The sequence below is a fragment of the Nonomuraea sp. NPDC004354 genome (genome assembly GCF_053602555.1).
On sequence record NZ_JBSGDV010000004.1, the window covers coordinates 390,401 to 445,935 of the forward strand.

The window sequence follows — 55,535 nt, forward strand, 5'->3', positions numbered from 1 at the left end:
CACCCGGTGGAGACCGGCTCGCTGCGGATCGGCGGGATCGTGCGCGGCGACCCGCACCCCGCCCTGGAAGAACGCCTGCGTGGCGGCCCCCAGATGGTGGAGGTCAGCAGGGACGCCCGGCGCGTCTACGTGACCAACTCCCTGTACGGCGCCTGGGACGACCAGTTCTACCCCGAGGGCGTCGGCGCCTGGATGGCCAAGATCGACGCCGAGTCGTTCACGTTCGACAAGAGCTTCTTCCCGCACGGCGACGACTTCCGCGGCCTGCGCCCGCACCAGGTCAGGCTGCAGGGCGGGGACGCCTCCTCGGACTCCTACTGCTACCCGTGACGCTCGCGGCCGCCCTGCTGCTCGGGGCCCTGCACGGGCTGAATCCGGCCATGGGCTGGCTGTTCGCCGTGGCCCGCGGGCTGCAGGAACGCAGCAGGGCCAAGCTGCTCGCCTCGCTTCCGGCGATCGCCGCCGGGCACCTGGCCGCCGTCGGGCTGGTCGCCGCCGTCATCGTGGTGACCGGCTCGCTCACCACGGGCCGGGTGGTGGCGCTGGTGGGCGGGACGGTGCTGGTCGGGTTCGGGCTGTGGCGGCTGCTGTCCAGGCGGCACTTCCGCTGGGTGGGCATGCGGCTGTCGCTGCCGCAGCTGGCCGCCTGGTCCTTTCTCATGTCGTCGGCGCACGGCGCCGGGCTGATGCTCATCCCGCTGTTCGCCGGGGTGAACGCCGCCCACGAGGGGCACGCCGGGCACGCCATGGGCGGCAGCATGGCCATCGCGCTGGCCCACACGCTGGCCATGTTCGTGGTCGCGGGCGTGGTGGCCGTGATCGTCTACGAGGTCGCCGGGTTGACCATCCTGCGCCGCGCCTGGTTCAACGTGGACCGCATGTGGGCGGCCGCTCTCATCGCGGCCGGCGTGATCACCCTGGTCCAGGCCTGATCGCGGGCGCGTCGGCGGCGGGCCGGAACGCTCTGACTCATCCCTTAACTCCCGCACCGCCGCTCTGATACGATCTTGACCCACTTCACTGGCTGGAGACTTCGTGACCGAAGCGGTGGCCCTCTTAGCTGAGGACCCACGAGTGGTCGGGCCCTACCGCCTGGAAGGGCGGCTCGGGCTGGGCGGGCAGGGCACCGTCTACATGGGGCGGGACGGCGACGGCGGGCTCGCGGCGATCAAGCTCCTGCATCCGCACCTGATGGCCGACCCGCGGGAGCGACAGCTCTTCCTGCGCGAGGTGGAGACGGCCAAGCGGGTCGCGCCCTTCTGCACGGCCCAGGTGCTCGACCTCGGGTTCGTCGGCGACCGGCCGTACATCGTCAGCGAGTACGTCGACGGGCCGTCGCTGCAGAACGCCGTGCGGGACAACGGGCCGCGCGGAGCGGCCGCCCTGCAACGGCTGGCGGTCAACACGGCGACCGCCCTGGCGGCCATCCACGAGGCCGGGGTGGTGCACCGCGACTTCAAGCCCGGCAACGTGCTGCTCGGGCCCGACGGGCCGGTCGTCATCGACTTCGGCATCGCGCGGGCGCTGGACCTCAGCCAGTCGGTCATCAGCAGCCGGCCCATCGGCAGCCCCGCCTACATGGCGCCCGAGCAGATCGCCGGCGGCGACGTCGGGCCCGCGGCCGACGTGTTCGCCTGGGGCGCGACCATGGTCTACGCGGCCACCGGGGAGCGTGCCTTCGCCGGCGACTCGATCCCCGGGATCCTGCACGGCATCCTGCAGGGCGAGCCGGACCTCGGCGGGCTGGAGGGCGCGCTGCGGGAACTGCTGCGCGAGTGCCTGGACAAGGACCCGGCCCGGCGGCCCACCATCGTCCAGGTGATCGAACGCCTGCGCGCGCTGCCCGCCCCCGCCTGGCATGCCGCCCGCGGCGCCCGCTCGGGCGGCTTCGCCGTTCCCGACGTGCCCGGCGTCGGCTCCGGCGCCCCGACCGCTCCCGGCACCGCCGTCGCGGGCGGTCCTGCCGTACCCGCTCGGAAGGCGCGGCGCGGCCTGGTCCTCGGTACGGCGGGCGCGGGCGTGCTCGTCGCCGCGGCCGCCGCCTACTTCGCCCTGGCGCCCAGCGCCTCCGGCAACCACGCCGGGCAGGCGAGCCAGGCGGCGACCGTACCGGCCGTGGCGCTGCCGTCGTCTTCCGTGGTGCCCGTCGAGCCTTCTCCAAGCGCGCCCGAGACGCCGACCCTGGATGACACGCCCACTCCGAAGGCGACCAAGCGGTCGCAGGCGGCCAAGGCGGTGCCCCGTGCGAGCGCCGCCCCGCAGGAGGCGCCCCGGCAGACCCGCAAGACCACCACGACCTCCGACGCGCCCACCACCACACGCACCATGAAGCCGACCCGCAAGCCCGTGACCGCGCCGATCGGGACCACGCCGCCGCGCGACGACGACCCGCCCCCGCCGCCGCACAGCGACCCGCCCGCGCCCGCCCAAGGCTCGATCACCTTCAACGACGCCAGCGCGTACTGCGCGGCGCAGGGCCAGAGCATGGCCGGCGGCACCTGGGACAACCTGTGGTGCTTCGGCGGCGCCGGGGCGCGCATCAGCGCGACCACGGTGTGCCAGTGGAAGTACCAGGGCCGCGACGCGGTCGCCGAGCAGCCGCCCAACACGTGGTCGCAGGAGGTGACCTGCCGGCTGTCATGACCGCCCCGACCGGCCGCGACACCGCTCGTCCCGCGTCGTTCGGTCCCCTTCCCGCGAGCGTCCCCTCGGCTGGAGACGGCGGTGACGAGCGGCGGGCCCGCGTCCAGGTAACACCAACAGCTGTTCCGTTGTCCTCCAACTTGGCGTACGGCCCTCGCGTTCGGGTACCGGGGAGCGCCAGGAAGGGAGTAGCCATGACATCGGACGCCATCAGCATGATCACCGCGGACCACCGCGACGTGGAGCGGCTTTTCGACCGGCTCAAGAAGGACACCGAGGACCGCCCCGCGCTGCTGGCCGAACTGGCCGCCAAGTTCGTCGCCCACTCCAGGGGCGAGGAGGAACTGATCTACCCGGAGATCGCCAAGACCGTTCCCAGCGAGAAGGACCAGGTGCGCGAAGGCGCGGAGGAACACCACGAGGCCGAGCGGATGCTGCTCAGCCTCCTGGACGTCGACCCGGACACGCCGAAGTTCGACACGCTCCTGGACCAGCTCGTCCAGGCGGTCAACCACCACGTCCAGGAGGAGGAGAGCGAGATCCTGCCGGCGCTCAGGAAGGCGGTTCCCCGCCGGCGGCTGGAGGAGCTCGGCCGGGCCTTCAGCGAGCGCAAGGCACAGGAGATCCAGCACGGTCTACCCGTGGGGAACGGCAGGAAGTCGGGCAAGCGGACCCGGGCCGGCGGAGGAGGATCCACGGGGATGAGCAAGGAGGAGCTGTACCACCGGGCCCAGGAGGCCAAGATTCCGGGCCGCTCGTCCATGACCAAGGAAGAGCTCACCAAAGCGCTGCAGAAGAGCGGGAAGGCCTGACGGGCCGGGAAAACCGTCCGGCAGGGGTCGCTCGTGACCCCTGCCGTCCAGCGGGGGGTCGCTCCTGACAGTGACACATGCGCGACGTGGCCACGCGCGCCCTGGTCCGGCGCTGAGCGGCAGGCTGCCGACCCACGCGGATGACGATCAGCCCCCGCCGGCGGGTCTCGTTCGGCTCGAAGGTGACGGGCGCCCGCGCCAGTCGGAAGGGAGGATGAACTCCCACCCGGGTTGCCAGCGAGGCGCCGCCTCGACGAGTGCCGTCAGGTCGGCGCCGCCCAGCAGACACTCCAGCGCCCAGCGGTTGGCGGAGTGCGCGATCACGAGGACCCGGCCCCCGTCCCGGCGGGCGAGCAGGTCGTCCAGGAAGTCGGCTGTCGCGGCGAGCACGTCGCGGTAGCTCTGCCCACCAGGAAAGGGCACGTCGACGTGCCGCGCCCGCAAGGGAGCGACGAGCGCCATGGGACGGGCCGCTTGCCAAGGCACAGCCTGACAACCTACTATGATAGTTAGTTGAGAAGGACCGATCGGGTGCGACAGGCGCGGGAGCCCCGACTCGAGCATGCCCGGCATCTTCCCCGTGGATGCTGGGCATCCCCCTGTTCCCGCTCGGCACGGACCGCCGGCGGCCGCCACCGAGCCATCGACCCGCGATGTCCTGTCCGACGAGACGGGCTCGTAGATCCGCCGGCTCTCAGGCCTGGTAGGCGGGGTAGCCGTAGCCGACGACCTGCGAGGCGGCCCTGATCCGCTGCTCCACCCTGCCGTTGCCGGTGTTGCCTTCGATCGTGGTGATGGTGCCGTCCCCGTTGTCCTTCTTGACCAGGCCCATGTGGTCGATGCCGCTGACGCTCTTGCTGCCGCTCCACGAGAAGTACACGACGGCGCCCGGCTTGGCGGCGCTTCCCCAACGCCGGTTGTTCTTGAACCACTGGGCCCAGGTGACGGTGTAGGCGTCCCAGCCGACCGTGGGCCTGGCGCCGGCCTTCTCGCCGACCCAGGCCACGAACATGGCGCACCACGGCGCGTTGGTGTAGGCGCGCAGGCTGCCCCCGTCGCGCTTCAGGGTCTCGCTCGCCCGCCGGGACGACATGTACCAGCGGTGGAAGGGGGTGCCGCCGCCGGAGGCGTTCTCCTTCACGCCGAGCTGCGACTCGGCCACCTTCAGCACCGCCGCGGCCGTCGCCGGGTTCCGCTTCTCGGCCGCCGGCGCCGGGACGGCGACGGGACGGGAGACCTGGGGGCGCACGTCGTTCGTGTGGCCGGCGAGGGCGGGACCGGCGCCCGCGATCGCGCTTGCCGCGACTGTCAGGCCCAGACCGATGCGGGACAGGTTCGCGGGCATACGGAAGTGAAAGAGGGCAGGCCTCGACATACTGGGGTTTGACTCCTTGTTTCATGCCGCCCACCGGGACGGGTTCGGGCATGGAAGTGCCCTACGGCGCTGTGTCGGTGCACGCGCCACCCTGGAGAGATGTGGGTTCCCGGCTCCGCGAGAGTGCGGACTCGGCGGCCGCGCCACGTCGGGCCTGAGGCTCCGACCGGTGGTCACGAATTCATCGGTATGCAGGCGGCAACCTGCCGCCTGGCGTCGCCCCAACGTAAGCGAACCGTATAGAGCGATGCAAGGCCGGGCCGCGAACGCCTCACGGAATCGCCTGCGCGACAGGCGTTCGCGAGGAAATTCTTTACCTTGGCGACGGCCGTCCCGCCTGGCCGGGCAACGGCCTTTCCGGCTGTTTCCAGGACCCGGTACGGCACGAGCGGGCCGTCGCCACCGGGGACCCGCCTCACCGCCCACCCTGGCCCGGGCCGCCCCGCGACAACCGGGCATAATCGGAGGAAACCCGCAGGTGGGAGGGGGTACGCATGATGCGCGGCCTGGGCGACCTGGAGTCCACGATCATGGAGCGCATGTGGTCCTACCGCAAGCCCGCGTCGGTCAGACAGGTGCTGGAGGACCTGCGCCAGGAGCGGGAGATCGCCTACACGACGGTCATGACCGTGATGGACAAACTCCATACCAAAGGGCTCCTCTCCCGGGAGCCCGTCGGCAAGGCCTACATCTACGCCGCGACCTCCTCCAAGGAGGCCTACACCGCAGACCGCATGCGTGAGTCGCTGGCGCGGAGCGGCAACCAGGCGGCCACGCTGGTGTACTTCCTGCAGCGGCTGACGCCGGAGGAGGCCGACGCCTTCGAGGCGGCGCTGCAGATCTTCCAGCCGAGGGACCGGCAATGACAACGGCCGTCCTGGCGGTGTACGCGATCGTCGCCGCCATCCTGCTGCCGCGGGTGGTGGGGCGCGCGCGCTGGGCCGACCGCGCCCCCAGTCTGGCGATCGCGCTGTGGCTGGCCGCCACCACGTCCGTGGTCGCCTCCGTCCTGCTGGCCGCGTTCGCGCTGGCGGTCCCCGCCTCCATGGTGGGCCAGAGTTTCGCCGCGGTCTTCGACCTCTGCGTCGCCCTGTTCGGGCAGCAGCCGGGCCTGACGTCGACGACCACCGGCATCGCGCTCCTCGTCGCGGGCGCCCTCGCCGTACGGATCACCTGCTGCGCCACCGCCGTCCAGGTCCGCGTACGGACCGAGCGGCAGCACCACGCGGCGATGCTGCGCCTGCTCGGCGAGCGCGACCGCTGGCGCGGCGCCATCGTGCTGGACTACGACGAGCGGCTCGCCTACTGCCTTCCCGGCAGGCCGGGCGAGGCCGTCATCACCACGGCCGCCCTGCGGGCGCTCACGCCGGGGCAGGCCGAGGCCGTGCTGGCACACGAGCGGGCGCACCTGCACGGGCGTCATCACCTGCTGCTCGCGGGAGCGGAGGCGCTGGCCAGATCCTTCCCGCGCATTCCCTTGTTCGAGCGCACCAGGAGCGAGGTGGCCAGGCTGCTGGAACTGCTCGCCGACGACGTGGCCGCCCGCCGCCATCCGCGCATTCTCATCGCCACCGCGCTGGTGCAGCTGGCCACCGGGCGCGCGCCCGACTTCGCGCTGGGCGCGGGAGGCGACACCGCGGTGACGCGCGTGCGCCGCATGCTCACCCACCAGGCGCCGCTCACGCCCAGGGAACGGCTGGGCGGCCTGCTCGCGGTGGCGCTGCTGCTCACCGGGCCCGCGGCGGTCGCTCTCGCTCCCGGGTTCGGCGACTTCCTCACGCATCACTGCCACGAAATCCTTCTCGGCTGCTAGACCTACGATGACGCGTAGTAGGCTGCGGCCGTACGTCTGGGACATCAGCGAGGTCGTCATATGCATGGAACGCGTCTCCGGATCCGCGCCGCGGCGGTCGCCGCGGCGCTGGTCGCGGCCACCGCCGCCTGCGGCACCGGCAGCCAGGCACCGGGCAGGGACCCGGGTGTCGGCCACATCCACGGCCTGGGCGTCGATCCGGCCGACGGCGCCGTCTACGTCGCCGGCCACTACGGGCTGTTCCGCGTGAAGGACGGCCGGAGTGTCGAGCGGGTCGCCGGCCGAGTCCAGGACCACATGGGGTTCACGGTCGTGGGACCGAAGACGTTCCTGGCCAGCGGCCACCCGGGTGAGGAGGCGGCCGCCGCCTCGCCGCACCTCGGTCTCATCCGCACCACCGACGGCGGCCGGACCTGGGTGACGGTCTCGGAGGAGGGCACCGCGGACTTCCACGCGCTGGAGCAGTCCGGCGACACCCTGTACGGCTTCGACTCCCAGTCCGGGCAGCTGCGCCGCAGCGCCGACGGCGGCCAGAGCTGGACGCCCGGAGCCGAGGAACCCCTGATCGACCTCGCCGTGGACCGCGGCAAGGTCTACGCGACCACGCCCGAGGGGCTGAAGGTCAGCGAGAACGACGGCGCGGCCTTCGCGAAGGTGTCGAACGCGCCGCTGCTCAGCCACATCGCCGCCCCCGCCGAGAACACCCTCGTCGGGCCGGGCACCGACGGCCGCGTCCACACCAGCCGTGACGGCGGCAGGACATGGACGGCCGGCGGCGCGCTGCCGGGCGCCGTCAGCGCGTTCACGGCCGTCGACGCGCGGCGGCTGCTGGCCGCCACCGAGGACAACACCGTCCTGGAGTCGAAGGACGGCGGCCTGACCTTCTCCCCGATCTTCCGGCCCCCGACCGGCTGACCAGGAGGAGTCGCGGGGACGAGCCCTACAGGGAACTCGCCGGCCGGTGGGCGCGCACGTAGTACAGCAGGGACGGCAGCGCGCCTTCCGACTCCACGTCGAAGCCCGCGTCGGGAACGAGCTTGCCGAGCAGGTCGCGGGGATCGTGCCGCATGGCGGGCCCGGACAGCATGCCCACGACCCGCCTGGCGAGGTGGTTGGCGGGCGGCCGGAACTCGGCGATGACCAGCCGTCCTCCCGGCCTCAGCACGCGGAACATCTGGCGCAGCGCCGCGGGGCGGTCGTCGGCCGGGATGTGGTGGACGGCCAGGCTGGAGACCACCGTGTCGAAGGAGCCGTCGGGGAACGGCAGGTCCTGAGCGGCTCCCACCACGTAGGCGCAGTTGCCCGGCGCGCGGCCGCGGGCGTAGTCGATCATCTCGGGTGCGAGGTCGATGCCGGTGACCTGTCCAGCAGGGGTGACGACCGGGGAGATGACCCGGCTCAGGTAGCCGGTGCCGCAGCCGACGTCGAGGACCCGGTCGCCCGCCCTCGGCCTGGCCAGGGCCGCGACGCGGGTGAACGCGGCCCTGCGGCCCCCGGCGAAACCGATCGTCGCGAACAGCTCGTAGGCGCGCGGATGGTCGATGGTGCCGCCCGCGTCGGCGTGCTCGGCGTGGTTGTGCAGCAGCTTCCCCAGCCCCATGGCTTACCCCCTTGATACTGAACACTCTGTTCGTTAACAAATCATGCGTTCACTATGGTGAGAGGGTCAACGATCAGATCGGGCGAGGTGTGCGGTCCTGAACAGGAACGGGAAAGTGTCCGGAGACCGGCGCGTACGGCGCACCCGGCGGGCCGTCCAGGACGCTCTCGTGGCGCTCATCCTGGAGAAGGGCTACAGCGCCGTGACGGTCACCGACATCATCAACCGTGCCGACGTCGGCAGGTCGACCTTCTACTCGCATTTCGCCGACAAGCAGGACGTGCTGGTCAGCAACATCGAGGAGCTCGGCTTCCTGCACCCTGACCACGCCGTCCGCGAGGGGGAGCTGTTCGCGTTCAGCCTGCCGATGTTCGAGCACGTGCGGGAGCAGCGCTCGCTGGTGCGGGCGCTGCTGGGACGGCGCAGCGGCGGCCCGGCGGAGGCGCACGGGGAGCGCCTGCTGGCCGCCGTCGTCAGGGACGAGCTCGTCGCCAGGGCGGGCGGGCCGGCGCCTTCCCTCGACCTGATGGTGATCTGCGTCGTCGGCGCGTTCCTGGGGCTGGTTCGGGCGTGGGTGGACGGCGAGATCTCCGCCACGCCCGCCGAGCTGGACGCCGCCTTCCGCGCGGCGACCGTTCCAGGCGTCCGGGCGGCGCTCGACCGGCTCTGACCTCGGCGAAGCCCCGCCGGCGACCACCCCGCGGCCGACCGGCGGGACGCGGCGCGCGGGAGGCCCGCGCCTCGCCCCTGGTAGGGCCAGCACTACCTCCGAGACGGTAGACCACCAGCTGGTGTCCGAAATGACCGGATCACTACGTTAGGTGGCGGTCAAAGAGGCACACAGATCAGAACGGGGGCCGGAGTGACGACGCACGCGGTGCGCCTGAACACGGTGACGAAGACGTACGGGCACGGGACACAGGCGGTGCACGCGCTGCGCGGGGTCACGGTCGACCTGCCGCGCGGCGGGTTCACCGCCGTGATGGGGCCCTCCGGCTCGGGCAAGAGCACCTTCCTGCACTGCGCGGCGGGCCTCGACACGCCCACGTCGGGAACGGTCCACCTCGGCGAGGTGGAGCTGTCGGGGATGAACGAGACCCAGCTGACCGAGCTGCGCAGGCAGAAGGCGGGCTTCGTCTTCCAGGCCTTCAACCTGATCCCGGCGCTCAGCGTGACGGAGAACGTCACCCTGCCGCTCCGGCTGGCGGGCGCCAGGCCGGACCGCGCCTGGCTGGCCGAGGTGATCGCGCGGGTGGGTCTCGGGGACCGTACGGGACACCGGCCGTCGCAGCTGTCCGGTGGCCAGCAGCAGCGGGTCGCGCTCGCACGGGCGCTGGTGACCAGGCCCGAGGTGGTCTTCGCCGACGAGCCGACCGGCGCGCTCGACACCCGCACCGCCGCCGAGGTGCTCGGCCTGCTGCGCCAGGTCGTGGACGCGACGGGCCAGACCGTGGTGATGGTGACCCACGACCCGGTGGCCGCGGCCTACGCCGACCGGGTGCTGTTCCTGGCCGGGGGCACGCTGGTGGACGAGGTGTGGTCCGCCTCCGCGGACGCGATCGGGCGGCGCCTGGCCGGCCTCGGCGGGTACGGCAGGCCGGCGGAGGCCGCGCGATGCTGAGACTCGCCTTCGCCACGCTGCGCGGCCGGATGTCCTCGCTCGCCGGCTCGTTCCTCGCGCTGCTGTTCGCCACGGCCGTGATCACCTCGTGCGGGCTGCTCATGGAGACCGGCCTGCGCGCGAACACGCCCCCGGAACGGTACGCCGCGGCCCCGGTCGTGGTGGCCGGCGACCAGTGGGTCTCCGTCGGTATCAAGGCCGGCGGGGACACGTCGGCCGAGATGAGCGAGCCGCTGCCGGAGCCCGTGGCGGTCCCGGCCGCGCTGGCCGGGAAGATCCGTAAGGTGGAGGGCGTGACGCGGGTCGTACCCGAGCTCACCTTCCCGGTGGGGCTGGTGGGCCGGGACGGCCGGCTGGTCGGGGGCGCCGGAGGGCGCACCCTCGGGCACGCCTGGGAGTCCGCGGTGCTCGCGCCGTACACCCTGCGCGCGGGCCGGGCGCCCGCCGCGCCCGGCGAGATCGTCCTGGACGCCGCGCTGGCCGGGCGGGCACGGCTGGAGGTCGGCGGGACCGCACGCGTCCTGGGCAGGGACGGCGTCAGGGAGTACACGGTGGCCGGGATCGCCGGTCCGGGGCTGGCCCGGCAGTCGTCGGTGTTCTTCACCGCCGAGCGGGCCGCCGAGCTGTTCGGCCGCCCCGGGCGGGTGTCGGCCTTCGGCGTGACCGGGCAGGGCGACCCCGAGCAGCTGAAGGAGCGGATCGACGCCGCGCTGGGCGGCGCCGGCGTGGTCGCCCACGCGGGCGCCGAAAGGGGGCTCGCCGACGACATCCGGGCCCTGACGGGCAGGGAGATGCTCGTCGGGCTCAGCGGCAGCCTCGCCGGGATCGCCGTCATGGTGGCGGTCTTCGTGGTGTCCGGGACGTTCGCGCTGACCGTACGGCAGCGCCAGCGGGAGATCGCGCTGCTGCGGGCGATCGGGGCGACGCCCCGGCAGGTCCGCATGATGCTCGGCCGCGAGGCCCTGCTGGTCGGGACGGTGGCGGCGGCGCTCGGCCTCCCGCTGGGGGTCGCCGTGGGCGACTGGATGTTCGGCCGGTTCGTCTCGGTGGGGCTGCTGCCGGACACGTTCACGCTCGCCGTCGGCCCGCTGCCGATGCTGGCCGCCGTCGTGGCCGGGCTGGCCACCGCGTGGCTGGCGGCCCGCGCCGCCGTCCGGCGGGCGACGCGGATCCGCCCCACCGAGGCGCTGGGCGAGGCCGCGGTGGAACACCGCGCGCTGGGCCGCGGCCGGATGATCAGCGGTCTTGCCTTCCTCGCCCTGGGGTCGGGCGTCACCGGCCTGGCGATGTCCATGACCGGCGAGACGGCGGCCGCGAGCGCGGGCGGGATCGTGCTGTTCCTCGTCACCGCCGCCGCGCTGCTGGGGCCGTGGCTCGTCCGGCTGGCCGCCGGGCTCGTCGGCGGCGCGCTCGGCCGGGCCTCCCGGGTGGGCGGCTACCTGGCCGTGGCGAACACCCGGGTCGGGGCCAAGCGGCTGGCGTCCGTCGTGAGCCCCCTCATCCTGCTGATGGCGTTCGCCGCGACCATCCTCTTCACCCAGTCGACGCTCGGCCACGCCGCCACCCGGCAGGCCGCGGAGGGCAACCGCGCGGACTACGTGCTGGAGTCGGCGGGACCGGGGCTGCCCGCGCAGGCGGCGCGCGCGGCGCGGGCGCTGCCGGGGGTGAAGGGCGTGACGGAGGTGATCGAGACGCAGGTGATCGCCCACCACGAGCAGCTGGGTGACCCCATGCTGACCTCGTACGGCGCCATCGGGCTGACCGTGCCGGCGCACGGGATCGACCTGGGCGTGCGAGCCGGCTCGCTGGACCGGCTGGACGACGGCGGGGTCGCGCTGAGCACGCTCAGCGCCGGCACCCTGGGCGCGTCGGTCGGCGAGAAGGTACGGCTGCGCCTCGGGGACGGCACGCCGGTCACGCGGACGGTGGTGGCCGTCTACGAGCGGGGCCTGGGCTTCGGCGACGTGGCCCTGCCGTACAGCGTGGTGCGTGACCACTCGGCGTCGGGCATGACCGGCCGGCTGTACGTCGTGGGCGGAGAGAAGGACCGGCTCACCGGACTGGCACCCGGTCTGACGGTCCTCGACAGGGCGGAGGTCGCCACCGCGCGGGACGCGGCGCAGGAGCTGAGCGACATGGCCAACCTCCTGGTCCTCGGGATGATCATCGTGTTCATCGCGATCTCGGTGGTCAACACGCTGGTGATGGCCACCGGATCGCGGGTGCGGGAGTTCGCGCTGCTTCGCCTGGTCGGCGGCACCCGGCGGCAGGTGCTCAGCATGGTCCGCTGGGAGGCGCTGCTGGTCGGCGGCATCGCGGTGACGGTCGGTACGGCGGTCGCCGCCCCGACGCTGATGGCGCTCAGCTACGGCGTGACGGGCTCGCCATGGCCGTACGTGCCGCCGCTGGCCTACGCGGCGATGGCGGCGGCGACGCTGGGGCTGGCCTTCGCGGCGAGCCTCGTGCCCGCCCGGACGGTGCTGCTCGGCAGGCCGGCGGAGCAGATCCGCGGCTGACCGCCGTCCTGCGGGCTCCACCGGGAGTGGAAGCGGGCCGCGACGCGCTGCCGCGCGTCGCGGCCCGCTGATGGTGTCAACGGCGCCTCCTGTCAGCGCAGCGCGTAGGCGTCGTAGTGGACGGCCGTGGCCGCCCGCAGCCCGGACGCGACGGCGAGGGTGTGGTTGAGCCAGAGGTATCCGGGCGCGGCCGTCTCGAACCTGACCGCGAGCCGGAAGTAGTAGTCGGCCGGGTCGACGGGCTCTCCGCGGCCGAGCGCGGCGATCACCTCGGGCGGGCCGTGCCGTACGCCCGAGGTGAGGATGCAGATCAGCGCGCCGTCGTGGGTACGCAGGGTGTAGCGGGCGTCGATGGTGGCGCTGCCGTCGCCGTGCACCACCTGCCAGTCCGCTCCGCCGGGCAGGACGGTTCCGGCCATCCTGGGTCCGTCGAACGACCCGCCCAGCACGTCGATCACCCGCCGGTGCCCCCACGGCGTCTCGCCCAGGTCCTTGACCGCCGCCAGCTCGACCCGGAACCGGGCCAGCGGCTCCAGGCCCGGCCTTACCGGTTCGTCGAACATGTGTAGGAGGCGCGCTGGTTGAGGAGTTCGGGGTCGAAACCGGCCTTGCGCTTGTAGCCGGCGGCGATCGCGGCGAGCTCGGCCCGCGGGATGACCTGCTCGATGTCGGCGAAGCCGCCGGGGGCCCGCTCGTGGGCGAGCTTCATGACGACCTCGGGGCCCATCTCGCGGTTGGCCAGGCAGAGCGCGGTGGTCGGCGGGCGCCGGTCCCGCTCGTAGGCGGCCAGAGCCTGGTCGATGTCGCCGGTCCCGGCCAGGTGGAAGGCCAGCACCCGGGCGTCGAGGATGGCCTGGGAGGCTCCGTTCGACCCGATCGGGTACATGGCGTGGGCGGCGTCGCCGAGGAGGGTGACCCTGCCGTGGGTCCAGCGCGGCAGCGGGTCGCGGTCGACCATCGGATACTCGTAGATCGCCTCGGCGCCGGCGATCAGCCCGGGGACGTCCAGCCAGTCGAAGCGCCACTCGGTGAAGTGCGACAGGACCTCTTCCGCCGGTACCCGCCTGTTCCAGTCGCCCCGGTCGGTCGCCTGTCCTGCGACGGGCCGCTCGGCGATCCAGTTGATCAGCTGCGGGTCGCCGTCCTTGATGGGGTAGGCGACGAACTTCCGCTCCCCGTCGCCCGCCATGATCATCGATCGGCCGGTGAGGAACGGCGGGGCGTGGGTGGTGCCGCGCCACAGCACGAGCCCGTTCCACGGCGGCGGACCCTCGTCCGGATACAGCCGCGCCCGCACGGTCGAGCGGATGCCGTCGGCCCCGACGAGCAGGTCGAACCCCAGCGTCGAGCCGTCGGCGAACCGCGCCTCCGCCTCGCCGAAGCCGGTCAGCTCGCGCCCGGTGAGCACCGGCACGCCGCTCGCCTCGACCTCGCGCAGCAGCAGCATCTGCAGCTCGCCGCGATGGATCGAGTACTGCGGCCAGCGGTATCCGGCGGCCGGCCCGCGCGGCTCGCTCCAGATCAGGGAGCCGAAGCGGTTGTGGTAGGCGAGCTCGGCGGTGGCTCTGGCCCGCTGCTCGAGCTGCGGCGCGAGCCCCAGCTCGGTCAGCTCCCGTACGGCATGCGGGAGCAGGTTGATCCCGACCCCCAGGGGACGGAGCTCGGCCACGGACTCGGCCACGGTGATCTCGGTGAACCCGGCGGCGCGCAGGCTCAGCGCTGCCGCGAGGCCACCGATGCCCCCGCCGATGATGAGGATGCGCATCAGCTACTCCCGGAAATTGATTTGGCCAAAACTATTTTGGGCATAATCATCGGTGCGGGCAAGAGGGTGGGAGGATCGCCGGATGGAACGGCTGGACGTCTGGTACGAACGTCACGCGCGCGAACTCGTCGCCAAACTGCCCGTCGAGGTCGACACCTCGACCTTCGGGCTCGCCTACAACCTGCTGCACCTGTCGTACGTGCTCGTGGCCGACCTCGAATCGCGCATCCACCGGCCCCAGGGGTGGACGCTGCCCGGCTTCCGGCTCATGTTCAAGCTCTGGCTGCTGGGGCCGTCCAGGGTGAGCGACCTGGCCGACTTCTCGGCCATGACGCGCTCGGCGGTCTCCAACGCCGTCAACACCCTCGAGGCGGCGGGGCTGGTCGAGCGGCAGGCCGTACCGGATGACCGCCGGGCGGTGCTGGTGGCGCTCACGGAGGCGGGACGGCAGGCGGTGAGCGGCGCCTTCGAGGAACAGAACCGGCGCGAGCGCGAATGGTTCGCCCCCCTGTCGGCGGAGCAGCGGGAGCAGCTCGCCGACCTCATCCGCACGATCATCGCCAGCCGCCCCGACGCCTGACCGGCACCCGACGGCGCACCGACGCGGCCACCAGGCATCCATGCGCGGCACCGCTCCGAATGCCTGCGTGAAGGGCGCCGGCGGAGGACCTCGACGGCCCCCGCCGGCCCGGCGAACACGCGAACGGAGACGACTCACATGACCACCTCACACACCAGGACGGCACGCACACCCGTGCAACTGGCCGCGCTCATCGTCGGCGTGGCGTTCCTGCTGGTCGGCGCACTCGGCTTCGTGCCGGGCATCACCGCGGGCTACGGCGGCCTGGCCGTCGCCGGCCACCACTCCGAGGCCATGCTCCTGGGCCTGTTCCAGGTGTCCGTCCTGCACAACGTCGTCCACCTGCTGTTCGGGGTCGCCGGCGTCGTGCTGGCCCGCACGTGGACCGGCGCCCGCGCGTACCTGATCGGCGGCGGCGCGGTCTACCTGCTGCTGTGGATCTACGGCATGGCAGTCGACCAGACAAGCCCGGCCAACTTCGTGCCGCTCAACACCGCCGACAACTGGCTACACCTGCTCCTGGGCGTCGGCATGGTCGCCGCGGGCTACCTGCTGGGCCGCGCCAGGGCCTCCCGGTAGTTCCAGCAGGTCGGCCCCGGGGCCGTCATGCCAGCATGGCGCTCGCGTAGCGGGCGTACACGGCGGCGCAGCGGCGCATGGCGGCCTCCTCGACGTACTCGTCCGGACCGTGGGAGACGTCCAGGCGGCCCGGGCCGTAGCCGAAGGCGGGGATGCCGAGCTGGGCGTACCAGCGGGTCTCCAAAATGCCCGCGCACAGCTCGAACCGGGCCGGGGCACCCTCGACGTCGCCGACGACGCGGGCCAGCGTGGCGGCCGCGGGATGATCCTGGCCGGTGCCGGCGGAGGGCTGCAGCTGGGTCGTGCGGACCGACACGGTGGCGCCGACCTCTTGCGCGGCGTCCTCGATGAGGGCGGTCAGCCGCCTGAGCTCGGCCTCCAGGTCCTCTTCGGGGTTGTAGCGGCCGTCGACGGTGAAGTAGGCCGCGCCGGGGACGACGTTGAAGTTCGCGCCGCTGCCGGACGAGCCGCCGACGACGAGCATGCTGCCGGGAGCGTCGGCGGGGTTCAGCGGAAAGCCGGTGTGCCGTTCGGCCAGCTCGGCGGCGTAGCGCTCGACGGGGCGGGCGATGTGCAGCATGTGCTGGAAGGCGTTCACGCCGCGGTGGGCCTGTCCGACGTGGGCCTCGCGGCCCTGGATGTCGACGCGGACGGAGACGGCGCCGCGGGCGGCGTTCCAGATGCCGCCGCCGCTGGGCTCGGCGGTGAGCATGGCCAGCGCGGCCGGGTCGATCAGCCCCGCCGCGCGCAGGTGGCCGGCTCCGGCGACGCTGCCGGTCTCCTCGTCGCACACCAGGTGCAGCACGATCCGGCCGGCGCCGAGCAGGCCGAGATCCTTGGCGGCCGCGGCGCCGTAGAGCATGCTGACGATGCCGCCCTTCATGTCGGCCGTGCCGCGCCCGATGATCCTGCCGTCGCGGCGTACGGGCGTGAACTGCGCCCGGTCCTGGGCCGGCACCACGTCGAAGTGGCCGTGGAAGTAGACGAGCCTGTCACCGTCGCCGGCGGTGCCGCGCACGACGCACGGGTCCGCCGACCCGCCGGCCGGGTCGGCGACCGGGATGACCTCCGGTGCCAGGCCGAGGCGGTCCATCTCCTCGCGCAGGACCTCCGCGCAGCGGCGCAGGGCGCGTCCGGGCGGGTTCTCGGAGTCGACGGCCACCAGGCGGCCGAGGAGGCTGGCCATGTCCTCGGCTCGGCGCTCCAGCCAGACCTCGATCGTCATGGTCCCCACCTTTCCCTCGGTCACGGGAAATTCTAGGTGGATAGCGGCCTCATATGGTTGTCGATTATGACGATATGATCACCAGATGAGCAATGAAGTGACCCTCGACGCGATCGATCGAGAAATATTGTTTCAGCTCCAGCAGGACGGCCGGTTGACCAACGTCGAGCTCGCCCGGCGCGTGGGGCTCACGCCGCCCCCCTGCCTGCGTCGCGTCAAACGCCTGGAGGAGGCGGGCGTCATCAGCGGCTACCGGGCGACCGTCAACCACGAGCTCCTCGGTGGCGGCCTCGAGGTCATCGTCTCCATCGAGGTCGGTGTGAGCGACCTCAAGACCCTGGAGGAGCTGGAGAGGACCATCGCCGCCTACGACGAGGTCGTCGAGTTCCGCCGGCTGTTCGCCACACCGGACTATCACCTGCGCGTCCTGGTCGCCGACTACGCGGCCTACGAGGCGTTCCAGACCGGAAAGATCATCGGCATTCCCGGCGTGGCCAGGGTGATCTCCCAGCCGACCATGAAGAAGATCAAGGTGCTCGACTGACCAGGCCCGCCGACCGGAAAGCACCCAGGCCTACGATCATGGTGTGATGGGACGCGCATTCGCTCTCGTGACCGTGGCCGTGACCGCGGTGGCCTGCTCCACCCCGGTCGACACCGCCAGGGAGCGCCCACCCCGTCCCACCCCGGCCAGGAGCGTCACCTCCTCCGTCACCTATCTCGACCTCCGATGGGACGCGCTCAGCGCGCGCGCCATGGGCATGTCCGAGAAGGACGTCAAGAGCCGCATGTCGGGGTCGTTGGCCGACGTGGCGGTGATCACCCCGCGCGACGTGTGGGCGGTGGGCGCCAGTACACCGAGCGACACCCGGCGATGGCACGAGGAGACCAGGGCCGTCGTCCTGCACTGGAACGGCAGCGGCTGGCGCCCCGTCAAGCCTCCGGCGGGCATGCGGTCCCCCGATCTGATCGCCGCCTCGTCGAGCGACAACGTCTGGGTGATCGAGAGCTACCGCCCCGGCGTTCACCGGTGGGACGGCCACACCTGGACCGACCTGGGCGCGCCACGCATCACCGACCCCGCCGTCCCGAAGGGGTTCTCGCTCGGGCTGGGCAGCGCGGTCGTGACCGGCCCGCGCGAGGCGTGGGTGGCGGGGAAGGCCTACGTCGACGACGAGGGGCCCTCGTACCCCTACCTGGCCAGGCGGACGGCTTCCGGCTGGTCGCAGGTGCCCACCCCCGGCGGCATGACGATCAGCCGGCTCGAGGCGCTGTCGCCGGACGACGTGTGGGCGGTGGGCGAGAAGGACGGCACGCTCGCCATCGCGCACTGGGACGGTCGCCGCTGGCGTCCGACCCCCACCCCGGTCGCTCCGACCCGGGGCGGGGACGTCGCCATCAGGGCGGTGTCGCGCGACGAGGTGTGGGCGACGGTCGCCTCCATCGCGCGGGTCATGCGGTGGGACGGCACGCGCTGGACGGTGCTGCCGCCTCCCCCGACCGGAAGCGCCTGCATGATCACCGGCGGCGGGCGCGGGAAGCTGTGGATGGTCGCCACGGAACACACCAGGGTCCAGCCGCGCATCTCCACGGTGTCCGCGGTCCTCCTGCGTTACGACGGCCGCAGCTGGAGCGTCGAGGACCTGCCCGCGAGCTACGCCAAGTGCCGCGGGGCGCTGGCGCGCGACCCGGACACCGGACGGCTGTTCTGGGCCGCCGACTTCACCGCGAAGTAGCGCGGCGGCCCGACATGTGGCGCCGGGCCGGTGCGAACGGCTTAATCCCGCGCAATCGCGCAGGTCACGGCGGCGTAACACAGCGCGGTGAGACTGGCCGGCATGAGCGATGCACCGAAGGCGACCCATCCGAACTCCGGACCCGACCGCCGGCACCACGCGCGCTCCTGGTGGCGGGAGATCCTTGAGGTGGCCGCGCTGTTCGTGGCGGTGGGCATGGCCCACCTGCTGGCCACCCTCCTCGGGCACACCGATCCTGGACCGGTGGTGCTGGTGGGCCTCGGCGGCGCCCTGATCGCCGGCTCGGCCGTGCACCGGCGCCTGAAGACCGGACGGCCGGCGACCGCGCGGCGGCGGTCCGCGCCCGCCCTGCCGCCTCCCGCCGACGACGGCGGCACGATGACGCTGTGGCGGATCCGGATGCGCGTGGTCGAGCGTCCCGGCCGCCTGGGCGAGGTGGCGGGCGCGTTCGGCCGGCTGGGCTGCAACATCCTGGCGCTGCACATCGCCCCCACCGCCAGCACCGCGATCACGCCGTCCGGCGGCGACGCGCTCGACGAGTTCGTCGTCGAGGCGCCCACCCACCTGACGCCCGGCGTCCTGCACGCCGCGCTGTCGGAAGCCGGCGGCCTCGACGTGCTGGTCGTGCCCGCCCAGGTCAAGGACCTGATCGACCCCGGCATCCAGGCACTGACAATGGCGCAGCGGGTGCACGACGACCCCGGACGGCTCCCGCAGGCCATGGCGGAGCTGCTCAGGGCCACGCGGGTCGAGTGGCGCCGGCCGGGCGAGACCCTCGCCGACGACGGCGAGCTGACCAGCACGATGGTGATCTCCGTACACCCCGGACGGGCCCTGCTGCTCAAGCGGCCCGGCCTGCCCTTCACCCCCACCGAGGCGGCCCGAGCCGCCGCCCTGGCCGCCGCCGCCAGAGGCGCCCGCTACTGCGGCACCACCTGAGCGCGCGAGGGCGCACGACCGTTCAAGACGAGGGCCGCCGCCTGGCGGTACAACGTGCGTATGGACGTAGGTTTCCTCGGCCTGGGACTGATGGGCGAGCCGATGGCGGTCAACCTGGCCCGGGCGGGCACGCCTTTGGTGGTGTGGAGCCGTTCCTCGGCCAGGTGCGACTCGGCGCGCGCGGCCGGCGCGCGGCAGGCGGCCAGCCCCGACGAGGTGTTCGGCCGGGCACGCGTGGTCATCCTGATGCTGGCGAACGAGGACGCGCTCGACGCCGTGCTGGAGCGCGGCACGCCCGGCTTCGCGGCGAAGGTCGCCGGGCACGTCGTCGTGCCCATGGGGACGACCGCGCCGGCCTATTCGGCGGCGCTGGAGCAGGACGTGCGCGCCGCGGGCGGCGCCTACGTCGAGGCGCCCGTCTCAGGGTCGCGGGTGCCGGCCGAGGCCGGGCAGCTCGTGGGCATGCTCGCCGGGGAGCCCGCGGCGGTGCGGGAGGTACGGCTGCTGCTCGGTCCGATGTGCCGGGAGACAGTGGTGTGCGGCGCCGTCCCCTCGGCGTTGCTGATGAAGCTCGCGGTCAACCTGTTCCTCCTCACAATGGTCGGCGGCCTGGTGGAGGCCACGCACTTCGCCGCCAGGAACGGCCTGGACATGGACGTGTTCCGTCACGTGCTCGACTCCGGGCCCATGGCCAGCGCCGTCTCCAGGATCAAGGCGGCGAAGCTGGTCGAGCGTGACTTCAGCCCGCAGGCGGCGATCGCGGACGTCCTCAACAACAACCGGCTCATCGTGGATGCGGCACGCGACTCCCGGACCGCCTCGCCGCTGCTGGACGTCTGCCTTGCCCTGTTCGGCGAGACCCAGGCGCTGGGACACGGCGCGGCGGACATGGCCGCGGTGGTCCACGCCTTCGAGGCCAGGACGGCCCGGCTCACGGGCGACGATGCCTGATCGCGTCCCTCACGTCACTGGCCGGCTGGTCGCTGCTCCACGGCCAGGTCCCCGGAGCCGCTGGACAGCTCGATCGTGCGCTCGGCCGAGGGAACGCCGGCGACCTTGATGTCCTTGTCGCCGGAGTCCGTCGTGGCCACGATGTTGTACGGCCCCTGCGGCACGTGAATCACGGTCTGGCCGGAATCCGCGGTGGTCGTGACCCGAGCGGGCCGCCCGGCGAAGGCCAGTTCCGTATCGCCCGAATCGGTTCTCGTGACCACCCGCCCGTCCGTCAGCCCGGTGGCCTCGATCGCCCCGGAGTCGGTGACGGCTTCCACGTCACCCGACAGGTTCTTCAGCGTCAGCTTCCCCGAGTCGGAAACCACCTTGACACGGAGTCCCCTGGGCACCTCCACCTCGTAGCTCACGTCGCAGGACGTGCCCATGGCGCCCCACCCCCACGTGTTGGGACAGGTGAACGTCAGCTCCAGCGTGTCACCCCGCGTCCGGTGACGGGTCTGCGGCTTGTTCTTGTACCAGCTCAGCCGCTCCGTCACGCGGATGCCCCGACGGTTCGACTGGACCACGTCGACGGTCCCGGAGTCGACTTCGACGTGCAGCGCCGCCACCTCGTCGGTGACGTCGTACGAGACGGCGGCCTCATCCAGCGAGACACTGGTGCCGCACCCGGTCGACACCGCCACGAGCCCGAGAAGGCCCACGATCACCGCCGCTCTCCGCATCGTCATGATGTCCCGTTCTGCGTGGTCCGGCCGTGCCGGACTCGGGGTCCCCGGAGTCCCTGGGGGACCCCTGCCTGGACTGGTTCCTGCCGTGAGACCGCCGACGAAACCGGTCGCGCAGAAGACTCTAGAACCCCTCGTGAGCGACGGCATTGCCGCTGGCCCGCCCCTCGTCGGTAGTGCCAGCCCTACCTTGGGGGAAGTCCCCGAGACGGTCGCGCCACCGCCGGCCGACTACCGGCTCATTCGCTCCCTGCCGGAGTCATGGACAGTTCCCAGAAATCGGCGTAGCGACCGCCGTGGCGCAGCAGCTCGTCGTGGGTGCCTTCCTCCACGATCCGGCCGCCGTCCAGGAAGACGACCCGGTCGGCGCGCCGGACGGTCCGCATCCGGTGCGCCACCATCACCACCGTCCGGCCCGCCATCAGGCGCTCGACACCCTCGTGGACGGCCGCCTCGTTCACCGGGTCCAGTGCCGAGGTCACCTCGTCCAGCAGCACGATGGGCGCGTTCTTCAGCAGCGCTCGCGCGATCGAGACACGCTGGCGCTCACCACCCGACAGCAGTGCGCCGCCCTCGCCCACGTTCGTCGCCCATCCGCCGGGCAGTCGCTCGACCACCTCGTCCAGCCGCGCCGCGGTCGCCGCCGCCCGCACCTCGGCGTCGTCGGCGTCAGGACGGCCGAGCCGTACGTTCTCCTCGATCGTGCCGTCGAAGAGATAGACGTCCTGGAAGACGATGGCGATCTGCGCCATCAACACCTCGGTGTCGATCGCGCGCACGTCCACACCGCCCACGCGCACCGCGCCCGCGTCCACGTCGTAGAACCGCGCGATCAACTGCAGCAGGGTGCTCTTGCCCGCACCCGACGGACCGACGACGGCGAGCCGCTGTCCCTCCGGCACGGACAGCGACACCTCGTCGATCACGGTGCGCCCGCCGTGACGGAAGGCGACGGAGTCGAACCGCAGGTCATGGCGTTCCGGCCGGACCGGTTCGGGGGCTTCCGGCAGCGGCTCGGTGCGCAACACCGTGTCGAGCCTCGCCAGCTCGGAACGCGCGCCGCGGATTTTGCCACCGATGTCCGACAGCGACAGCAGCGGATCCGCGCAGCGGGCGGCCAGCACCAGGATCGCCAGGATCTCCGCCGCGCCGATGTTCCCGCCGAGGGCGAGGTAGGCGCCCAGGACCAGCAACACGGTGAACATCGCCTGCACCGTGAGCGTCAGGCCCAAGAGGCCGGGCAGCGCCGTCAGAAGGGTACGGCGGGACGCGCGCTGCAGCTCACGCAGCGAGTCGTCGAGCAACCGGAAGCGTTCGACGGTCCGGCCGCCGGCGCGCAGCACCGGCTGGGCCTGCAGATATTCGATGACCCGCCCGGTGGCCTCGTGGTCGCGCTCGGCGCGCTCGGCGTCGGTGGCGGCCATCGAGCGTCCCGTCCAGACCTGGATCGCCGCCACGACCGGTACGGCGACCAGCGCGGCCAGCCCCATCTGCCAGTTGAAGGCGAGCATCACGACAACGATCGTCACGGGAGTCACGCTGGCGGAGACGAACGGTGCCAGCAGATGCGCGATCGCGCTCATCGCCTGCAGGACGCCGCTGCTGGCCATGACGGACACCTGCCCGACGCGGCCCGCGCTGTACCAGCCGATGGGCAGGCGAGCCAGATGATCGCCGAGCCGGTGATACATGCCATGCAACAGCGTGGTCCCGGCGCGGAATCCGGACAGGTCGCTGACATAGCGCAGCACCGCGTAGACCGCGACCGCGGCCCCGAACGCGATCAGCCAGGGCCGCGCGTCCGCGGGGCTGCTCCCGAACAGTGCCCGCAGCACCGGAACCAGCAGCGCGTAGGACAAACCCTCGACCACCGCGGTCGTCGTCATCAGGGCCACGGTGCGACGCACCGGCTGGGCGTACTCCTGTCCCAGCACGCGCAACAGCATGCGGATCATCGGGTCTCGTCTCCTTGCGGTACGACGTGGGTTTCGAGGTCGCCGACGACCGCCGACCGCTGGGTTCGCCAGAACGCGGCGAACTTCCCGTTCTGTGCCAGCAGCTCGGCGGGCCTGCCGCGCTCGACGATCGACCCGTTCTCCAGCATCACGACGGTGTCGGCGTCGGCGATCGTCTCCAGGCGATGGGCGATGACCAGGATCGTCCGATCGCCTTCCAGCGTCGAAAGGGCCCGGCGCACCGCCAGCTCTGTCTGCGGGTCGGCGAAGGCGGTCGCCTCGTCGAGCACCAGAACAGGCGCGTCGGCGAGCAGTGCGCGGGCGATCGAGATCCGCTGCGCCTCGCCACCCGACAGTCCGGTGTCGTCGCCGATCACCGTCTCGTATCCGCGCGGCAGCTCGAGGATCCGATCATGGATGTTCGCCTGCCGGGCGGCGCGAACCACGTCGTCGAGGTCGGCATGCGGTACCGCCAGCGCGATGTTGTCGGCGACCGACGCGCGCAGCAGGCGAACGTCCTGGAAGACGAAGGAGACCGTCCGGTACAGCTCCCGGCTGCCGAGCTCGCGCAGATCGACACCGCCCAGGGCGACCGAACCGTGGGTCGGGTCGAAGAAGCGCGGCAGCAGCTGGACCAGCGTGGACTTCCCGCTTCCCGACGGCCCGACGAGCGCGGTGACCGTCCCCGGCTCGAGCACCAGGTCGATCCCGCGCAGCACCTCGTGATCGGTTTCGTAACCGAAGCGGACGTCACGCAGTTCCACCCGGTGACCCTGTGGCGCGACCGGGTGGGCGGGCTCCGGTAGCGACGGCACCGCGAGCACGTCCCGGATCCTTCCGACCGCGCGCCGGGCGGCCTGCAGGTCGTCGAAGCCGTGGCCGAGAGCCGCCACCGGAGCGGTCAGCCCCAGTCCCAGCAGCAGGAAGGGCAGCAGGTCGGCCGGGGCCATGCCGCCGGTCGTGATCAGAGCCGCACCGCCGATCAGCACGACCAGCAGCACGAACGGCGGCGACAGCGCCACCTGCATCCCCGCGGCGATCCCGGAGAGACCGCGCACCATCCGGTAGAAGATGTCGACGAAATGGTCCGTGGCCGTGCGGAACTTACGGTGGGCGCGCCCGGATCCGCCGAACGCCTTGACCACCGCGATGCCCTGCACGAACTCGACGACCGCGCTCGAGATCCGCCCCATGGCCTCGTCGAACTGCTTCTGCTCGCGCAGCCGGACCGGGGTCATCATCAGAGGGACCAGCGCCACCGCCAGCGCCACCGGGATCAGCGTGATCAGCGTGAGCCGCCAGTCGACGGTGAACAGGTAGACCAGCGACACCAGCGGCACCACGAACGCGGAGATCAGCTCGCCGGGGGTGTGGGCGATGAACGGGTGCACGGCACTCACGTCCTCCCCCACGACCTTGGCCAGCTCGCCCGTCCGGCGCCGGGAGAACCAGCCGATCGGCACGCGTCCCAGCCGCGCGGCCAGTCGCCGGCGGAACGACAGTTGCACCTGGCCGTCGAGGACATGTCCGATCCCGGACGACGCGGCCGTGAACAGCAGCCGGACGAACAAGCCGGCCGCGCCCGCGACCACGACGAACCAGACATGACCGTGATCGATCGGGCCGGGCGACAACAGCACCCGGCCCAACTCGACGACCGCCAGCAGCGGCGCCAGACCCGCGGCAGCGCCGACCACCTGCAGGATCACCACGGCGGCGAAACTCCGGAGGTGAGGGCGCAGCAGCCCCGCCATGCTCTGTTCAGCTGGGGAGCGGGCATCCGGGGGTGGTGCGGACTGCTCTCTTCCTTGGGCAAGGGCGGCGGTGGTCATCGCTCTCCCGCCTTCGTCAGTCCCGTCGCGACCGCGGCTGTCCCTGCTGGGTCTCTCATGACCGACAATCGTCGTCCGGCCGCGGTTCGGAGTCGTCCCACAGGCGGAGTCATCTTCCGGGATCAGCGATCAGCCGGACTACGACGCAGGGAGTAGTCGCACCGTCCGCCTCGCACGCGAACGCGGCGACGAGCAGTCTTCACCCGGACGGTGGCGGCGGTCCTGCCCGCGGCGCCCGGCGGGGGAGACACCGGACGCCCCCTGTGCTCAGGCCTGTGCCAGGACCAGGGTGAAGTCCCCGGAGGGGTCGGTGTAGCGGCGGCGCACCTCGAACCCGGCGGCGGCCAGTTCCCTGCGCAGGCCCTCCGGCCGGAACTTGGCGCTGATCTCGGTACGCATCTGCTCGCCCTCGACGAAGTCCACGGTCAGGCCGAGCCCGCCGATCCGCACCCGCATGTCACGGCTCGCCCGCAGCCGCATCTCGATCCAGTCGTGGCGCGCGTCGTACAGCGCCACGTGCGCGAACGCCTCCGGTTCGAAGTCCGCCTCCAGCTCCCGGTTGATCACGTGCAGGACGTTCCTGTTGAAGGCGGCCGTCACCCCGGCCGCGTCGTCGTAGGCCGCCACCAGCCGTCCGGTGTCCTTCACCAGGTCGGCCCCGAGCAGGAAGGTGTCGCCTGGGCGGAGCGTGGCCCGCAGTTCCTTCATGAACACCTCGCGCGCGGCCGGTTCGAGGTTGCCGATCGTGCCGCCGAGGAAGGCCACCATCCGCCGCCCGGTGCGGGGCAGCAACGCCAGATGGCGTTCGAAGTCGGCGCACACGGCCCGCACGTCCAGGCCGGGGAAGCGCTCGGCCAGCCGCCGCGCGGCCGCGGCGAGAGTGACCGCGTCCACGTCCACCGGCGTGTAGGTGCGCAGCGTGCCGGCCGCCTCGAGCGCCTCCAGCAGCAGAACGGTCTTCTCGCTGGTGCCCGAACCCAGCTCGACCAGCGTGTCCGCGCCGCTGGCCGCGGCGAGCTCGGCCGCCCGCGCCCGCAGGATGGCCAGCTCGCGCCGGGTCGGGTAGTACTCGGGCAGCCGGGTGATCCGGGAGAACAGCTCGCTGCCCGCGGCGTCGTAGAACCACTTGGGCGGCAGCCACTTGGGCGACGACGTCAGGCCGGCCCTGACGTCGTGCTCGAGCGCCTGGCGCAGGTAGTCGCGGTCGAGATGGTTGATCACGCGGTGGAAGGTCGGCCGGCTGACGAACACGGGGCCTCCTGGGGTGAGATCACAATGGCTGCACGCGGACGTCCGTCCCGGTGACCGTCATGAGGCTGCGCTCGGGTACGGCCTGCCATCCGGGCAGGTCGTCGAGCGGCTCACTGGCCACCAGCACGCCGTCGTGGAGCGGGTGGTAGAAGAGCGTGTCGCCCCAGACGGTCGCGGCGATGGACGCGCCGTCGCAGGCGAGCAGGTTCAGGCGGGCGCCGGGATCCTTCTCCCCGGCACGGACGACGACCTCGGCCAGCGCCTCGCCCAGGCCGAGCCCGGCGCGCCCGAGCAGGAACACCGCGGCGGCCACCCAGGCGGCGTCGCACGTGCTCTCCACGCGGTCTGGCAGGTCGTCGGCGAGATCGAGCAGCGCGTCCCTGGTGACGCGGCCGTTGAGGCTGAGCAGCCACCCCCCGTCGGTGAACGGCGCCGTGGCGCTCTCCTCGATCGGCATGCCCGCGGTGGCCGAGCGGACGGCCGCCAGCAGGCAGGTCGAGCGGGCGACCTCGGCCAGCGCCGGCAGGTTGGCGTCGGTCCAGATGGGTACGGCCCGGCGATAGCGCACCGGCTCGGCACGCGCCGGGTCGTACCAGCCCATGCCGTACCCGTCGGCGTTGACCAGGCCCTGGTGCTGGCGGCGCGGCGCGAACGACTGCCGCAGCAGGCCGTGCTCGGGCTCGTGGATGAGCCGGCTGAGCGGGCTGGCGGCGCCCAGCCAGGCCGCGTGCCTGCACATCAGGTCTGCTCCGAGCGGGCGCAGCGGAAGCCGGTGAAGATCTGCCGGCGGATCGGGTAGTCCCAGTTCCTGAACGTGGTGCGCACCGCCGCCGGGTCGGCCGCCCACGAGCCGCCGCGCAGCACCCGGTACTCGTGGCCGAAGAAGACCTCGCTGTACTCCTTGTACGGGAAGCTGCGGAAACCGGGGTAGGGCTGGAACCACGAGGAGGTCCACTCCCACACGTCTCCCACCATCTGCTCGGCCCCGTAGGCGCTGGCGCCGGCCGGGTAGGCGCCGAGCGGCGCGGGACGGGCGGCGCGGTGGCCGAGGTTGGCCCGGTCGGCGGTGGGCGCCTGCTCGCCCCACGGGTAGCGGCGCGCGCTTTCCGCCCGCGGGTCCCAGCCGCAGGCCTTCTCCCATTCGGCCTCGGTGGGCAGCCGCCTGCCCGCCCAGCGGGCGTAGGCGTCGGCTTCGTACCAGCACACGTGCTGGACCGGCTCGTCCATCGGGACCGGCTCGGGACGGCCGAAGCGGGTGCGCCACCAGGCGTCGCTGTCCCTGACCCAGAACAGGGGGGCGAAGGCGCCGCTGCGCTGCCGCCACTGCCAGCCCTCAGGGGACCACCAGCGCGGGTCGTCGTAGCCGCCGTCGCCGATGAACTCCGCGTAGGAGCGGTTGCCGACGGGCAGCCGGTCGATCCAGTAGGCGGGCAGGTCGACCCGGTGGGCGGGCCGTTCGTTGTCGTAGGCCCAGGGCAGGGTGGCGGTGCCCATGAGGAAGGCGCCCGCCGGCACGAACACCTCGTCGGGGCCTGCGTCGCGGCCCGGCGGGAGCTCGCCGTCGCGCACCAGGCCGGGCTGCCTGGACAGCTGGAGCGTGGCGAGCATGGTCTCGTCGTGCTGGTGCTCGTGCTGGATCACCAGGCCGAACACGAAGCCGTCGCGGTGCAGCGGGTCGGGGCCGTCGAGGTCGACGGTGTCGAGGACGTCGAGCACCCGCCCGCGCACGCCCTCGATGTAGCGCCGCGCCTCGGCCGGACCCAGGATGGGCAGGCTCGGGCGATCCTTGCGCGGGGTCTTGAACGCGTCGTAGATGTCGTCGATCTCCGGCCGGAGCGGGTCGATGCCCCCGGCCGCGCGCAGCACCCAGAGCTCCTCGTAGTTGCCCACGTGCGCCAGGTCCCACACCAGCGGCGACATCAGCGGCGAGTGCTGGCGCAGCAGCAGGTCGTCGTCCGCCGCCGTGTAGGTGAGCGACCGGTCGCGCACCGCGACGAGCTCGGCCGCGATGCGTTCCTTGAAATCGTTCATCCCCATCCCTCATCGTCCAGCCAGGTCGGGACGCGCCGTGTCGACGCCGGATCCATCAGGTCGGCCGCCGGGGAGCGGCCGGTCGCCACATGCCGGTCGGCGAACGCGGCCACCTCGCCGGCCAGGCCCGGGTCCACGCCGAGGCGGGGCAGCGCCTCCAGCGCGGCGCGGAAGCACGCCTCGGCGGCCCTGCGCAGGCGCGGGTCGGCCAGCCCGCACCGCGCCGCCACCCCGCTCAGCTCCTGGTAGCGGTGCGGCCCCTGGAACGGCTCCGTGGCGGCCAGCGCCGCGTCGGCGGCCCGGTCGTCGGCGACGAGGGCGCAGGTCACGGCCACGCAGACCGGCCAGGTCGCCGGATGCTGCGCGTCGAGGTAGCGGATCTCGAGCCAGCCTCTGGGCCGCACCGGGGGGAAGACGGTCGTGGCGTGGTAGAGCAGGTCCTCGACGGTGGGCCGCCGCCCGCCGCCCGACCGCAGCCAGTCGCCGAACGTCGAGCCGTCGCTGACCGTGCGGTAGCGCTCCTCGTCCTCGCGCACCAGCATGAGCCGGGCCTCCAGCAGGTAGTCGGCCCAGTCCGCGCCCGGATCGCCCGAGGCAGGCACGGGCGCGGTCCTGGTGCGGTCGAGGTGGTCCCAGACGGCCTGGCGGCCCGACATCCAGCCGCACGGCCTGCCGCCGCTCAGCGGCGAGTTGGCGAAGGCCGCCGTCAGCACGGGGCCGACGGCGTGCGCCCGCGCCCATCGCGTCGCGGGCCGCTCCCCCAGGTCCAGGTTGACCTGGATCGACGCGGTCGAGCACATCATCAGGCTCCCGTACGGCACGCCGAGGAAGGCGGCCATCGCGTCGTAGCGGGGCAGGCGCAGCTGGCGGCGGGCCGGCCGTACCGGGTCGAGACCCACCCCGGCCAGCGCCAGCCCCGCCGCGCGCAGGGCGGCGCGCACGGCGGCCACGTCGGCGGACAGGCGGGCCAGCGCGTCCGGCAGCGGCCCCGGCGGGCCGGACAGTTCGAGCTGGCCGCCCGGCTCGAACGTCACCCGGCTGCCGCCCGTCAGCGCCGGCAGCGCCCGCTCGATCCTGGCCAGCGGGACCTGAGCGGCCGGCGCCGTCTGGTCGAAGACCAGGAACTCCAGCTCGACGCCCACATGGTCGGCGGTGGCGGGACGGAAGCAGCGGCGCGCGAAGTCCACCACCTCCGAGGTGTCCCGCAGCGGCGTGTCCTCGGCGGTGAGCCCGATCATCGTCTCCCCTTCGCACGGCGCACAGGTCTACAGACCCGCGAGCCCCGCGATCGTTACACGCGGATTCGCGTAACGGATGGAGCGCGACCGGCACTAGGTCACATGGGGTGGGCACGAGGCGAGCTCGGGTGCGATGACGTGCTCGACTCGATCACGGACTATCTGGAGGCGGCGCTCCCCGCCGGGCGGCGGCGGCTCGTCACGGATCATCTGGCGGCGTGCCCGGCGTGTTCAGGGTGGCTGGCTCAGGTGCGGGCGACGATAGCGGCGCTCGGCTGCCTGCGTGACGGCGCCGTCCCCGCGCCGGTGGTCACCGCGCTGCGGGAGAGCTTCCTCGCCTCATGACCGGTTCATGACCTTGCTCATGACCGGCTCCTCATGACCGGCTCCGCGCGCGGAAGGCGGCCATGAGCCGGTCGCGCACGTCGGACCGCAGCTTCTCCGGGGGCGGGTCGCCCAGGACGCCGACGGTGGCGCGGAACTGCTCGACGTAGCGGGCGCAGGCCTCGCAGCAGGTCAGATGCTGCCGGACGCCGTCACGGGCCGGCTGGTCGAGGGCGTCCTCAAGGTAGGCGGTGATGACTTCCACCAGTTCGTCGCAGGTGAACCGCTTCACGACGTGACCGCCCTATCGCCTGGGAATTGAACCGTTTCACTTATTGTGGCCGCTCCACGGGCCAGCGGAAGCCCTACGCGCTATTCCGGCCGCTTCCCCGACTCGAAATAGCCGGCCAACCAGCCGCGCACCGCCACCCGGGCGCGGTGCAGCAGCACCCGCTGGTTCGCCGCGGAGATCTCCAGGATCTCGCACACCTCGTCGGAGGTGCAGCCTTCCACGTCGCGCAGGGTGATCACGATCCGCTGCCGGGACGGCAACCTGCCCAGGGCTTCGGCGATCAGCCCGCGCACCTCCGCGGCCAGCGCCTCGCCCTCGGGCGTCGGCCATGCCCCCGGAACCTCCTTCCAGCCGCCCGGCGGCACCGGGCCGTGGCCCGCGGACCTGCCGCCGTCCTGCTCGAAGGCGCTCCACGGCAGCGTACGGCTCTCGCGCACGCCGCGCTTCTTCGCGGTGTTGACCAGGATGCGGTAGACCCACGTCTTGACCGAGGAGCGGCCCTCGAAACAGTCGATCCCGTCGATCACCGCCAGCCACGTGTCCTGGACGACCTCCTCAGCGGAGTGGTCGGTGGACACGTAGGACCTCGCCACCCGCAACAGGCCCCCGGACCAGGTGTCCAGCACCGCCGCGAACATCTCCTCGTCGCCGGCGCGCAGAGCCGTGACGACGACGTCGTCCGGGGGCAGCCCTTCGCCCAAGACAGACCCCACGATCGCCTCCCCCGGTCGAACGATGGGACGTTCATGACATCGGGACCGGGCCGCAGCCCGGCGTCGCCCCGCGGCGGGCCGACACCGCCCAGGTTAATTCCTCCCACCGACGTTCTTCCCGTCCGGGCGGCCGTGACCACCTTGTGCGTATCCTCGAAGGGCGAGTCCGGCGAAGCGGGGAGGTGCGGGTCCATGCGGCGCTCGGAACGGCTGCTCTACGCGGCGAACGGGGTCGATCTTCGCGTCGTGGATGTCGCGCTGACCGACGGCGAGCACGTCGAGCGGCCCTTCATCCGCACCCCGCGGGCCGCCGGAGCGGTGGTCGTCCGCGGCGGGCGCGTCCTGCTGCGGTGGCACCACCATCTCGTCACCGACACGTGGGGATGGGAGATCCCGCTCGGCGAGATCGGCCCCGGCGAGCAGCCCGAGGCCGCCGCCGCCCGGCACGTGGAGGAGCAGACCGGCTGGCGGCCCGGACCGCTGCTGCCGCTGATCCGCATCCGCCCGGCCGGTGACGTCGCCGACTGCGACCACCTGGTCTTCGTCGCCCATCAGGCCGCGCCCGGCGCCGCCCCGGCCGACGACGTGGAAGGCGGGCGCGCCGAGTGGCTGCCGATGCTGCGCATCCAGCAGCTGATCGACGAGCAGGCCATCACCTCGGCCACCACCCTGGCGGCGCTGCTGCACTTCCTGGCCGACCTCCTCCAGACCAGAACGCCCCACTAGGTTTCCACCCCACGCCACCGTGCGAGTGTTCGGCTTCACCCGCCGCGCCGCGTCGATCTCCTTGGCCAGGCGCTCGTCGGCGCCCCGTCGCGCAGGACCTTGACGGCGACCAGCGCGCCGGCCCTTCCCCTTGCCAGGTAGACGATGCCCTGCCCACCGGCGCCGAGGCGGCCGAGCAGCCAGTAGGGCCCCACGATCGCGGGATCGCCCTCCCGGAGGCGTTCGGCATGCGGCACGGGACTCCGGTGACAGCAGGTAAGGGATCTTCAGCACCATATCCGGACAGGTCACACACGGGTCGGCGGTGTGGCAGCGCTCAGAACGCGTTCGTCCTGCGCAGGCGCGGCGGCCGGCCGTCCGGGTCCACGACCGTCCGGTACAGCGGCATGGCCATCGCCCGGCGGACGCGGCCGAGCTCCGGTTTCGGATGCGGGCGCAGCCGGCCGGGCGGGCGGGGGCCGCGACGGCCGCCCTGGTGCCAGGCGTCGAGCCGGGCGGCCGACTCGGCGAACGCCTCGAACGCGCCCTTCGGGTCGCACAGATCGGCCAGTTCGCCGGGGTCACGGTCGAGATGCTCGGCGGCCAGCGTGAGCCGCAGGTCCCTGGCGAACCGGCGCGCTCCGGCGGGCGGGCGCGGATCGGGCTGCTCGTCGATCACGGCGCAGCTCAGCTCGGAGTCGAACGTCCACGAGCGCAGGTTGACGTTGTCGGAGCCGACGCTCGCCCATACGTCGTCGACCACGCAGACCTTGGCGTGCACGTACACCGGCGCGCCCGCGTGGTTCTCCAGGTCGTAGATGGCGATCCGGCCGGGTCCTGCGCGCATCAGCCGGGTCAGCGCATCCGCCCTGCCGATCAGGCTGGCCGGGCCTGCCAGCCAGCCGTCCTGGTCGGGATGCCGGGGCACCACGATGATCATGCGGAGCTCCGGCTCCCGCTCCAGCGCCCGGGCGAACGGCTCGATCACCTCCGTGGACCACAGGTACTGGTCCTCCAGGTAGACCAGCGTTCGCGCCCGGCCCAGCACCTTGCGGTAGGCCCTGGCCACGCTGCGTTCCCCCTCCGGTGCGAACGGGTAGCGGCGGCGCAGGTAAGGACAGGTCCGCAGCAGCTGGACGGCGTGCGTCCCGGCCGGTAGCGGCGGCGGAGCCGGCTCGGGCAGCGGCGGCACGTCGGCCATCCGGTCCAGGCGGTCGCGCAGCCGCCTGAGCGGTTGGCGGGTCTCGGGCGCCGGGTCCTCCCACCGCTCGCGGAAGACCTTCTCCACCTCCGCGACGGCGGGGCCGCTGATCGCCACCTGGGCGTCGTGCCATGGCGGGCGCGGGCCGTACGTGGCCGGCATGGACGCCGCCTGCGGGTCGCCCAGATGCCGCGCGTCGTCGCGGCGGCTGTGACACAGGTCGATGCCGCCGACGAACGCCACGTCCCTGTCCGGGTCGCCGTCATGGCGCAGGACGACGAACTTCTGGTGGTGGGAGCCGCCGAGCCGGACCCTGGTGTCGAGCAGCGCCTGGCCGCCGGCCGCCTCGATGTGCTCGCCGAGGTGCCGGTTCTCGGCCGCGCTGAAGCGCAGGACGTCCAGGTGCGAGCGCCAGATCAGCCCTCTGACCAGGGCTCCCCTCTCGGCCGCCATCGCGGCCGCCACCGTGGGACCGTCCGGTCGGAGCCGCTCGTCGGGGTCGCCGCGCCAGTCGGTGAACATCAGCAGGTCGTCCTTGCCGAGAGCGGCCAGTCCCGCGTGGAGCTCGGCGAAGTAGGTCGCGCCGTGCAGGAGCGGCCGCACCAGGTTTCCCTCCGACCAGGACACCAGCCTGGTCCAGTCGTTCCCGCGTTCCTCGCGGGTGAGGAACCAGTCGTCGAGCCTCATCTCCCCGGCCAGCGGACCTCTCCCCTCCCGTGCGGCTCCGTCGAAGACCTTGCAGCTGCCCCGGATCTCGCGCTCTAGGCCTTCACCCGGCGCCGGCGGGCGACCGGTCGTCCATGACGCCGTAGGTGGCGGCCCGGAACAGGAAGGAGGCCCAGCTGCGGTAGGGGCGCCACGACTCGGCCAGCCTCCGGTACGCGGCCGGTGTCGCGTCTTCCGGCAGGCCGTAGGCCTCACGCAGGATCGCGAACAGGCGCGGCTCGTCGCCGGGGAACGCGTCAGGCGCGCCGGCGCCGCGGATCAGGATCAGGCCCGCCGAGAACGGGCCGACGCCGGGCAGGGCGCGCAGCTCGGCCAGGGCCTCCTCGGGGGCCAACGCGCGCAGGTGCTCGGCGGTGAGCACGCCGTCGAGCGCCGCGCGGGCCAGCCCGCGCAGCCACTCCTCCTTCTGCGCGGGCAGGCCCAGGCCGCCCGCCTCCACCAGCGCCATGGGCGGCGGGAAGGCCGCGTACGGCCGGCCGTCCAGGGTGATCGTGGCGCCGTACCGATCGGCGATGCGCTGCTTGAGCCGGGAGGCGATGAGCATCGACGAGCGCTGCACGATCACCGCCCAGCACGCCGCCTCCCACGGGCTCCAGAAGCACACCGGCCGCAGCCCCGGGCTGCGCCGCTGCAGATCGCCGAGCACCGGGTCGGCCTCGCCGAGCTCGGCGAAGCCGGAGCCGTCCACGTCCAGGGAGAGGATGCGGGACACCTCGCCCCTGATCCCCGCTCCCGCCGCCCTCGTGGTGGTGACGGCGACTCCGCCCGGCGCGGCCGTCACGGTCACGCCGATCGGCCGCCAGTCGGACTCCGCGCAGTAGGCGAAGCGCAGCGCCCGCCCGTCGGAGGGCAGCGCGCTGGTGGCCGGCCAGTCCTCTACGAAGCGCAGCGAGGCGCCGAAGTCGAACGGGCCCTCGGCGGTGAGCGTGAATCCGTGCGTGGTCATGCGCGTATGTTAGGAGGCCGCGCGGTTCCCGGTGCCGCCGCCGACAGGAACCGCACGCCGTGCCGCTCGTGGTGCCGCGAGCCCCCGCCGACAGGAACCGCACGCCGTGCCGCTCGTGGTGCCGCGAGCCCCTGCCGACAGGAGCCGCACGCCGTGCCGTTCGTGGTGCCGCGAGCCCCCGCCGACAGGAGCCGCACGCCGTGCGGTTCGTGGTGTCGAGGGCCGCCGCCGACGGGAGCCGCACGCATGCCGCGCGGTTCCGGGCGCCCGCGCGGGCGGACCGCCGCGGCCCGCGCTGTAGCGTCTCGCCCTGTGAACGCAGGCATCCTCGGGCAGGCGGCCGGCCTGTTCGCCGTCACCAACGTCGACGACATCCTGATCCTGGCGCTGTTCTTCGCCCAGGGTGCCGGGCGGCGAGGTACGGCAGCGCGGATCGTGGCCGGGCAGTACCTGGGCTTCCTCGCGATCCTGGTCGTCGCCGTGGCCGCCGCCTTCGGCGCGACCTTCCTGCCCGACCCGGTCATCCCCTACCTGGGCCTGCTGCCGCTGGCCCTCGGCGTCAGGGCCGCCTGGCGGGAATGGCGCAACCACCGCGACGGCGCCGGCGACGACCCGGCGGGAGCGCGCGGCGGCGGGCCCGGGGCGCTGGAGGTGGCCGCGGTCACCTTCGCCAACGGCGGCGACAACATCGGCGTGTACGTGCCCGTCTTCGCCACGGCGGGCGCCGGCGCGATGACCGGCTACGTCGCCGTCTTCCTGGTCCTGGTCGCCGTCTGGTGCGCCGCCGGGCGCTTCCTCGCCACCCGCCCGTTCGTGGCCGGGACCCTCAGCCGCTGGGGCCACGTCCTGCTGCCGCTGGTCCTGATCGGCATCGGCGCGGTCATCCTGGTCTCGGGCGGCGCCTTCGGCCTGTAGGCCCGACGGGACAGCGACTCCCCGGCGCGGGAGACACCGCGCGCGGGAGACACCGCGCGCGGGAGACGCCGCGCGCGGAAGGCACCAGGCGGGCGATGGTGCGGGTCATCACCTGCCGCCCGCACGGAACCGCAGCCGGCGCGTGCGGAAGTCATCGCCTGCCGCCCGCACGGAACCGCAGCCGGCGCGTGCGGAAGTCATCGCCTGCCGCCCGCACGGAACCGCAGCCCGCGCGTGCGGAAGTCATCGCCTGCCGCCCGCGCGGAACCGCGGGTCGGGGCGCTCAGGGTGACGTGCGGGTCGCGTAGTACCGCCGCGCCTTGTCGCGGCTGCCGCAGGTGGTCATGCTGCACCATCGGCGGCGGCCGTTCTTGCTGGTGTCGAGGAACAGCCAGCAGCATGACGGGCACGCGCCGAGCCGTTCCAGCGGCCCGCGGGACAGCAGGGCGACGGCGGAGGCGGCGACCTCCCAGAGCAGGGTCCTGGGGGTGCGCGGTGCGGGCCACGCGAAGCCGAAGCGGCCGTCGGCGCGCTCGAGCCGGGCGTGGGCGAGGCCGTCGGCGTACACGGCGGTGACGGCATCGAGGTCGGCGCGGGGCGGGTCGGCCCCGCGGGTCAGCGGGTCGAACACCCGGAACACCGACTCGCGGAGCTCGCGCGCGCCGGGCAGGGCGGCGGCGAGGTCCGCCTGCCGTTCGATCGGATGGCCGGCCGCCCGCGCCCAGGTCAGCGCCTGCTCGGGGACGGCCAGCCAGTCGCGCCGGGCCACCGGGCGGCTGTTGACCGTGTTGGCGAAGTCCAGGCAGAGGGCGTTGCCGACCAGTTCCATGTCGATCACACGCCGATTATCTCACCAATCAAACGCTGTTGACAGGTGAGACGGGACTCCAGCACGCTATGACCCTTCAAACCACTTTGAAAGGTGAGAATGCATGCGCGTCCTCCCCGTCTCGCTGGGCCGGTCCTTCAACGGGCTGTGGTTCGGCACCGGCGCCGCCAACCTGGGTGACGGCGTGGCGCTGTTCGCGCTCCCCCTGCTCGCCCTGGCGGTCGGCGCCTCGCCCGGCGGGGTGGCGGCCGTGACGACGGCGCTGACGCTGGCCTGGCCGGTCTTCGGCCTGCACGCCGGCTGGCTGGTCGACCGCCTCGACCGCCGCCTGCTGCTGGGCGCCGTCAACCTCGTCCGGGCGCTCGTGCTGGCCGCTCTCACCGCCGGTCACCTGGCCGGCGCGCTCTCGCTTCCGTTGATCCTGGCCGCCGCGGTACTGCTCGGCGCGGCGGAGACGCTCGCCGACACGGCGCTGACCTCGACCGTCCCCATGGTCGTCGAGCCGGCGGGCCGTTCCAGGGCGAACGCCAGGATCGAGGCGACCGTCAACGTCACCAACCAGCTGGCGGGACCCCCGCTCGCGGGCCTGCTGGCGGCCCTCACGCTGGCGCTGGCCACCGGCGCGAGCGCGGCTCTGTACGTCCTGGCCGCCGTGGGGCTCGCCGCGATGACGCTCCGCCGCGCGCCGGCGGACGGCCGGACCGGCGGCGGCGCGGGCCAGGTGGTCGCCGGGTTCCGCTCCCTGTGGCGGCAGCCGGTGGTGCGGACGCTGACGCTCTTCACCGCCGCGATGAACGTCGTCTGGGCGGCCGCCACGGCACTGCTCGTCGTGTACGCCGTCAGCCCCGGCCCGCTCGGCCTCACCGCGGTCCAGTACGGCCTGCTGATGACGGCGATGGCCGTCGGCGGGCTGCTGGCCTCGATGCTGGTCGAGCCGCTGCGCCGCCGGTACGGGGTGACCACGCTCCTCGTCGCCGACGCCGTCGGCACCGTCCTGCTGGTGGCGCCCGTGGCGCTGGGCGCGGACGCGTGGCTGGTCGCCGCGGGCGTGGTGGTCGCAGGAGCGGGGTCGAGCGTCTGGCGGATCCTCGTGGCCACCGTCCGGCAGAACCTGACCCCGCCCGACCTGCTGGGCCGCGTCTACGCCGCGTCGCGGGTGCTGAGCTGGGGCGTCATCCCGGCCGGCGCCGCGCTGGCCGGGCTCGGGGCGGAGCTGTGGGACGTGCGGACGGTGTTCGCCGCCGCCACCGGCCTCGCGCTGGTCACCCTGGCCGGCTTCGTGCCGTTCGCGCTGCGCACCGACCTGTCGGCCGCCGTCCAGCCGATCGCGGAGCCCGTCGCCTGAGCCGATGCCGCCCGGCCGGTCGCGGAGCCCGCCGGGTGCCGCCCGGCCGATCGCGGAGCCCGCCGGGTGCCGCCCGGCCGATCGCGGAGCCCGCCGGGTGCCCGCCCGGCCGATCGCGGGGCCCGTCGGGTGCCGTCCGGCCGGCCGCGGCCCGTCGCCCCTGCCCCGGCGTGCGGGGGCCGCCTACACGGCGGCCGTCAGCTCGCCGCGGAGCTGGTCGAGGACCTTGCGAAGGATCCGGGAGACGTGCATCTGCGAGATGCCGAACTCCTCGGCGATCTCGGCCTGGGTCATGTTGCCGAAGTAGCGCAGCAGCAGGATGTTCCGCTCCCGGTCGGGCAGGGCGTCGATGAGCGGCCTGACCGCTTCGGTGTCGACCAGGGTGGCGAGGGCGCCGTCCTCGTCGGGGATCATCTCGCCGAGGGAGGCGACGTCGTCGCCACCGGCGGACCCGACCGGGGCGTCGAGCGACAGCGTGCTGTAGGCCGCCGAGGCGTCGAGCGTGAGCAGGACGTCCTCCTGCGAGATGTTCATCCGCTCGGCGAGCTGGGCCACGGTGGGCGACGTGCCGAGCTCCTGCGTCAGCTCGCCGACCAGCCGGTTCAGCTCGGCGCGGCGGTCCTGGTAGACGCGCGGCACCCGGATGGCCCAGGCGCGGTCGCGGAAGTGGCGCTTCACCTCGCCGCTCATGGTGACGGCGGCGTAGCCCTTGAACGCGTGGCCGAGCGAGGCGTCGAAACCGTTGATCGCCTTCATGAGGCCGAGGTAGGCGGCCTGGAGGATGTCCTCGTACGGCTCGCCCCGGTAGCGGTACTTCCGGGTGATCTCCAGGACCAGCGGCCGGTGCATCTGGACGAGGCGCTCGCACAGCCGCTCACGATCCGCGGGGGACGTCTCTGGCCGGGCCATCTCCTCGAGGAGGTCCTCGGCGGTCACGTCATCGGCGCGAACGACATTCTGGACGGTCACGGTGCTACTCCTTCAGAAAGGGGATGCAGGCGGCCCGCCAGAATGAATCCGCGCAGGGGCACACCTCGCCTCAACGGCGGTCAAGCCCTCTGCTGGACTTATGGCGCCGAGTATGCCCCACCTTCGAGCGGTTCAATCATCAAGATTCAGATGAATTTCGAGGTTTGGGATCCGGCGGGATCGTGGTACAAATCTTCTGCCTCCACGGCGGTGCCTAAGACGCAGGCACACCCCTTTTTCGTTCGTCATTCCTCGAACGGGTGTGCCATGAAGATCGCCATTGTCGCCGCCGAATCCCTCGCCAAGCGCGCCGAGCTGCTGTCCGTCGCCAGGGAACTGGGGCGTGACCACGACGTGACCCTCTACAGCCGCCGCAGCAGCGACGCCAGGCCCGCGGCGCGCATCGGCAAGGGCGTCACCGTCCGCTACCTCGAGGTCGGTCCCGCGCGTGAGCTGACCTCCGAGGAGCTCACGCCGTACCTGGCCGAGCTGGGCGACTCGCTGCGCCGGCAGTGGACCGCCGACCGTCCCGACGTCGTCCACGCGCACGCCTGGACCTGCGGCCTGGCTGCCATGGCCGGCAGCAGCGGGCTGGGCCTGCCGGTGGCGCAGACGTTCCTCCACCGCCGGGGCGGCGACGCCGCCGGGCAGCTGAAGCTGCAGCGGGCGCTCGGCAGGCGGGCGAACGCCGTGGTGGCCCGGTCGGAGGAGGAGCGGTCGAGCCTGGTCAGGTCCGGCGTGCCGCGCGAGCGCATCGAGGTGGTGCCGTACGGCGTGGAGGTGGACAGGTTCCGCCGCCGCCCGGTCGCCGAGGCCCGGCAGTCACGCGGGCGCCTGCTCCATGTCGGCTCGCTCGCGCCCGACCGGGGAGCGCACACCGCGCTGAACGCGCTGCGCGCGGTGCCCGACGTCGAGCTCGTCGTCGCCGGCGGCCCGGCGCCCGAGCGGCTGGCCGACGACCCGGAGCTGACCGAGCTCCGCCGGATGGCCCAGCGGTACGGCGTCGCCGACCGGGTCACCTTCCTCGGCCAGGTGCCTCACGCGTCGATGCCCAAGCTCATGCGCGGCAGCGACATCGTGCTCAGCCTGCCGCACCAGGCGCCCAAGGGGCGGGTCGCCCTGGAGGCCATGGCCTGCGGGATCCCCGTCATCGCCTCCGCCGTCGGCACCCACCTCGACTCCGTGGTCGACGGTGTCACCGGCCTGCTGGTGGCACCGGACCGGCCCGCGGAGGCCGCCTGGCTGATCCGGCGGCTGCTGGCCGACCCCACGCGACGGGCCGCGATGGGGTTCGCCGGGACCGACCGCGCCAACGCCCGGTACGCCTGGGACCGGGTCAGCCGCGAGCTCGTGCGCGTCTACGAGAAGGCCGCGGCCTGAGCGTGCCGCGGACCCCCAAGGCCGCCGAGGGGGTGGCAGAACAGGACGCCGGCGACCCCGGGTGGTTGTCCAGGGACCGGCCGGGTAGCAGGACGACGCATCGCGGAGACAGGAAAGAGGCAGCGATCATGGCCGTTATCACGAGCCCGCTGGGGGACTCCGAACGCAAGCTCACGGGTGACGCGCTGCAAGGAGCGCTGGTCGACCTCATCAACATCTCCCTGACCGCCAAGCAGTACCACTGGAACCTCGTCGGCGCGCGGTTCCGGTCGATCCACCTGCAGCTCGACGAGGTGGTCGGGGTCGCGCGCACGCATGCGGACACCGTCGCCGAGCGCGCCGCCGCCATCGGCGTCAACCCGGACGGCCGCGCCAAGACCGTCGCGGTCAGCGAGGTCACCGACGCCGACGAGGCCGGCTGGCTGTCCGACGACACCGTCGTGAGCCGGACGGTGGCCATGCTGCGCCGCGTCGGGGAGCTCATGCGGGCCCGCATCGACGCGGTGGCCGAGGCCGATCCGGTCACGCAGGACATCCTCATCGACGTCTCCGCCGACCTGGAGAAGCAGGCCTGGATGTTCGAGGCCCAGCTCTCCCGGACCGGCTGAGGCCAGGCCGCGGCGCTGGATCGGCCGCCTTTCTGGGGCCGGGCGGTGCCGGAGTTGGCGGAATCGGGGACGGCATTTGGCGAGACCTGGACGGTTGACACCCACCGGGCGGGCAGGGGGCTCAGGGTGCAGATCCCCACCAAACCGGACGCGTCACCCGACCGCCCGACAGAACGGAAGCAATCGGCTATGTCGCGACATGAACACCACAGAACCGACAAGCTCGCCCGGGTGCTCGGGTGGGTCAGCCTGGGGCTGGGGGCGACACACCTCCTCGCTCCGGACGCCGTCCGCCGTGTCAGCGGCATCGACGGCTCCCCGTCGGCGAAGGCGGTGACGAAGGCGGCCGGCGCGCGCGAGCTGGTGCAGGCCGCGCTGCTGCTGGGCAGCCGCAGGCCTGCCCGATGGGCCTGGACCCGGGTGGCCGGCGACGCGCTGGACCTGGCGCTGCTGGGCAAGGCCATGACCACCCGTTCGGGCGACGACCGGCGCCGGCTGGCGGCGGCGACCGCCGCGGTCGGCGGCATCACGGCCCTCGACCTGTTCACCACGCTGGACAGCCTGCGCTCCGGCAGGGAACCGCTGTCCATCCACGCCTCGATCACCGTCAACCGGCCGCGCGACCTGGTCTACCGATTCTGCCGGGACCTGGACAACCTGCCCAGGTTCATGACCCACCTGGAGTCGGTGCAGCCGCTCGACGAGCGCCGCTCGCGGTGGCAGGGCAAGGGACCGACCGCCGACCTGTCGTGGGTGGCCGAGATCGTCGAGGACCGCGTGGGCGAGCTGATCGCCTGGACGTCCCCCGGCCGGTCCGTCACCGCCAGCGGCTCGGCGCGCTTCGCCGACGGCCCCGCCGGGCGCGGCACGGTCGTCGAGTACACCCTCCGGTACGGCCGGCCGGGCCGCGCGCTCGGCGCCGCGGTCGCCAGGATGCTCGGCGAGCATCCCGAGCAGCGCATCCGCGACGACCTGCGCCGCCTCAAGCAGATCCTGGAGACGGGCGAGGTGCTCCGGTCCGAGGGCAGCCCCGAGGGCACCCACGCCCCGCGGCAACGCAGGCAGCGTCCCGCCCAACCGGTGGGAGGACGATCATGAAGGCCAACTGCTACACGGGCCGCAACACCGTCGAGGTGCTCGACGTGCCGGATCCGGTGATACTCAACGCGCGCGACGCGATCGTCCGCGTCACCTCCACCGCGATCTGCGGCTCCGACCTGCACCTGGTCGACGGTTACGTCCCGACGGTGAAGAAGGGCGACATCCTCGGCCACGAGTTCATGGGCGAGGTCGTGGAGGTCGGCTCCGGCGTGTCGAACCTGCGCCCCGGCGACCGGGTCGTCGTGCCGTTCCCGATCGCCTGCGGCAACTGCTTCGCCTGCGAGGACGGGCTGTACTCGGTGTGCGAGAACTCCAACCCCAACGCCGGCATGGCCGAGAAGCTCATGGGGCACGCCACCGCCGGCATCTTCGGCTACTCCCACATGCTGGGCGGCTTCGCCGGCGGCCAGGCGGAGTACGCGCGCGTGCCGTTCGCCGACGTCGGGCCGATCAAGATCGAGGACGGCCTGCCGGACGACAAGGTGCTCTTCCTGTCCGACATCCTGCCGACCGCCTACATGGGCGCGGAGATGTGCGACATCAAGCCGGGCCACACGGTCGCCGTCTGGGGTGCGGGGCCGGTCGGCCAGCTCGCCGTGCTCAGCGCCTACCTGCTGGGCGCCGACAGGGTCATCTGCATCGACCGGTTCGGCTACCGGCTCAGGCGGGCCGAGCGGGCCGGCGCGCTCCCGCTCGACTACGAGGAGGTCGACGTCCTCGACGCGCTGCGCGACATGACCGGCGGGCGCGGGCCCGACGCCTGCATCGACGCGGTCGGCATGGAGGCGCACCACCCCACTCCCGCCATGTACGCCTACGACCGGGCCAAGCAGGCCGCCCGGCTGGAGACCGAACGTCCGTACGCGTTGCGCGAGGCCATCCTGGCCTGCCGTAGCGGCGGGGTGGTGTCGGTCGTCGGGGTCTACGGCGGGCTGCTCGACAAGTTCCCGATGGGCGCGCTGATGAACCGGTCCCTGACCCTGCGCACCGGCCAGTGTCACGTGCAGCGCTACATGAAGCCGCTGCTGGAGCGCATCCGCGACGGGGAGATCGACCCCAGCTTCGTCATCTCCCATCACCTGCCGCTCCAGGAGGCACCGCGCGGGTTCGAGCTCTTCAAGAACAAGCAGGACGAGTGCAACAAGGTCGTCCTGACGCTCTGAACCGCACCGGCGGCCTGCGCCTAGTCCTGGGACCGCTGGGACCGGTCGTGCAGACGGTCCTCCTCGACGACGAAGCGGGTCAGGGCGACGCGCGAGCCGATGTCCAGCTTGCGGAAGATCTGCCGCAGGTGGAAGGCGACGGTGTGCGCGCTGATGAACATCTGCTGGGCGACCTGCCGGTTGGTCATCCCCTGGGCGACCAGCCGGGCGACGGAGTTCTCCGTGCCGGTCAGGCTGTCCCAGCCGAGCTTCGCGTGATCGGTGCGGGCCCAGTGGCGGTGCCGTACGCCCAGCAGGCGCAGCCGGCTGCGCACCCGGGCGGCGTCCCTGGCCGCTCCGGTCGCCTGGTATCCGGCGAGCGCGTCGGTGAAGGTGCTGATCGCCTCGTCGGCGCGCGCCAAGGGCGCGAGCGCCACCCCGAGATCCTCCCTGGCCGACGCCCGCGCGTAGGCGTCGGCGGCCAGGTCCACCGCGACGGACAGGCTCTGCACGTCGCCGTCCAGCAGGCCGCGGGCGTGGGCCGCCGCGGCCGCCGCCAGGACGACGTCCGGGTTGTCGCCGGCCAGCTTCTCGATCGCCGTGGTGACCGCTTCGGCGCGCGGCCGGTCGTCCACCCGCAACGCCAGGCGGACCAGCCAGACCGCGGTGGTCGGATCCAGGACGAGGAGGGCGCGGTTGCGCTCGATCATGGGGTAGACGCCGGCGAGCGACGCCATGGCGCGGCGCGGATGGCCCTGCGCCTCCATGACCTGGGCGGCGAGCAGCGCGCAGCGGATGCTCCCCTGGGACCCGGCGTAGCACGCGAGCCGCGCGTGCTCGCCCTCCACCTGGGCGGCCGCCTCCCGCAGGTCTCCCCGGCGCAGGGCGGCGGCGCCGAGCACCGCCGCGCCGACCGCGGAGAACAGGTGCGTGCCGAGCGCGTCGGCGGCCAGCAGGCCCGCCTCCGCCGCGTCCACCGCCTCGGCCGGGTGATGGGCGGCCAGTCGCAGGCGCGCGGACAGCAGGGCCGGGCCCGCCGTCCAGGCGGTGTGGCCGAGCACCTCGACCTCCTCGCGGGCCGCCCGCAGGACGGCCCGCGCCTCGTCCAGCCGGCCGGCGTCGAGCAGCATGGAGGCCAGCGCCAGCCGCGGGTGCGTACGGCGGGCCGCCGCCGAGCCCGCGCCGGCCCGCCGTACCGCCTCGCGGGCCAGGCCGATGCCCTCGGCGAGCCGGCCGGCCTCCCAGCTCGCGACCGCCAGGAGGGTGGTGGCGGTGACCAGGAGCGCGTCGGCGTGGTGGTCAGGCTCGCCGAGGACGGCCTCGGCCTGCCGCACGACCTGCTCCCCCACGTACGCTCCGGCCTGCGCCTGGAGCATGGCCATCCGCGCCTCGTCCCGGGCCTGCCGCGGCAGGTCGGCTGCCGTCAGCGCCTGCTCCGCCTCCCGCGCCGCGTCCGCCGCCTTGCCGCCCAGCAGGAGCGTGGCCGCGAGCACGCTGCGCAGCTGTGCCGTTCCCGACGGCTGCAGGGGCTGGATGAGAGCCTGCGTGACCAGCTCCACGACCTCCGCCAGCCGCCCCGCCTCGGTCATCGCCCTGGCGGTGCGCAACGTGCGGGCCAGCCGTTGCGGCGTGTGGTCGGCGGTCAGGTTCATGGCGCGCAGGGCGACGGCGGCCGCCGCCTCTGGCGCGTCGGCCAGCAGGTCGTCCACCGCCTGGTCCAGCCTGGCCAGGGTACGGCTGTAGCCGTCGTGGCCGCCGACCAGCAGGTGCGCGGCCTCCATGGCGGGGCCGCCGCGTTCCAGGAGGATCCCGCCGATCTGGTGGTGCAGGGCCTGGAGCAGGGGCGGGGGCAGCATCTGGAGGACGGCTTTCCTGAGGATGTCCTGCTGGAAGACCAGGACGTCGGTCGTTCCCATGAGGATGTCGGCGTCGATGGCCTCCTGTACGGCGAGCAGGAGACCGGCCGGCGTCCGGCCGAGCACGTCGGCCACGTCCTCGGGTGAGAAGGCGCGGCCCAGCACCGCGGCGGTCTCGACCACCTGGCGCGCCGGGCCGCTCAGCCCGTCGAGACAGCGCGTCACGGCTCGCACGAGCCGCTCAGGCAGCCGTCCCGAGACGAGCCGTGTCTGCCCGCCCACGACCTGGAGCGACTCCTCGTCGCGCAGGCCGGCCAGCAGCTCGGTCAGCAGGAGGGGGTTGCCCGCCGCGCCGGCGGCCAGTTCCGACAGCTCGCGGCTGGGCGGCGCGGGCAGGAAGCCGGCGATCAGCTCGGCCACGGCGTCGGCGGGCAGCGGGCCGAGCTCGACGCGGCCGGCGCCCTCACCCTCCATGAGGGCGAACAGCCGCTCGGCCTCCGTCCTGCGCGCGCAGGTGCTGCGGGCCAGCAACCAGACGATGGGCAGCGCCGACAGCTGGCGCTGCAGGGTCCTCAGGGCCATGAGCGTCGCGGGGTCGGCCCACTGGAGGTCGTCGAGCGCGACGAGAACCGGACGGATCCCCGCCAGCGCTTCGGCGCGGGCCCGCAACCGCTCCACCAGCACGACCGGCGAGTCGATCGCCTCCGACGGCGGCTCGTCGAACGCCGCGAGCAGCGGCGCCATCGGGACGAGCCCGCCGAACGCCTCGGCCTGCCCGACCGCGGCCCCGAAGCCGCGTTCCGTGGCCGTCGCCACGACCTCGGCGAGGAACCTGCTCTTGCCCGTGCCGAGGCCGCCGTCGAGGAGCAGCACCCCGCCGGCTCCAGGTCCAGCCGCTTGGAAGAGCTCGAGGACTGCGCGCCATTCGCGCTCGCGTCCATGCATCCAGATACTCCGCAGAGCCGCCCCCGGACATCGAACAGGTGGTGCAGGCATCACCCCCGTTCACGCCTGCTCCTGCCGGCACTCGCTCCGGCACTGCCTCGCTCCCAGAGGTCTACCCGAATGGGGGATGTCAATCCCGCCGCCCGCGACAAGCCTCGAAAGAGTGCGCTCCACTTCCAGTGAAGGGCAGGCCAGGTCAATGACCACATCACCTTCCGGCCCCGTACCCACCTCCGTGATCGCGAGCTACGTACCGGTGGCCGGCTATGGCAGCTACCTCGAGGCGGAGCGGGCGGTCGACCGGCTGTCCGACGAGCGCTTCCCCGTGGGGGAGGTCGCCATCGTCGGGACCGGCCTGAAGCTGCTGGAGAAGGTGCTCGCCCGCATGACCTACCCGCGGGCGGCGGGGCTGGGCGCCCTGTCGGGCGCCTGGTTCGGCCTGCTGATCGGCATCTTCTTCGCGATCTTCGCGACGACGGCGGCGTCCATGTTCTCCGTGATCGTCTGGGGGCTGATCTGGGGAGCGATCGCCGGTGTCGTCTTCGGGCTGATCTCGCACCTGTTCACCGGCGGGCGGAGGGACTTCGTCGCGACGAGCCAGCTGGTGGCCGACAGGTACGAGGTGCTCGTCGCCCCCGCGCACGCCGAGCGCGCGCGGGCACTGCTCCAGACGCCCCCCGCCTAGCGACCCCAGAGGGGAGACATACCGATGGCCAAGGCAGTCGGCATCGATCTCGGTACCACCAACTCGGTGATCGCCGCGATGGAGGGCGGGCAACCCACCGTCATCCCCAACTCCGAGGGATCGCGCACGACGCCCTCGGTGGTGGCCTTCACTGAGCAGGGCGAACGCCTGGTCGGGCAGCTGGCCAGACGGCAGGCGATCCTGAACCCCAAGGGGACGATCTACTCCGCCAAGCGGTTCATCGGCCGGCGCTTCGACGAGGTGAGCAGCGAGCAGACGGCCGTGTCGTTCGACGTCGTGCCCGGCCCGAACGGCGAGGCCCGCTTCGAGATCCGCGGCAAGCAGTACACGCCTGAGGAGATCTCCGCGCTGGTGATCCGCAAGCTCGTCGACGACGCCGGCAAGTATCTCGGCGAGCGGGTGACCGAGGCCGTCATCACCGTTCCCGCCTACTTCAACGACGCCCAGCGCCAGGCGACCAAGGACGCCGGACGCATCGCCGGCATCGAGGTCCTGCGCATCATCAACGAGCCGACCGCCGCGGCCCTGGCCTACGGCCTGGACAAGAAGGCGAACGAGACGGTCCTCGTGTTCGACCTGGGCGGCGGCACCTTCGACGTCAGCATCCTCACCATCGGGGACGGAGTCGTCGAGGTGCGCTCCACCTCGGGTGACACCCACCTCGGCGGCGACGACTTCGACCGGCGCATCGTCGACCACCTCGCCGACGAGTTCCAGCGGCAGGAGGGCATCGACCTGCGCCGCGACCCCCAGGCGCTGCAGCGCCTGTTCGAGGCGGCCGAGAAGGCGAAGGTGGAGCTCTCCTCTGTCACCCAGACCACGATCAGCCTGCCGTTCGTCACGGCCGACGCCTCCGGCCCGAAGCACCTGAACACCACGCTGATGCGGTCGACGTTCGACCAGATCACCGCCGACCTCGTCGAGCGGTGCCTGGAGCCGGTCAAGCAGGCGATGGCCGACGCCAAGCTCACCGCCGACGACATCGACGAGGTCATCCTCGTCGGCGGCTCCACGCGCATCCCCGCCGTGCAGAACCTCGTGCGCCGGCTGACCGGCGGCAAGGACCCGAACATGTCGGTGAACCCGGACGAGGTGGTCGCCATCGGCGCCGCCATCCAGGCCGCCGTCATCAAGGGCGAGGTCAAGGACGTCCTGCTGCTGGACGTCACGCCGCTGTCGCTGGGCGTGGAGACGCTGGGCGGCGTGATGACCAAGGTCATCGAGCGGAACACGACCATTCCCGCCCGCCGTACCGAGGTGTTCAGCACCGCGGAGGACGACCAGCCCTCGGTCGACGTCGTCGTGCTGCAGGGCGAGCGGGAGCGCGCGGCCGACAACCGCGTGCTCGGCCGGTTCAGGCTGGAGAACATCCGGCCCGCGCCGCGCGGCGTCCCGCAGATCGAGGTGACCTACGACGTCGACGCCAACGGCATCCTCAACGTCTCCGCCCGGGACAAGGACACCGGCGCCGAGCAGCGCATCACCATCAGCGAGAGCTCGACGCTGGACAAGTCCGAGGTCGAGCGGATGATCAAGGACGCCGAGCGCAACCGTTCGGAGGACCTGCGGCTGCGCGAGCTGGTGGATGCCCGCAACGAGCTCGACAGCGTCGCCTACCAGGTCGAACGGCGCCTGAACGAGCTCGGGCCGAACGTCGCCGCCCATGACAAGGCCCGTGCGGAGATGCTGGTCGCCGACGCCCGGCAGGCCGTCAAGGAGGCGGCGTCGCTCGACCGGCTCCGCTCACTCACCTCGGAGTTGCAGCAGATCTACCACGGCCTGTCCGCCGCGGCCGGCACGGGCGCCGCAGGTGGTCAGGGCCCGTCGCCGGGCGGGGCGCGGGGACAGGGCGGCGGCGCCGGAGCCGACGACGACGTCATCGACGCCGAGTTCACCACTCCCGAGTGATCGACATGTCCGAGCACGACGCCGCGCCCGCCGGACCCCGGAACGACGACAAGGCGCTGATCGAACAGCTCGAGTCCCGCGTGTCCGAGCTCGAGGACCAGCGCCTGCGCGCGCTGGCCGAACTCGACAACGTCCGCAAGCGGGCGGCCAGGGAGGCGGAGCTCGAACGGGCACGGGTGGTCAGGCAGTGGCTGCCCGTCCTCGACAACCTCGATCTCGCGCTCCAGCACGCCGGCCCGGACGACGCGCTCGTCGAGGGCGTCAAGGTCGTGCGCGACCACGCCCTCGCCCTCCTCGAACGGCTGGGCTTCCCCCGCCGTGACGACACCGGTGAGGCGTTCGACCCGTCCCGCCACGAGGCCGTGGGCGCGCTCGCCGGCACGGAGGCCCCGCCGGGGACGGTCGTCCAGGTGGTCCGTCCCCGGTACGGCGAAGACGAGCGCCAGCTGCGTCCCGCCGCGGTCATCGTGTCGAAGGCCGACTGATGGCACGCGACTTCTACGAGGCTCTCGGCGTCCCCAGGACGGCCGACCAGGACGACATCCAGCGCGCCTACCGCCGGCTGGCCCGCGCCTACCACCCGGACGTCAACAAGGACCCGCAGGCCGAGGACCGGTTCAAGGAGATCTCCGAGGCCTACCAGGTGCTGTCCGACCCGGAGACGCGCCGCCGTTACGACGCGTTCGGGGAGGACTTCCGCCGCGTCCCCGAGGGCGTCGACCCTGACACCTGGCGGCGCGCCCGCGCGGGCGCCGGGGCCGGGGCGGGGGCAGGGCCCGGTGGCGAGTGGGCCGGCAGGACGACCTGGACCGACGCGGACCTCGAAGACCTCTTCGGCGAGATGTTCGGCGGCGTGCGGGGCCGGGGGTGGGGGCCCGCGCCCGGCGCCGACCAGGAGGCGGAGCTGCCGCTCACGCTCGAGGAGGCCTACCACGGCGGCCGCAGGAAGCTCACGCTCGGCGGCGGCCGCCAGATCGACGTCAGCATCCCGCAGGGTGTGACGAACGGCCAGCGCATCCGCCTGGCCGGCCAGGGCGGGCGCGGCGCGAGCGGCGCGCCCGCCGGGGACCTCTACCTGATCGTCCGGATCGTCGACCATCCGCGCTACCGCGTCGAAGGCCGCGACATCCGCGTCGTGCTGCCGCTCACGCCGTGGGAGGCGGCGCTGGGGGCGACCGTACCGGTCGACACTCCCGGCGGCGAGGCCAAGGTCAGGGTGCCGAAGGGCACCTCGAGCGGCCGCCGGCTGCGCCTGCGCGGACAGGGGATGCCCAACCCGCGCGGCGCGCCCGGCGACCTGTACGCCGAGGCCCGCGTCATGGTGCCCGAGCGCCTCACCGCGGAGGAGCAGCGCCTGTTCGAGCAGCTGGCCGCCGGCTCGTCCTTCGACCCGAGGAGATCGCGATGACCTACGCGCTCGTGCGAAGGACCGCCGTCGAGGCGGAGATGGACCTCGACGGTTTCGCCCGCGTCACCGGGATGCATCCGGAGCTGGCGCGGCGGCTGGTCGCCCTGGACCTGATCGAGGCGCGGCGCGACGCCGCGGGCCGGCTGTGGTTCCCGGTCTCGCAGGTGGCCCTGGCGGGCCGCATCCAGCGGCTGCGCGCCTGCTTCGGGCTGAACTACGCCGCCGTCGGCCTGGTGGTGGACCTGCTCGAGCACATCGCGCGGCTGGAAGCGGCACTGCGCGACCAACGCACAGGAGGGTGATGTGGACCCCAACCGCCTGACGCAGAAATCCCAGGAGGCTCTGCACGACGCGCAGACCAAGGCGCTGCGTTTCGGGCACACCGAAGTCGACGGCGAGCACCTTCTCCTGGCCCTGCTCGACCGCCCTGACGAGCTCGTGCCGCGCCTGCTGGGCCAGGCCGGCGCGGACGCGGACCGCCTCAAGGCCGACCTGGAGGCCGACCTCGCACGCCGTCCCCGCGTGAGCGGGCCGGGCGCGGCCCCCGGCCAGGTCTTCGTCACCCAGCGCCTGTCCCGCCTGCTCGACGCGGCCGAACGGGAGGCGCACCGGCTCAAGGACGAGTACGTGTCGGTGGAGCACCTGCTGATCGCGCTGCTGGACGAGGGCGCGCAGACGGCCGGTGGGCGGCTGCTGCGCGAGCACGGCATCACGCGCGACCGGTTCCTCCAGGCGCTCACCGCGATACGGGGCAACCAGCGGGTCACCTCGGCGATGCCCGAGGTCGCCTACGAGGCGCTCGAGAAGTACGGCCGCGACCTGGTGGCCGACGCGGCCGCGGGCAGGCTCGACCCGGTGATCGGCAGGGACGCGGAGATCCGCCGGGTCATCCAGATCCTGTCCCGCAAGACGAAGAACAACCCCGTGCTCGTCGGTGACCCGGGAGTCGGCAAGACGGCCATCGTCGAGGGCCTGGCCCAGCGCATCCACCGGGGCGACGTGCCCGAGGGGCTCAAGGACAAGACGGTCTTCAGCCTCGACATGGGCTCGCTCGTGGCAGGAGCCAAGTACCGGGGCGAGTTCGAGGAACGGCTCAAGGCCGTGCTGAACGAGGTCAAGGCCGCGGAAGGGCGGATCCTGCTCTTCATCGACGAGCTGCACACCGTGGTGGGAGCCGGCGCGGCCGAAGGCGCCATGGACGCCGGCAACATGCTCAAGCCGATGCTCGCCCGCGGCGAGCTGCACATGATCGGCGCCACGACGATGCAGGAGTACCGCAAGCACATCGAGAAGGACGCCGCCCTCGAACGCCGCTTCCAGCCCGTGCTCGTCGACGAGCCCTCCGTCGAGGACGCCATCTCGATCCTGCGCGGCCTGCGCGAGCGGCTCGAGGTGTTCCACGGCGTGAAGATCCAGGACAGCGCGCTGATCGCGGCGGTGGTGCTCAGCCACCGCTACATCTCCGACCGGTTCCTGCCCGACAAGGCGATCGACCTGGTCGACGAGGCGTGCGCCATGCTGCGTACCGAGATCGACTCGATGCCCGCGGAGCTGGACGAGCTGACCCGGCGGGTGATGCGCCTGGAGATCGAGGAGGCCGCGCTGTCCAAGGAGGACGACCCGGCCGGTACGGCCCGCCTGGAGGCGCTGCGCAGGGAGCTGGCCGACCTGCGGTCCGAGGCCGGCTCCATGCGCGCCCAGTGGGAGGCCGAACGCCGGGCGCTGAAGAAGGTCCAGGAGCTGCGCGAGGAGATCGAGCGCGTACGCCAGCAGGCCGAGGAGGCCGAGCGCGCCTACGACCTGAACCTGGCCGCCGAACTGCGTCACGGCAAGCTGCCGGAGCTGGAACGCCGGCTGGCGGCCGAGGAGGAACGGCTGGCGGCCAAGCAGGGCGGGCACCGGCTGCTGCGCGAGGTCGTCACCGAGGACGAGATCGCCGCGATCGTCTCGCGCTGGACCGGCATCCCGGTCAGCCGCCTCAAGGAGGGCGAGCGCGACAAGCTGCTCCGGCTGGACGAGATCCTGCACCAGCGCGTCATCGGGCAGGACGAGGCGGTGCAGCTGGTGGCCGACGCCATCATCCGCGCCCGGTCCGGCATCAAGGACCCGCGACGGCCGATCGGGTCCTTCATCTTCCTCGGCCCGACGGGCGTGGGGAAGACCGAGCTGGCCAAGGCACTCGCGGAGGGCCTGTTCGACACCGACGAGAACATGATCAGGCTCGACATGAGCGAGTACCAGGAGCGGCACACCGTCAGCAGGCTGGTGGGCGCGCCTCCCGGGTACGTCGGCTACGAGGAGGGCGGCCAGCTCACCGAGGCGGTCCGGCGCAAGCCGTACTCCGTGGTCCTGTTCGACGAGATCGAGAAGGCGCACCCGGACGTCTTCAACGCCCTGCTCCAGGTGCTGGACGACGGGCGGCTCACCGACGCGCAGGGCCGTACGGTCGACTTCCGCAACACCGTCATCATCATGACGTCGAACATCGGCTCGCAGTACCTGCTCGACGGCGTCACCCCGGACGGGGAGATCAAGCCGGAGAACCGCGAGAGCGTCATGGCGGAGCTTCGGCGCCACTTCCGCCCGGAGTTCCTCAACAGGGTCGACGACATCGTCCTGTTCAAGCCGCTCACGCAGGCGGAGATCGAGCGCATCGTCGACCTGATGTTCGACGACATCAGGGACCGGCTGGCCGACCGGCGCCTCAAGCTCGAGGTGACCGACAGCGCCCGGCGCTTCATCGCCCAGCAGGGCTTCGACCCGGTGTACGGCGCGCGCCCGCTGCGCCGGTTCATCGCCCGCGAGGTGGAGACCCGCATCGGCCGGGCGCTGCTGGCCGGCGACGTGGCCGACGGTTCCACGATCATCGTCGACGAGCGCGACGGCGAGCTCGTCGTCACCTTCGGTGCCCACCGATGACCGCGCGCGCCGGGACGCCTGACCTTCAGGCGGCCTGTCCCCCGACCGGCCCGCGATCCCCCGCACGCGATCTCATCCCGCGCGCCTGCCTCACCAGGCGCTCACGGCTTCGCACTCGGAGGACGCCATCATGAACGCCTTGGACACCGGCGTCGAACCCGCCGCCGACCGCACCACCCAGCTCGTCGAGCGCCTCTTCGAGAACACCCTGGGCGCCCTCGAACTGTTCGCGGTCTACCTGGGGGGCGAGCTCGGCCTCTACCGGGCCCTCCAGGAGCACGGGCCGCTGACGGCGGCGCAGCTGAGCGAGCGGGCCGGGATCGCGCCGCGCTACGCCGCCGAGTGGCTGGAGCAGCAGGCCGTCGCCGGGCTGCTGGAGGCCGACCCGGACGTGCCCGGCGAGGAGCGCCGCTACCGCCTGGACCCTGCGTACGTCCCGGTGCTGGTCGACGCCGACGATCCGGCGCACGCCGCGCCGTTCGCGCACATGCTCGCCGGGATCGGGGGCGTCATCTCCCAGGTGGCGCAGGCCTACCGCACCGGCGGCGGCGTGCCGTACGAGTCGTACGGCACGGCCTTCCGCCACGGCCAGGGACACATCAACCGGCCCGCCTTCACCCACGAGCTGGCCGCCACCTGGATCGCCGCCATGCCCGACGTCGTCGAACGGCTGACGTCGGCGCCGCGCCCGCGCATCGCCGACGTCGGCTGCGGGCAGGGCTGGGCCGCCATCGCGGCCGCCCGCGCCTTCCCGAACGCGCGGGTGGACGGCGTGGACGCGGACGAGTCCTCGATCGCCGACGCGCGCGCCCACGCCGAGCAGGCCGGTCTCGGCGACCGCGTCCGGCTGGTGCGGGCCGACGCGGCCACGCTGCGCGACGGCGGGCCGTACGACCTGGTGCTCCTCATGGAGGTCCTGCACGACCTGTCGCGCCCGGTGGAGACGCTACGGGCGATACGCGAGGCGCTGGCCGACGACGGCGTGCTGCTCGTGGCCGACGAGCGCGTGGCCGACCGCTTCACCGCGCCCGGCGACCCGGTGGAGCGGATGATGTACGGCTGGAGCGTCACGCACTGCCTGCCCACCCAGCTCGTCGAGCAGCCGTCGGCGGCCGTCGGCACCGTGCTGCGGGCCGCCACCGTGGACCGGTACGCCGGGCAGGCGGGCTTCAGCGGATGCACCGTGCTGCCCGTCGCCAACGACTTCTTCCGCCTCTACCGGCTCGACCGCTGACGCCGCCCGCCGCACCGCCGCCCTCGCCCGGCTCACGGCACGACCGGGAAGGGGCCAGGTGCACAGCCACATCAGCAGCAGTCCCGCCGCCGCCAGGACGACGTCTATCAGCACGACGAGCGCGACCATCTCATCGCCACGACCTTCCCTCATCGGGAGAGCGCGGAACGGTCGGGGACGTCCAGCCGGGCGCTGTCGGCCGCCTGGTCGTCCTGCTGCCGCTCGGCCGCGAGCTGGGCCTGGACGTGCAGCCGGTGGTGCTCGGTCTCCCGCCACACGTCGTCCGCGTCCCAGCCGAGCACGCTCGCCATGAGCGCGGCGACCTCGGGCGCGGCGGCCAGGCCCCGGTCCTTCTCCTCGGTCGCGATGCGGGTACGGCGGGCCAGCACGTCCTCCAGGTGTCTGGCCCCCTCGTGCGAGACGGCGTAGACCACCTCGGCCTTGAGACAGTCGCGGGTCCCCGGCACGCACTCGCCCAGCACCGGATCGCCGGCGACCAGCTCCAGCAGTTCCTCCGTGAGCGAGCCGTACCGGCGCAGCAGCCGCTCGACCTTGGCCAGGTCCAGCCCGTAGCGCCGCGCCAGGTGGCGCCGGCCGTTCCACATCGTCTCGAAGCCGACGGCGCCGAGGACGGGCAGCCGGTCGGTGACGGAGGCGGGCACCGCGCCGCCGAGCTCCCGCACCGCCATGTCGACGGCGTCCTTGGCCATCACCCGGTAGGTGGTGTACTTGCCGCCGGCCACGGTCACCAGGCCAGGCGCCGGACGGGCGACCGCGTGCTCGCGCGACAGCGTGGCGGTGTTGGCCGCGTCCCTGGCCGGCAGCGGGCGCAGGCCGGCGTAGACGCCCTCGACGTCCTCCCTGGCCAGCGGGGTGGCCAGCATCGAGTTGACGTGGTCGAGCAGGTAGTCGATGTCGGCGCCGCTGGCCGCCGGGTGCGCCTTGTCCAGGCGCCAGGCCGTGTCGGTGGTGCCGATGATCCAGTGACGTCCCCAGGGGATGACGAACAGGACGCTCTTCTCGGTCGGCATGATCAGGCCGGTGTCGAGGCGGATCCGGTCGCGCCGGACCAGGATGTGGACACCCTTCGACGCCTGCACGGTGGGCCTGCCGTCGGCGCCGGCCATCTGGCGCGTCTCGTCGGTCCAGACGCCGGTGGCGTTGACGACCTGGCGGGCGCGGACGTAAATCTCCTCGCCGCTGTCCAGGTCGCGCACGCGCGCCCCGCTCACCCGGGCGCCGTCCCGGACCAGGTCGGTGACGCGGGCCCCGGTCATGACGGCGGCGCCGTACTGGGCGGCGGTGCGCGCGAGCATCATGGTGAAACGCGCGTCGTCCACCTTCGCGTCGAAGTACTGGACGGCGCCGACCAGGGACTCGGGGCGCAGGCCGGGAGCCACCGCCAGCGCCTTCCTGCGGCTCATGTGCCGGTGGCGGGGCATGGTGCGGGCGCCGCCGAGAACGTCGTAGAGGGCCAGGCCCGCGCCGACGTAGAGCCGCTCGGCCACCCGGTGCCGCAGCGGGAACATGAACGGCACCGGCCGCACCAGGTGCGGCGCCAGCCGGGTCAGCAGCAGGCCGCGCTCCTTGAGCGCCTCCCTGACCAGCCGGAAGTCCAGCTGCTGGAGGTAGCGCAGGCCGCCGTGGATCAGCCGGCTCGACCGGCTGGAGGTGCCGGCCGCCCAGTCGCGTGCCTCGACCAGCGCGACGGTGAGGCCGCGGGACACCGCGTCCAGCGCCGCTCCGGCCCCGACCACTCCGCCGCCGATGACCAGCACGTCGAACTCGGTCTCATGCATCCTCTGCAGCGTGGCGGCGCGGTGGGCCGGGCCGAGCGGTACAGACGTCATTGCAGAACTCCTTGCGTCGATCAGAGGGATGGACCCGCGGGGACCTGGCCGGCCCCCGCGGATCCGCCAGTCAGTCCAGCTCGACCCAGTCGAGGGTGCGGGACACGGCCTTCTTCCAGCCGGCGTATCCACGGGACCGCTGCGACTCCGACCAGGTCGGCTGCCAGCGCCGGTCCTCGTTCCAGTTGCGCTTGAGCTCGTCAGTCGACTCCCAGAAACCGACGGCCAGGCCGGCGGCGTACGCGGCGCCGAGCGCCGTGGTCTCGGCCACGACCGGCTTGGACACCGGGACGCCGAGGATG

Annotated in this window: 54 protein-coding genes (2 of these 54 running past the window's edge); 31 read left to right on the forward strand and 23 right to left on the reverse strand. The window is 72.9% G+C overall.

What is annotated here, in order from left to right:
* From ACWENQ_RS16620 to ACWENQ_RS16635, 4 genes are all read left to right on the forward strand, one after another.
* Positions 1-330, forward strand: the 3' portion of a protein-coding gene (locus tag ACWENQ_RS16620) for a selenium-binding protein SBP56-related protein (RefSeq protein ID WP_452414882.1). The gene continues 1,059 nt to the left of window position 1, outside the view; the window shows 330 of its 1,389 coding nt (coding positions 1,060-1,389); its start codon lies beyond the left edge, outside the window; its stop codon occupies positions 328-330.
* Entirely contained in the window at positions 327-932 is a 606-nt protein-coding gene (locus ACWENQ_RS16625) for a hypothetical protein (RefSeq protein ID WP_452414884.1), read from the forward strand. The genes ACWENQ_RS16620 and ACWENQ_RS16625 overlap by 4 nt, the downstream gene beginning before the upstream one ends.
* A 103-nt stretch (positions 933-1,035) precedes the next feature.
* Entirely contained in the window at positions 1,036-2,643 is a 1,608-nt protein-coding gene (locus ACWENQ_RS16630; RefSeq protein WP_452414885.1) for a protein kinase domain-containing protein, read from the forward strand.
* Between the two features lie 194 nt (positions 2,644-2,837).
* On the forward strand, positions 2,838-3,455 hold the full coding sequence (locus ACWENQ_RS16635; protein WP_354908156.1) for a hemerythrin domain-containing protein: 618 nt from the start codon (positions 2,838-2,840) through the stop codon (positions 3,453-3,455).
* A gap of 147 nt (positions 3,456-3,602) precedes the next feature.
* Here the strand turns inward: ACWENQ_RS16635 and ACWENQ_RS16640 are convergent, their stop codons facing one another.
* Together ACWENQ_RS16640 and ACWENQ_RS16645 are read right to left on the reverse strand one after the other, a co-directional pair.
* The gene (locus ACWENQ_RS16640; RefSeq protein ID WP_452414886.1) at positions 3,603-3,917 is read right to left on the reverse strand and encodes a histidine phosphatase family protein; all 315 of its coding nucleotides are present in this window, start codon (positions 3,915-3,917) and stop codon (positions 3,603-3,605) included.
* A gap of 232 nt (positions 3,918-4,149) precedes the next feature.
* Entirely contained in the window at positions 4,150-4,800 is a 651-nt protein-coding gene (locus ACWENQ_RS16645) for a CHAP domain-containing protein (protein WP_452414888.1), read from the reverse strand.
* A 524-nt stretch (positions 4,801-5,324) separates the two neighbouring features.
* Between ACWENQ_RS16645 and ACWENQ_RS16650 the strand changes: the two genes are divergently transcribed.
* Genes ACWENQ_RS16650 through ACWENQ_RS16660 form a run of 3 tightly spaced genes read left to right on the forward strand, consistent with a single transcriptional unit; the run spans position 5,325 to position 7,558 of the window.
* On the forward strand, positions 5,325-5,696 hold the full coding sequence (locus ACWENQ_RS16650; protein ID WP_449918917.1) for a BlaI/MecI/CopY family transcriptional regulator: 372 nt from the start codon (positions 5,325-5,327) through the stop codon (positions 5,694-5,696).
* Positions 5,693-6,643: a M56 family metallopeptidase gene (locus ACWENQ_RS16655; RefSeq protein ID WP_452414889.1), complete on the forward strand. Its 951-nt coding sequence runs from the start codon at positions 5,693-5,695 to the stop codon at positions 6,641-6,643. The genes ACWENQ_RS16650 and ACWENQ_RS16655 overlap by 4 nt, the downstream gene beginning before the upstream one ends.
* Before the next feature lie 60 nt (positions 6,644-6,703).
* A complete protein-coding gene (locus tag ACWENQ_RS16660) occupies positions 6,704-7,558 on the forward strand; it encodes a F510_1955 family glycosylhydrolase (RefSeq protein WP_452414891.1) in 855 nt (284 codons plus the stop codon).
* Between the two features lie 25 nt (positions 7,559-7,583).
* Here ACWENQ_RS16660 and ACWENQ_RS16665 read toward each other — a convergent pair whose 3' ends face one another.
* The gene (locus tag ACWENQ_RS16665; RefSeq protein ID WP_452414892.1) at positions 7,584-8,243 is read right to left on the reverse strand and encodes a class I SAM-dependent methyltransferase; all 660 of its coding nucleotides are present in this window, start codon (positions 8,241-8,243) and stop codon (positions 7,584-7,586) included.
* Between the two features lie 115 nt (positions 8,244-8,358).
* On the opposite strand from ACWENQ_RS16665, the gene ACWENQ_RS16670 reads away from it, so the two are divergent.
* The 3 genes from ACWENQ_RS16670 (at position 8,359) to ACWENQ_RS16680 (ending at position 12,380) form a co-directional block, all read left to right on the forward strand.
* Positions 8,359-8,913 carry a TetR/AcrR family transcriptional regulator gene (locus ACWENQ_RS16670; RefSeq protein ID WP_452414893.1) on the forward strand — a complete coding sequence of 185 codons (555 nt, stop codon included), beginning with the start codon at positions 8,359-8,361 and terminating at the stop codon, positions 8,911-8,913.
* A gap of 192 nt (positions 8,914-9,105) precedes the next feature.
* Positions 9,106-9,864 carry an ABC transporter ATP-binding protein gene (locus ACWENQ_RS16675; RefSeq protein ID WP_449918906.1) on the forward strand — a complete coding sequence of 253 codons (759 nt, stop codon included), beginning with the start codon at positions 9,106-9,108 and terminating at the stop codon, positions 9,862-9,864.
* The gene (locus tag ACWENQ_RS16680) at positions 9,858-12,380 is read left to right on the forward strand and encodes an FtsX-like permease family protein (RefSeq protein ID WP_452414895.1); all 2,523 of its coding nucleotides are present in this window, start codon (positions 9,858-9,860) and stop codon (positions 12,378-12,380) included. Before ACWENQ_RS16675 ends, ACWENQ_RS16680 begins: the two co-directional genes overlap by 7 nt.
* A gap of 92 nt (positions 12,381-12,472) precedes the next feature.
* Here ACWENQ_RS16680 and ACWENQ_RS16685 read toward each other — a convergent pair whose 3' ends face one another.
* Together ACWENQ_RS16685 and ACWENQ_RS16690 are read right to left on the reverse strand one after the other, a co-directional pair.
* Positions 12,473-12,943: a DUF3237 domain-containing protein gene (locus tag ACWENQ_RS16685; RefSeq protein WP_452414897.1), complete on the reverse strand. Its 471-nt coding sequence runs from the start codon at positions 12,941-12,943 to the stop codon at positions 12,473-12,475.
* On the reverse strand, positions 12,925-14,145 hold the full coding sequence (locus ACWENQ_RS16690; RefSeq protein WP_449918900.1) for a flavin-dependent oxidoreductase: 1,221 nt from the start codon (positions 14,143-14,145) through the stop codon (positions 12,925-12,927). Before ACWENQ_RS16690 ends, ACWENQ_RS16685 begins: the two co-directional genes overlap by 19 nt.
* Before the next feature lie 82 nt (positions 14,146-14,227).
* Here ACWENQ_RS16690 and ACWENQ_RS16695 point away from each other — a divergent pair, with 82 nt between their 5' ends.
* Positions 14,228-14,725, forward strand: coding sequence for a MarR family winged helix-turn-helix transcriptional regulator (locus ACWENQ_RS16695; RefSeq protein WP_354908136.1), 498 nt, complete (start codon positions 14,228-14,230; stop codon positions 14,723-14,725).
* 138 nt (positions 14,726-14,863) lie between these two features.
* Positions 14,864-15,304: a DUF4383 domain-containing protein gene (locus tag ACWENQ_RS16700; RefSeq protein WP_452414899.1), complete on the forward strand. Its 441-nt coding sequence runs from the start codon at positions 14,864-14,866 to the stop codon at positions 15,302-15,304.
* Positions 15,305-15,329: 25 nt separating this feature from the next.
* On the opposite strand, the gene ACWENQ_RS16705 is transcribed toward ACWENQ_RS16700, so the two are convergent.
* Positions 15,330-16,529: a M20 family metallopeptidase gene (locus ACWENQ_RS16705; RefSeq protein WP_452414900.1), complete on the reverse strand. Its 1,200-nt coding sequence runs from the start codon at positions 16,527-16,529 to the stop codon at positions 15,330-15,332.
* Between the two features lie 85 nt (positions 16,530-16,614).
* Here ACWENQ_RS16705 and ACWENQ_RS16710 point away from each other — a divergent pair, with 85 nt between their 5' ends.
* The 4 genes from ACWENQ_RS16710 to ACWENQ_RS16725 all read left to right on the forward strand — a co-directional run bounded on the left by ACWENQ_RS16710 (position 16,615) and on the right by ACWENQ_RS16725 (position 20,176).
* A complete protein-coding gene (locus ACWENQ_RS16710; RefSeq protein ID WP_354908132.1) occupies positions 16,615-17,073 on the forward strand; it encodes an Lrp/AsnC family transcriptional regulator in 459 nt (152 codons plus the stop codon).
* 46 nt (positions 17,074-17,119) lie between these two features.
* The gene (locus ACWENQ_RS16715) at positions 17,120-18,265 is read left to right on the forward strand and encodes a hypothetical protein (protein WP_452414901.1); all 1,146 of its coding nucleotides are present in this window, start codon (positions 17,120-17,122) and stop codon (positions 18,263-18,265) included.
* A 102-nt stretch (positions 18,266-18,367) separates the two neighbouring features.
* Complete coding sequence (locus tag ACWENQ_RS16720) at positions 18,368-19,225, forward strand: ACT domain-containing protein (protein WP_449918895.1); 858 nt, start codon at positions 18,368-18,370, stop codon at positions 19,223-19,225.
* A gap of 60 nt (positions 19,226-19,285) precedes the next feature.
* On the forward strand, positions 19,286-20,176 hold the full coding sequence (locus ACWENQ_RS16725; protein WP_452414903.1) for an NAD(P)-dependent oxidoreductase: 891 nt from the start codon (positions 19,286-19,288) through the stop codon (positions 20,174-20,176).
* A 14-nt stretch (positions 20,177-20,190) separates the two neighbouring features.
* On the opposite strand, the gene ACWENQ_RS16730 is transcribed toward ACWENQ_RS16725, so the two are convergent.
* The 7 genes from ACWENQ_RS16730 to egtA form a co-directional block, all read right to left on the reverse strand.
* Positions 20,191-20,907, reverse strand: a complete 717-nt coding sequence (locus tag ACWENQ_RS16730) for a DUF4097 family beta strand repeat-containing protein (protein ID WP_452414905.1) — start codon at positions 20,905-20,907, stop codon at positions 20,191-20,193.
* Between the two features lie 236 nt (positions 20,908-21,143).
* Positions 21,144-22,859: an ABC transporter ATP-binding protein gene (locus tag ACWENQ_RS16735; RefSeq protein ID WP_452414907.1), complete on the reverse strand. Its 1,716-nt coding sequence runs from the start codon at positions 22,857-22,859 to the stop codon at positions 21,144-21,146.
* Entirely contained in the window at positions 22,856-24,571 is a 1,716-nt protein-coding gene (locus tag ACWENQ_RS16740) for an ABC transporter ATP-binding protein (RefSeq protein ID WP_452414909.1), read from the reverse strand. Before ACWENQ_RS16740 ends, ACWENQ_RS16735 begins: the two co-directional genes overlap by 4 nt.
* 387 nt (positions 24,572-24,958) lie before the next feature.
* Positions 24,959-25,942: an L-histidine N(alpha)-methyltransferase gene (gene egtD, locus ACWENQ_RS16745; protein ID WP_449918885.1), complete on the reverse strand. Its 984-nt coding sequence runs from the start codon at positions 25,940-25,942 to the stop codon at positions 24,959-24,961.
* 19 nt (positions 25,943-25,961) lie between these two features.
* On the reverse strand, positions 25,962-26,681 hold the full coding sequence (egtC, locus tag ACWENQ_RS16750; RefSeq protein WP_452414911.1) for an ergothioneine biosynthesis protein EgtC: 720 nt from the start codon (positions 26,679-26,681) through the stop codon (positions 25,962-25,964).
* Entirely contained in the window at positions 26,681-27,973 is a 1,293-nt protein-coding gene (gene egtB / locus ACWENQ_RS16755; protein ID WP_452414912.1) for an ergothioneine biosynthesis protein EgtB, read from the reverse strand. The genes egtC and egtB overlap by 1 nt, the downstream gene beginning before the upstream one ends.
* Entirely contained in the window at positions 27,970-29,211 is a 1,242-nt protein-coding gene (egtA, locus tag ACWENQ_RS16760; RefSeq protein WP_452414914.1) for an ergothioneine biosynthesis glutamate--cysteine ligase EgtA, read from the reverse strand. The genes egtB and egtA overlap by 4 nt, the downstream gene beginning before the upstream one ends.
* A 102-nt stretch (positions 29,212-29,313) precedes the next feature.
* Here egtA and ACWENQ_RS16765 point away from each other — a divergent pair, with 102 nt between their 5' ends.
* Positions 29,314-29,556: an anti-sigma factor family protein gene (locus ACWENQ_RS16765; protein ID WP_449918876.1), complete on the forward strand. Its 243-nt coding sequence runs from the start codon at positions 29,314-29,316 to the stop codon at positions 29,554-29,556.
* Between the two features lie 31 nt (positions 29,557-29,587).
* Here the strand turns inward: ACWENQ_RS16765 and ACWENQ_RS16770 are convergent, their stop codons facing one another.
* Entirely contained in the window at positions 29,588-29,827 is a 240-nt protein-coding gene (locus ACWENQ_RS16770; protein ID WP_449918875.1) for an anti-sigma factor family protein, read from the reverse strand.
* 80 nt (positions 29,828-29,907) lie between these two features.
* Positions 29,908-30,540, reverse strand: coding sequence for an RNA polymerase sigma factor (locus ACWENQ_RS16775; protein WP_449918873.1), 633 nt, complete (start codon positions 30,538-30,540; stop codon positions 29,908-29,910).
* A gap of 192 nt (positions 30,541-30,732) precedes the next feature.
* Between ACWENQ_RS16775 and ACWENQ_RS16780 the strand changes: the two genes are divergently transcribed.
* Entirely contained in the window at positions 30,733-31,266 is a 534-nt protein-coding gene (locus tag ACWENQ_RS16780; RefSeq protein WP_449918870.1) for an NUDIX hydrolase, read from the forward strand.
* Between the two features lie 35 nt (positions 31,267-31,301).
* On the opposite strand, the gene ACWENQ_RS16785 is transcribed toward ACWENQ_RS16780, so the two are convergent.
* From ACWENQ_RS16785 to ACWENQ_RS16795, 3 genes are all read right to left on the reverse strand, one after another.
* On the reverse strand, positions 31,302-31,502 hold the full coding sequence (locus ACWENQ_RS16785) for a hypothetical protein (protein ID WP_452414915.1): 201 nt from the start codon (positions 31,500-31,502) through the stop codon (positions 31,302-31,304).
* A gap of 80 nt (positions 31,503-31,582) precedes the next feature.
* Complete coding sequence (locus ACWENQ_RS16790; RefSeq protein ID WP_452414916.1) at positions 31,583-33,133, reverse strand: phospholipase; 1,551 nt, start codon at positions 33,131-33,133, stop codon at positions 31,583-31,585.
* A gap of 82 nt (positions 33,134-33,215) precedes the next feature.
* On the reverse strand, positions 33,216-34,118 hold the full coding sequence (locus ACWENQ_RS16795; protein WP_452414917.1) for a DNA-3-methyladenine glycosylase family protein: 903 nt from the start codon (positions 34,116-34,118) through the stop codon (positions 33,216-33,218).
* A gap of 312 nt (positions 34,119-34,430) precedes the next feature.
* On the opposite strand from ACWENQ_RS16795, the gene ACWENQ_RS16800 reads away from it, so the two are divergent.
* The gene (locus ACWENQ_RS16800; RefSeq protein WP_449918865.1) at positions 34,431-35,033 is read left to right on the forward strand and encodes a cadmium resistance transporter; all 603 of its coding nucleotides are present in this window, start codon (positions 34,431-34,433) and stop codon (positions 35,031-35,033) included.
* A gap of 283 nt (positions 35,034-35,316) precedes the next feature.
* Here the strand turns inward: ACWENQ_RS16800 and ACWENQ_RS16805 are convergent, their stop codons facing one another.
* Positions 35,317-35,862 carry a CGNR zinc finger domain-containing protein gene (locus ACWENQ_RS16805; protein ID WP_452415030.1) on the reverse strand — a complete coding sequence of 182 codons (546 nt, stop codon included), beginning with the start codon at positions 35,860-35,862 and terminating at the stop codon, positions 35,317-35,319.
* 103 nt (positions 35,863-35,965) lie between these two features.
* On the opposite strand from ACWENQ_RS16805, the gene ACWENQ_RS16810 reads away from it, so the two are divergent.
* Positions 35,966-37,207, forward strand: a complete 1,242-nt coding sequence (locus ACWENQ_RS16810; protein ID WP_452414918.1) for an MFS transporter — start codon at positions 35,966-35,968, stop codon at positions 37,205-37,207.
* 183 nt (positions 37,208-37,390) lie between these two features.
* Here the strand turns inward: ACWENQ_RS16810 and ACWENQ_RS16815 are convergent, their stop codons facing one another.
* Complete coding sequence (locus tag ACWENQ_RS16815) at positions 37,391-38,176, reverse strand: SigB/SigF/SigG family RNA polymerase sigma factor (RefSeq protein WP_449918861.1); 786 nt, start codon at positions 38,174-38,176, stop codon at positions 37,391-37,393.
* Positions 38,177-38,443: 267 nt separating this feature from the next.
* Between ACWENQ_RS16815 and ACWENQ_RS16820 the strand changes: the two genes are divergently transcribed.
* The 4 genes from ACWENQ_RS16820 to ACWENQ_RS16835 all read left to right on the forward strand — a co-directional run bounded on the left by ACWENQ_RS16820 (position 38,444) and on the right by ACWENQ_RS16835 (position 42,428).
* Entirely contained in the window at positions 38,444-39,556 is a 1,113-nt protein-coding gene (locus tag ACWENQ_RS16820) for a glycosyltransferase (protein ID WP_452414920.1), read from the forward strand.
* 128 nt (positions 39,557-39,684) lie between these two features.
* Positions 39,685-40,164: a Dps family protein gene (locus tag ACWENQ_RS16825; protein ID WP_452414921.1), complete on the forward strand. Its 480-nt coding sequence runs from the start codon at positions 39,685-39,687 to the stop codon at positions 40,162-40,164.
* Positions 40,165-40,353: 189 nt separating this feature from the next.
* The gene (locus ACWENQ_RS16830; RefSeq protein ID WP_452414922.1) at positions 40,354-41,262 is read left to right on the forward strand and encodes an SRPBCC family protein; all 909 of its coding nucleotides are present in this window, start codon (positions 40,354-40,356) and stop codon (positions 41,260-41,262) included.
* Positions 41,259-42,428: a zinc-dependent alcohol dehydrogenase gene (locus ACWENQ_RS16835; protein WP_354908099.1), complete on the forward strand. Its 1,170-nt coding sequence runs from the start codon at positions 41,259-41,261 to the stop codon at positions 42,426-42,428. The genes ACWENQ_RS16830 and ACWENQ_RS16835 overlap by 4 nt, the downstream gene beginning before the upstream one ends.
* A 20-nt stretch (positions 42,429-42,448) precedes the next feature.
* Here the strand turns inward: ACWENQ_RS16835 and ACWENQ_RS16840 are convergent, their stop codons facing one another.
* The gene (locus tag ACWENQ_RS16840; RefSeq protein WP_452414923.1) at positions 42,449-45,208 is read right to left on the reverse strand and encodes a LuxR C-terminal-related transcriptional regulator; all 2,760 of its coding nucleotides are present in this window, start codon (positions 45,206-45,208) and stop codon (positions 42,449-42,451) included.
* Positions 45,209-45,407: 199 nt separating this feature from the next.
* Between ACWENQ_RS16840 and ACWENQ_RS16845 the strand changes: the two genes are divergently transcribed.
* From ACWENQ_RS16845 to ACWENQ_RS16875, 7 genes are all read left to right on the forward strand, one after another.
* Positions 45,408-45,893, forward strand: coding sequence for a general stress protein (locus ACWENQ_RS16845; protein ID WP_449918851.1), 486 nt, complete (start codon positions 45,408-45,410; stop codon positions 45,891-45,893).
* A gap of 24 nt (positions 45,894-45,917) precedes the next feature.
* A complete protein-coding gene (dnaK, locus tag ACWENQ_RS16850) occupies positions 45,918-47,822 on the forward strand; it encodes a molecular chaperone DnaK (RefSeq protein ID WP_452414925.1) in 1,905 nt (634 codons plus the stop codon).
* 5 nt (positions 47,823-47,827) lie between these two features.
* Positions 47,828-48,307 (forward strand): nucleotide exchange factor GrpE, encoded by a 480-nt coding sequence (locus tag ACWENQ_RS16855; protein WP_452415031.1) that lies wholly within the window; start codon positions 47,828-47,830, stop codon positions 48,305-48,307.
* On the forward strand, positions 48,307-49,230 hold the full coding sequence (locus ACWENQ_RS16860; protein ID WP_452414927.1) for a DnaJ C-terminal domain-containing protein: 924 nt from the start codon (positions 48,307-48,309) through the stop codon (positions 49,228-49,230). Before ACWENQ_RS16855 ends, ACWENQ_RS16860 begins: the two co-directional genes overlap by 1 nt.
* Entirely contained in the window at positions 49,227-49,532 is a 306-nt protein-coding gene (locus ACWENQ_RS16865; protein ID WP_354908092.1) for a chaperone modulator CbpM, read from the forward strand. The genes ACWENQ_RS16860 and ACWENQ_RS16865 overlap by 4 nt, the downstream gene beginning before the upstream one ends.
* 1 nt (position 49,533) lies before the next feature.
* Positions 49,534-52,149: an ATP-dependent chaperone ClpB gene (gene clpB, locus ACWENQ_RS16870; RefSeq protein WP_449918844.1), complete on the forward strand. Its 2,616-nt coding sequence runs from the start codon at positions 49,534-49,536 to the stop codon at positions 52,147-52,149.
* 130 nt (positions 52,150-52,279) lie between these two features.
* Entirely contained in the window at positions 52,280-53,383 is a 1,104-nt protein-coding gene (locus ACWENQ_RS16875; protein WP_452414928.1) for a methyltransferase domain-containing protein, read from the forward strand.
* Between the two features lie 149 nt (positions 53,384-53,532).
* Here ACWENQ_RS16875 and ACWENQ_RS16880 read toward each other — a convergent pair whose 3' ends face one another.
* Entirely contained in the window at positions 53,533-55,233 is a 1,701-nt protein-coding gene (locus tag ACWENQ_RS16880; RefSeq protein WP_452414930.1) for a glycerol-3-phosphate dehydrogenase/oxidase, read from the reverse strand.
* A gap of 70 nt (positions 55,234-55,303) precedes the next feature.
* Positions 55,304-55,535, reverse strand: partial view of a glycerol kinase GlpK gene (gene glpK, locus ACWENQ_RS16885; RefSeq protein ID WP_449918838.1) — the 3' portion only. 1,286 nt of this gene lie beyond the right edge of the window; the window shows 232 of its 1,518 coding nt (coding positions 1,287-1,518); its start codon lies beyond the right edge, outside the window; its stop codon occupies positions 55,304-55,306.

Bases quoted from the DNA above. Each gene is read 5' to 3' on its own strand.
- ACWENQ_RS16860 (WP_452414927.1), top strand. From the start codon at position 48,307: ATGGCACGCGACTTCTACGAGGCTCTCGGCGTCCCCAGGACGGCCGAC.
- ACWENQ_RS16650 (WP_449918917.1), top strand. From the start codon at position 5,325: ATGATGCGCGGCCTGGGCGACCTGGAGTCCACGATCATGGAGCGCATG.
- ACWENQ_RS16820 (WP_452414920.1), top strand. From the start codon at position 38,444: ATGAAGATCGCCATTGTCGCCGCCGAATCCCTCGCCAAGCGCGCCGAG.
- ACWENQ_RS16710 (WP_354908132.1), top strand. From the start codon at position 16,615: ATGAGCAATGAAGTGACCCTCGACGCGATCGATCGAGAAATATTGTTT.
- ACWENQ_RS16765 (WP_449918876.1), top strand. From the start codon at position 29,314: ATGGGGTGGGCACGAGGCGAGCTCGGGTGCGATGACGTGCTCGACTCG.
- ACWENQ_RS16825 (WP_452414921.1), top strand. From the start codon at position 39,685: ATGGCCGTTATCACGAGCCCGCTGGGGGACTCCGAACGCAAGCTCACG.
- ACWENQ_RS16665 (WP_452414892.1), bottom strand. From the start codon at position 8,243: ATGGGGCTGGGGAAGCTGCTGCACAACCACGCCGAGCACGCCGACGCG.
- ACWENQ_RS16685 (WP_452414897.1), bottom strand. From the start codon at position 12,943: ATGTTCGACGAACCGGTAAGGCCGGGCCTGGAGCCGCTGGCCCGGTTC.
- ACWENQ_RS16655 (WP_452414889.1), top strand. From the start codon at position 5,693: ATGACAACGGCCGTCCTGGCGGTGTACGCGATCGTCGCCGCCATCCTG.
- ACWENQ_RS16735 (WP_452414907.1), bottom strand. From the start codon at position 22,859: ATGATCCGCATGCTGTTGCGCGTGCTGGGACAGGAGTACGCCCAGCCG.
- ACWENQ_RS16660 (WP_452414891.1), top strand. From the start codon at position 6,704: ATGCATGGAACGCGTCTCCGGATCCGCGCCGCGGCGGTCGCCGCGGCG.
- ACWENQ_RS16795 (WP_452414917.1), bottom strand. From the start codon at position 34,118: ATGACCACGCACGGATTCACGCTCACCGCCGAGGGCCCGTTCGACTTC.
- ACWENQ_RS16780 (WP_449918870.1), top strand. From the start codon at position 30,733: ATGCGGCGCTCGGAACGGCTGCTCTACGCGGCGAACGGGGTCGATCTT.
- ACWENQ_RS16810 (WP_452414918.1), top strand. From the start codon at position 35,966: ATGCGCGTCCTCCCCGTCTCGCTGGGCCGGTCCTTCAACGGGCTGTGG.
- ACWENQ_RS16705 (WP_452414900.1), bottom strand. From the start codon at position 16,529: ATGACGATCGAGGTCTGGCTGGAGCGCCGAGCCGAGGACATGGCCAGC.
- egtB (WP_452414912.1), bottom strand. From the start codon at position 27,973: ATGAACGATTTCAAGGAACGCATCGCGGCCGAGCTCGTCGCGGTGCGC.
- ACWENQ_RS16640 (WP_452414886.1), bottom strand. From the start codon at position 3,917: ATGGCGCTCGTCGCTCCCTTGCGGGCGCGGCACGTCGACGTGCCCTTT.
- egtA (WP_452414914.1), bottom strand. From the start codon at position 29,211: ATGATCGGGCTCACCGCCGAGGACACGCCGCTGCGGGACACCTCGGAG.
- ACWENQ_RS16730 (WP_452414905.1), bottom strand. From the start codon at position 20,907: ATGACGATGCGGAGAGCGGCGGTGATCGTGGGCCTTCTCGGGCTCGTG.
- ACWENQ_RS16690 (WP_449918900.1), bottom strand. From the start codon at position 14,145: ATGCGCATCCTCATCATCGGCGGGGGCATCGGTGGCCTCGCGGCAGCG.
- ACWENQ_RS16835 (WP_354908099.1), top strand. From the start codon at position 41,259: ATGAAGGCCAACTGCTACACGGGCCGCAACACCGTCGAGGTGCTCGAC.
- ACWENQ_RS16875 (WP_452414928.1), top strand. From the start codon at position 52,280: ATGAACGCCTTGGACACCGGCGTCGAACCCGCCGCCGACCGCACCACC.
- ACWENQ_RS16880 (WP_452414930.1), bottom strand. From the start codon at position 55,233: ATGACGTCTGTACCGCTCGGCCCGGCCCACCGCGCCGCCACGCTGCAG.
- ACWENQ_RS16840 (WP_452414923.1), bottom strand. From the start codon at position 45,208: ATGCATGGACGCGAGCGCGAATGGCGCGCAGTCCTCGAGCTCTTCCAA.
- ACWENQ_RS16720 (WP_449918895.1), top strand. From the start codon at position 18,368: ATGAGCGATGCACCGAAGGCGACCCATCCGAACTCCGGACCCGACCGC.
- ACWENQ_RS16725 (WP_452414903.1), top strand. From the start codon at position 19,286: ATGGACGTAGGTTTCCTCGGCCTGGGACTGATGGGCGAGCCGATGGCG.
- ACWENQ_RS16715 (WP_452414901.1), top strand. From the start codon at position 17,120: ATGGGACGCGCATTCGCTCTCGTGACCGTGGCCGTGACCGCGGTGGCC.
- ACWENQ_RS16680 (WP_452414895.1), top strand. From the start codon at position 9,858: ATGCTGAGACTCGCCTTCGCCACGCTGCGCGGCCGGATGTCCTCGCTC.
- ACWENQ_RS16845 (WP_449918851.1), top strand. From the start codon at position 45,408: ATGACCACATCACCTTCCGGCCCCGTACCCACCTCCGTGATCGCGAGC.
- ACWENQ_RS16700 (WP_452414899.1), top strand. From the start codon at position 14,864: ATGACCACCTCACACACCAGGACGGCACGCACACCCGTGCAACTGGCC.
- ACWENQ_RS16855 (WP_452415031.1), top strand. From the start codon at position 47,828: ATGTCCGAGCACGACGCCGCGCCCGCCGGACCCCGGAACGACGACAAG.
- egtC (WP_452414911.1), bottom strand. From the start codon at position 26,681: ATGTGCAGGCACGCGGCCTGGCTGGGCGCCGCCAGCCCGCTCAGCCGG.
- ACWENQ_RS16790 (WP_452414916.1), bottom strand. From the start codon at position 33,133: ATGAGGCTCGACGACTGGTTCCTCACCCGCGAGGAACGCGGGAACGAC.
- ACWENQ_RS16645 (WP_452414888.1), bottom strand. From the start codon at position 4,800: ATGCCCGCGAACCTGTCCCGCATCGGTCTGGGCCTGACAGTCGCGGCA.
- ACWENQ_RS16695 (WP_354908136.1), top strand. From the start codon at position 14,228: ATGGAACGGCTGGACGTCTGGTACGAACGTCACGCGCGCGAACTCGTC.
- ACWENQ_RS16635 (WP_354908156.1), top strand. From the start codon at position 2,838: ATGACATCGGACGCCATCAGCATGATCACCGCGGACCACCGCGACGTG.
- ACWENQ_RS16830 (WP_452414922.1), top strand. From the start codon at position 40,354: ATGTCGCGACATGAACACCACAGAACCGACAAGCTCGCCCGGGTGCTC.
- ACWENQ_RS16865 (WP_354908092.1), top strand. From the start codon at position 49,227: ATGACCTACGCGCTCGTGCGAAGGACCGCCGTCGAGGCGGAGATGGAC.
- dnaK (WP_452414925.1), top strand. From the start codon at position 45,918: ATGGCCAAGGCAGTCGGCATCGATCTCGGTACCACCAACTCGGTGATC.
- ACWENQ_RS16805 (WP_452415030.1), bottom strand. From the start codon at position 35,862: ATGGAACTGGTCGGCAACGCCCTCTGCCTGGACTTCGCCAACACGGTC.